The 57,671-nt window shown below is 44.7% G+C and carries 36 protein-coding genes (2 of these 36 cut by a window edge); 21 read left to right on the forward strand and 15 right to left on the reverse strand.

Annotated features, from left to right (window positions below):
* The 7 genes from DYB02_RS09085 to msrC all read right to left on the reverse strand — a co-directional run.
* Window positions 1-3,372, reverse strand: partial view of an NAD-glutamate dehydrogenase gene (locus DYB02_RS09085; protein WP_029845651.1) — the 5' portion only. It extends 1,470 nt beyond the left edge of the window; 3,372 of the gene's 4,842 nt are visible here — the first part of the coding sequence; the start codon lies at window positions 3,370-3,372; its stop codon lies beyond the left edge, outside the window.
* A gap of 201 nt (window positions 3,373-3,573) precedes the next feature.
* A complete protein-coding gene (locus DYB02_RS09090; RefSeq protein WP_005494961.1) occupies window positions 3,574-3,792 on the reverse strand; it encodes a DUF2835 domain-containing protein in 219 nt (72 codons plus the stop codon).
* A gap of 65 nt (window positions 3,793-3,857) precedes the next feature.
* The gene (gene pepN, locus DYB02_RS09095) at window positions 3,858-6,464 is read right to left on the reverse strand and encodes an aminopeptidase N (protein WP_029804566.1); all 2,607 of its coding nucleotides are present in this window, start codon (window positions 6,462-6,464) and stop codon (window positions 3,858-3,860) included.
* Between the two features lie 231 nt (window positions 6,465-6,695).
* Window positions 6,696-7,361: a hypothetical protein gene (locus DYB02_RS09100; protein WP_021448557.1), complete on the reverse strand. Its 666-nt coding sequence runs from the start codon at window positions 7,359-7,361 to the stop codon at window positions 6,696-6,698.
* Window positions 7,362-7,555: 194 nt separating this feature from the next.
* Window positions 7,556-9,562 carry a carboxy terminal-processing peptidase gene (gene prc / locus DYB02_RS09105; protein WP_005494952.1) on the reverse strand — a complete coding sequence of 669 codons (2,007 nt, stop codon included), beginning with the start codon at window positions 9,560-9,562 and terminating at the stop codon, window positions 7,556-7,558.
* Between the two features lie 17 nt (window positions 9,563-9,579).
* On the reverse strand, window positions 9,580-10,209 hold the full coding sequence (gene proQ, locus DYB02_RS09110; RefSeq protein ID WP_005458274.1) for an RNA chaperone ProQ: 630 nt from the start codon (window positions 10,207-10,209) through the stop codon (window positions 9,580-9,582).
* A 97-nt stretch (window positions 10,210-10,306) separates the two neighbouring features.
* Window positions 10,307-10,780: a free L-methionine (R)-S-oxide reductase MsrC gene (msrC, locus tag DYB02_RS09115; protein WP_005494950.1), complete on the reverse strand. Its 474-nt coding sequence runs from the start codon at window positions 10,778-10,780 to the stop codon at window positions 10,307-10,309.
* A gap of 92 nt (window positions 10,781-10,872) precedes the next feature.
* Between msrC and DYB02_RS09120 the strand changes: the two genes are divergently transcribed.
* From DYB02_RS09120 to rsmF, 4 genes are all read left to right on the forward strand, one after another.
* Window positions 10,873-12,669 carry an ABC transporter ATP-binding protein gene (locus DYB02_RS09120; protein ID WP_029804568.1) on the forward strand — a complete coding sequence of 599 codons (1,797 nt, stop codon included), beginning with the start codon at window positions 10,873-10,875 and terminating at the stop codon, window positions 12,667-12,669.
* A 24-nt stretch (window positions 12,670-12,693) separates the two neighbouring features.
* The gene (locus DYB02_RS09125; protein ID WP_029804569.1) at window positions 12,694-13,941 is read left to right on the forward strand and encodes a paraquat-inducible protein A; all 1,248 of its coding nucleotides are present in this window, start codon (window positions 12,694-12,696) and stop codon (window positions 13,939-13,941) included.
* Window positions 13,934-16,582 (forward strand): MCE family putative adhesion factor MAM7, encoded by a 2,649-nt coding sequence (mam7, locus tag DYB02_RS09130; protein ID WP_029804570.1) that lies wholly within the window; start codon window positions 13,934-13,936, stop codon window positions 16,580-16,582. Before DYB02_RS09125 ends, mam7 begins: the two co-directional genes overlap by 8 nt.
* Window positions 16,583-16,712: 130 nt before the next feature.
* Window positions 16,713-18,149 carry a 16S rRNA (cytosine(1407)-C(5))-methyltransferase RsmF gene (gene rsmF / locus DYB02_RS09140; RefSeq protein WP_025524414.1) on the forward strand — a complete coding sequence of 479 codons (1,437 nt, stop codon included), beginning with the start codon at window positions 16,713-16,715 and terminating at the stop codon, window positions 18,147-18,149.
* A gap of 282 nt (window positions 18,150-18,431) precedes the next feature.
* Here the strand turns inward: rsmF and DYB02_RS09145 are convergent, their stop codons facing one another.
* Window positions 18,432-19,265: a CvfB family protein gene (locus tag DYB02_RS09145; protein ID WP_005457108.1), complete on the reverse strand. Its 834-nt coding sequence runs from the start codon at window positions 19,263-19,265 to the stop codon at window positions 18,432-18,434.
* A gap of 191 nt (window positions 19,266-19,456) precedes the next feature.
* Between DYB02_RS09145 and DYB02_RS09150 the strand changes: the two genes are divergently transcribed.
* Complete coding sequence (locus DYB02_RS09150; RefSeq protein ID WP_005457111.1) at window positions 19,457-20,809, forward strand: hypothetical protein; 1,353 nt, start codon at window positions 19,457-19,459, stop codon at window positions 20,807-20,809.
* A gap of 17 nt (window positions 20,810-20,826) precedes the next feature.
* On the opposite strand, the gene DYB02_RS09155 is transcribed toward DYB02_RS09150, so the two are convergent.
* Window positions 20,827-21,324: a DUF4442 domain-containing protein gene (locus DYB02_RS09155; RefSeq protein ID WP_005457113.1), complete on the reverse strand. Its 498-nt coding sequence runs from the start codon at window positions 21,322-21,324 to the stop codon at window positions 20,827-20,829.
* Window positions 21,325-21,707: 383 nt separating this feature from the next.
* Between DYB02_RS09155 and DYB02_RS09160 the strand changes: the two genes are divergently transcribed.
* Window positions 21,708-22,760 (forward strand): 3-deoxy-7-phosphoheptulonate synthase, encoded by a 1,053-nt coding sequence (locus tag DYB02_RS09160; RefSeq protein WP_005457114.1) that lies wholly within the window; start codon window positions 21,708-21,710, stop codon window positions 22,758-22,760.
* Between the two features lie 34 nt (window positions 22,761-22,794).
* The gene (locus DYB02_RS09165) at window positions 22,795-23,277 is read left to right on the forward strand and encodes a YajQ family cyclic di-GMP-binding protein (RefSeq protein WP_005457116.1); all 483 of its coding nucleotides are present in this window, start codon (window positions 22,795-22,797) and stop codon (window positions 23,275-23,277) included.
* Window positions 23,278-23,404: 127 nt separating this feature from the next.
* Here the strand turns inward: DYB02_RS09165 and DYB02_RS09175 are convergent, their stop codons facing one another.
* Window positions 23,405-24,325, reverse strand: a complete 921-nt coding sequence (locus DYB02_RS09175; RefSeq protein WP_029805262.1) for a precorrin-2 dehydrogenase/sirohydrochlorin ferrochelatase family protein — start codon at window positions 24,323-24,325, stop codon at window positions 23,405-23,407.
* Window positions 24,326-24,786: 461 nt separating this feature from the next.
* On the opposite strand from DYB02_RS09175, the gene DYB02_RS09185 reads away from it, so the two are divergent.
* The 5 genes from DYB02_RS09185 (at window position 24,787) to DYB02_RS09205 (ending at window position 30,041) form a co-directional block, all read left to right on the forward strand.
* Complete coding sequence (locus DYB02_RS09185) at window positions 24,787-25,815, forward strand: amino acid ABC transporter substrate-binding protein (protein WP_005457119.1); 1,029 nt, start codon at window positions 24,787-24,789, stop codon at window positions 25,813-25,815.
* A 228-nt stretch (window positions 25,816-26,043) separates the two neighbouring features.
* Window positions 26,044-27,249, forward strand: a complete 1,206-nt coding sequence (locus DYB02_RS09190; RefSeq protein WP_005457120.1) for an amino acid ABC transporter permease — start codon at window positions 26,044-26,046, stop codon at window positions 27,247-27,249.
* A 1-nt stretch (window position 27,250) separates the two neighbouring features.
* Window positions 27,251-28,348, forward strand: a complete 1,098-nt coding sequence (locus DYB02_RS09195; RefSeq protein ID WP_029805260.1) for an amino acid ABC transporter permease — start codon at window positions 27,251-27,253, stop codon at window positions 28,346-28,348.
* 23 nt (window positions 28,349-28,371) lie between these two features.
* Window positions 28,372-29,121 (forward strand): amino acid ABC transporter ATP-binding protein, encoded by a 750-nt coding sequence (locus DYB02_RS09200; RefSeq protein ID WP_005457131.1) that lies wholly within the window; start codon window positions 28,372-28,374, stop codon window positions 29,119-29,121.
* 251 nt (window positions 29,122-29,372) lie between these two features.
* A complete protein-coding gene (locus tag DYB02_RS09205) occupies window positions 29,373-30,041 on the forward strand; it encodes a Bax inhibitor-1/YccA family protein (protein WP_005494926.1) in 669 nt (222 codons plus the stop codon).
* A 76-nt stretch (window positions 30,042-30,117) separates the two neighbouring features.
* Here the strand turns inward: DYB02_RS09205 and DYB02_RS09210 are convergent, their stop codons facing one another.
* Complete coding sequence (locus DYB02_RS09210) at window positions 30,118-30,492, reverse strand: chromosome partitioning protein ParB (RefSeq protein WP_005490570.1); 375 nt, start codon at window positions 30,490-30,492, stop codon at window positions 30,118-30,120.
* Between the two features lie 408 nt (window positions 30,493-30,900).
* Between DYB02_RS09210 and DYB02_RS09215 the strand changes: the two genes are divergently transcribed.
* A complete protein-coding gene (locus DYB02_RS09215) occupies window positions 30,901-31,230 on the forward strand; it encodes a TusE/DsrC/DsvC family sulfur relay protein (protein WP_005377396.1) in 330 nt (109 codons plus the stop codon).
* 2 nt (window positions 31,231-31,232) lie between these two features.
* Here the strand turns inward: DYB02_RS09215 and yccX are convergent, their stop codons facing one another.
* Window positions 31,233-31,505: an acylphosphatase gene (yccX, locus tag DYB02_RS09220; RefSeq protein WP_005486991.1), complete on the reverse strand. Its 273-nt coding sequence runs from the start codon at window positions 31,503-31,505 to the stop codon at window positions 31,233-31,235.
* A 91-nt stretch (window positions 31,506-31,596) separates the two neighbouring features.
* Here yccX and DYB02_RS09225 point away from each other — a divergent pair, with 91 nt between their 5' ends.
* Both DYB02_RS09225 and DYB02_RS09230 read left to right on the forward strand, forming a co-directional pair.
* Window positions 31,597-33,000, forward strand: coding sequence for a methyl-accepting chemotaxis protein (locus tag DYB02_RS09225; protein WP_025510505.1), 1,404 nt, complete (start codon window positions 31,597-31,599; stop codon window positions 32,998-33,000).
* 170 nt (window positions 33,001-33,170) lie between these two features.
* Window positions 33,171-34,364 (forward strand): class I SAM-dependent methyltransferase, encoded by a 1,194-nt coding sequence (locus tag DYB02_RS09230; protein ID WP_025818333.1) that lies wholly within the window; start codon window positions 33,171-33,173, stop codon window positions 34,362-34,364.
* Between the two features lie 57 nt (window positions 34,365-34,421).
* Here the strand turns inward: DYB02_RS09230 and DYB02_RS09235 are convergent, their stop codons facing one another.
* Entirely contained in the window at window positions 34,422-42,185 is a 7,764-nt protein-coding gene (locus DYB02_RS09235) for a Calx-beta domain-containing protein (RefSeq protein ID WP_061064930.1), read from the reverse strand.
* 402 nt (window positions 42,186-42,587) lie between these two features.
* On the opposite strand from DYB02_RS09235, the gene DYB02_RS09240 reads away from it, so the two are divergent.
* Both DYB02_RS09240 and DYB02_RS09245 read left to right on the forward strand, forming a co-directional pair.
* Window positions 42,588-43,904 (forward strand): TolC family outer membrane protein, encoded by a 1,317-nt coding sequence (locus DYB02_RS09240; protein ID WP_024103885.1) that lies wholly within the window; start codon window positions 42,588-42,590, stop codon window positions 43,902-43,904.
* A gap of 2 nt (window positions 43,905-43,906) precedes the next feature.
* Complete coding sequence (locus DYB02_RS09245) at window positions 43,907-44,524, forward strand: OmpA family protein (RefSeq protein ID WP_029847004.1); 618 nt, start codon at window positions 43,907-43,909, stop codon at window positions 44,522-44,524.
* A gap of 65 nt (window positions 44,525-44,589) precedes the next feature.
* Here DYB02_RS09245 and DYB02_RS09250 read toward each other — a convergent pair whose 3' ends face one another.
* Window positions 44,590-51,903 carry a tandem-95 repeat protein gene (locus tag DYB02_RS09250; RefSeq protein ID WP_041955118.1) on the reverse strand — a complete coding sequence of 2,438 codons (7,314 nt, stop codon included), beginning with the start codon at window positions 51,901-51,903 and terminating at the stop codon, window positions 44,590-44,592.
* Between the two features lie 510 nt (window positions 51,904-52,413).
* Between DYB02_RS09250 and DYB02_RS09255 the strand changes: the two genes are divergently transcribed.
* The 4 genes from DYB02_RS09255 to DYB02_RS09270 all read left to right on the forward strand — a co-directional run bounded on the left by DYB02_RS09255 (window position 52,414) and on the right by DYB02_RS09270 (window position 57,016).
* Window positions 52,414-53,724, forward strand: a complete 1,311-nt coding sequence (locus DYB02_RS09255; RefSeq protein ID WP_005464216.1) for a TolC family outer membrane protein — start codon at window positions 52,414-52,416, stop codon at window positions 53,722-53,724.
* Between the two features lie 2 nt (window positions 53,725-53,726).
* The gene (locus tag DYB02_RS09260) at window positions 53,727-54,347 is read left to right on the forward strand and encodes an OmpA family protein (RefSeq protein WP_021453008.1); all 621 of its coding nucleotides are present in this window, start codon (window positions 53,727-53,729) and stop codon (window positions 54,345-54,347) included.
* A gap of 150 nt (window positions 54,348-54,497) precedes the next feature.
* Window positions 54,498-54,851 (forward strand): DUF2750 domain-containing protein, encoded by a 354-nt coding sequence (locus DYB02_RS09265; RefSeq protein WP_005477755.1) that lies wholly within the window; start codon window positions 54,498-54,500, stop codon window positions 54,849-54,851.
* Between the two features lie 188 nt (window positions 54,852-55,039).
* On the forward strand, window positions 55,040-57,016 hold the full coding sequence (locus DYB02_RS09270) for a tetratricopeptide repeat-containing diguanylate cyclase (protein ID WP_029805837.1): 1,977 nt from the start codon (window positions 55,040-55,042) through the stop codon (window positions 57,014-57,016).
* An 8-nt stretch (window positions 57,017-57,024) separates the two neighbouring features.
* Here the strand turns inward: DYB02_RS09270 and queC are convergent, their stop codons facing one another.
* Window positions 57,025-57,671, reverse strand: the 3' portion of a protein-coding gene (gene queC, locus DYB02_RS09275; RefSeq protein WP_017448988.1) for a 7-cyano-7-deazaguanine synthase QueC. Its footprint extends 52 nt past the window's final position; 647 of the gene's 699 nt are visible here — the last part of the coding sequence; its start codon lies beyond the right edge, outside the window; its stop codon occupies window positions 57,025-57,027.

Here is a 57,671-nt window from a genome sequence, read left to right on the forward strand (position 1 = left end):
CTCACGACCATCAATACGAAGCAGGTCATTTGCGCGATCACCAACGTCTGTATGTGTTTCAGTCGAAGCTTTAACGTAAGTACCGATACCACCGTTCCAAAGTAGATCCACTTTCATTTTTAGGATCATTTTAATCAGATCGTTTGGTGCTACGGATGCCTTCTTGGTGCCCAACATTTTTTGGATTTCAGGCGTTAGTTGGATCGATTTCGCACGACGTGAGAACACGCCACCACCTTGCGAGATCAACTCTGCGTTGTAATCTTCCCAACTTGATCTTGGAAGATTAAACAAGCGGTTACGCTCTTCCCAGCTGGTAGCTGAATCTGGGTTCGGATCAATAAAGATGTGCATGTGGTTAAACGCAGCTTGTAAACGAATGTGCTTAGATAGCAGCATACCGTTACCAAACACATCACCAGCCATATCGCCTACACCGATTGCGGTAAAGTCAGTCGTTTGACAGTTGATGCCCATTTCACGGAAATGACGTTTAACTGATTCCCAACCACCTTTTGCAGTGATACCCATTGCTTTGTGGTCGTAACCGTTTGAACCACCAGAAGCAAACGCATCGCCAAGCCAGAAGTTGTATTCTGCTGAGACTGAGTTCGCCAAGTCAGAGAATGTCGCCGTGCCTTTGTCGGCAGCAACCACTAGGTATGGGTCGTCTTCATCGTGACGAATTACGTTTTGTGGTGGAATCACCTCGCCTTCAATGATGTTGTCAGAAACATCAAGCAATGCGCGAATGAACTGTTTATAGCAGCGTTGACCTTCTGCAAAGATTTCATCACGAGTGGTCAGAGACGGCTGACGCTTACAAACGAAACCACCTTTCGCCCCAACTGGAACAATAACGGTGTTCTTAACTTGCTGAGCTTTTACAAGACCAAGAATTTCTGTACGGAAATCTTCTTGACGATCTGACCAACGTAAGCCACCACGTGCAACTTTACCGCCACGAAGGTGAACACCCTCAATGTCTGGCGCGTAGACGAAAATCTCAAAAGCAGGAACTGGCTGAGGAATCTCTGGGATTTCGCTTGGTTTCATCTTCAAAGATAGCCAAGGCTTCGACTGCTTGTTTTCGTCCAACTGGTAGTAGTTAGTACGCAACGTTGCCATGATCATATCCATGTAACGACGAATAATACGATCATCATCTAGGCTTTCTACACGATCCAGTTGTTCAGTCAGCTTCTTAATCAGATCACTTTGGCCTTTTTCGCTGCCTTTATGTTTTGGATCGAAACGTTTAGCAAATAGGTTAACCAAGCCAGTAGCTAAATCAGGGTAATGGTTTAGTGTATCTTCAATGTATTGTTGGCTGAATGGGAAACCAACTTGACGCATGTAGCGCGCGTAAGCACGTAGAATCGAGATTTCACGACCAGATAACGAAGCACCCAGTACCAAACGGTTGAAACCATCACTTTCTAGATCCCCAGCCCAAATCGCTGCAAATGCTTGTTGGAAACGATCACGAGCTTCGCGAAGATCAACTGTTTTTTCGCTCTTATGCAGCATCGAGAAATCTAGGATCCAGAACGTCTGGCCATTGTTTTTCTCGATCTCGTAAGGAGATTCACCAATCACGCGTAGACCCAAGTTTTCCAACATTGGCATTACGTCTGATAGATGGATTGGCTCGTCACGATGGTAAAGTTTTAAGCGAACCGCTTTCGAATCCGTTGCAACTTCCTGCGGACGGTAGAAAAGCATGCCAAGTTTGTTGTCGTCACTCAGTGCTTCAAGGCGCTCAATGTCTGCCACAGCAGAACCAGGCATCATGTCTTCTTTGTATGAACGAGGGAACGCGCTCATGTACTCTTTCGATAGTGGTAGACCTTTGCTTTCACCAAAGTTAGCAATGATCGACTCTTTTAATCTGTCGTCCCAAGAGGTAGAAACTTCCATTAAATTCTGCTCGATTTTTTTCACGTCTACATCAATGTTGTTATTGTCTACACGAACAATGTAATGCGTTCTTGCCAATGGGCTTTCAGAGAAGAACGTCGTAAATTCAACTTCTTGTTCACAGCCAAAATACTGCTTGAGAATGCGTTGAGTTTGGCGGCGGAGTTCCGTGTTGTAACGGTCTTTCGTTACGTACACCATGCAGCTGAAGAAACGACCGAACGGGTCTTTACGTACGAACAAACGTAGTAAATCACGGTCTTGCATTTGTACTACGCCCATGCCGACTTCAAGCAAATCTTCTTCGTTCGCTTGTAGCAGTTCATCACGTGGGTAATTTTCAAGAATATTATGCAGAGCTTTGTAGGAGTATGAGCCGCGGCGGTAACCACTTGCTTCCAAGATACGATCTACTTTTTCTCGAATTAGAGGAATGCTGTGAACAGCTTGGTTATATACCGCGGATGTGTACAAACCAGTGAAGCGGTGCTCGCCAATTACTTTGCCATTTTCATCAAACTTTTTGATGCCGATGTAGTCAGTGTAAGCAGGACGGTGGATACGAGACGCTTGATTGCCTTTCGTAATGATCAAAGCATAAGGTTTTTTCGCTTCTAGTCTTGCAGAATCAGACAATTCAGACAATTTAACGCTGCGAATGCGCTTTTCATCAGCAAACAGGCCTAGGCCTTTTTCTTTTGCTGGTCGTAGTTCCGTATCACCGTTTATTTCCGCTAAGTCATAATCTTTGTAACCCATAAAGGTAAAGTTATGATCACCGAGCCAACGTAAAAATGCGATGGTTTCATCCAAACGATCGGTTTTCATCGAAACACGATCTTTGTTTTTTTCAAGATCATCTGTAACGATCTTGAGTTTGTCGACCATTGGCTGCCAGTCATTAACGACTAAGCGTGTATCAGACAGGATGTTCAATAACTCTTCTTTAAGAGCTTGCATCTCTTCTTTACTTGTTAGGCGGTCAACTTCGATGTGGAATAGTGATTGAAGAACACCACCCTCACCGTTCACTTCTGTTACTTGGCCTTTTTTATCACGCTCTAGCTGAGTTGGATTATTGAGCATTAAATGGCAAACAAGATCTAAGCGCGCTAGCGCCATCTTGATTGAATCCACTAAGAATGGACTATCTGGAACAACAACTTCTACGATTGTGTGTGTGGATTGCCAGCCTTGACGACTTACGGTCGGGTTAAACACGCGGACCGAGATATCTTCTGGTTTTTTTTCGTTTATGTGGTGCCAGAGGCTGACAACAGCACCATAGAGGTCGGATTCGTTTCGCTGAATCAAGTCATCATCAGCAATGTTACTAAATAAGTGTTGAGCAAGTTTGGTTACAAGCGTTTGGTGAGAAAGCTCGAGTTTGTCTTGAATCAGTTGGTAAACCTTTTCAAGCAGAACCGGCACTACATTTTCACGCGCGGTCATATTCACACTCCACATTAGAATTGTTGTTTTGTAGGGGGACTTAGTAACAGGGTTGTTACCCTAGAAACTAAGCATAGGTAATGCATGCACTCATTGTAAAAGCATAATTACAAATGTTTAACAACTATTCGCTGTGGTAGGAGGTGAAATGTCTGATTCTGTGACTAAGATTCCTATTTAACTCTCTGCAAATACAAAGCATCACAGAGTTTCTAACTTTAGAAACTTGTTATTTTGGTCAGTTGTTAGCCTAAATCGCCCTCTTACTCCTAATTGGCTAAGAAATGGTCTAAATTTAGCTGCAGGAAGTTGTAGCCTTAAGCCGTTGTTTGTTATGACTTGAACGGAACTTGCGGCTCCCGAGTAATGGGACAGAAATGTTTGATAAGGAATATTCAGCGTAAAGTAATAGTGCTTCATGAACTAGAAACGTTGCAGTAGATACAATTAGGGTGGTCATTGCGACCACCCTATTATTTTGGCGACTATTCGTCTAGTGCTTTAGTCACTTTTTCAAACAGGTCTTTGGCAAGGTTGTCCATTGCTTTTAGTTTTTCAAGTTCTGCACGAATCATCGCTTGGCGAGCTTCATCGTATTTACGGAACTTCAGCAGAGGATCAATCATGCGAGATGCAACTTGAGGGTTGGAGTCGTTCAACTGACGAAGAATTTCACCGGCAAATTGGTAACCAGAACCCGATTTGTCGTGGAAACGAACTGGGTTTGCAGCCAAGAACGAGCCAATTAAGCTGCGCGTGCGGTTCGGGTTCTTCAAGCTGAACGCTTCGTGATTCATGGTTGCTTTCACTTTTTCAAGTGCATCTTCTGCTGGGTTAGTCCCCTGCAGTGCAAACCATTTATCCATAACTAAACCGTCATGTTTCCACTTATCGCTGTAATCAGCCATCAGCTCTTCACGACATTCCAGTTGAGAACTATTCGCTGCACTCATAGCTGCAATGGTATCGGTCATGTTATTGGCAGCTTCATACTGCGCTTTAACTAACGTGTTACCTTTGTCTGTATGAGCTAAGAACTGAAGACATTGATTACGCAACGCACGTTTGCCGATTGCTGCATGGTCGATGGTGTATTCGGCTTGTTTTAGCGTGTGGTAAGTGGCACTTAGTTCGTCTTCCAATGCGGCAGAAAGTGACACTGTAATGCTATTTAAAACCGTATCAACTGCATCTACATCAATCTGTTTGTACCAGCCTGTGATTTCATTGATAGATGGCAATGAGAAGACTTGAGCGATAAATGCAGGCTCTAAGTTTTCATCCAATAATACGCCGCGGAATGCATCGATAAGATCTTCTGAAAGTTGAACCTCACTGCCCGTTTGGACATTGTTGACATTTTGTCGAATGTACTTCGCTAATAGCATTTGGCTTGCATCCCAACGAGCAAAATCGTTGGTTGCGTGCTTCATTAGGAAGATCAGTTCTGCGTCGCTGTAATCGTATTTCAATTTAACTGGCGCAGAGAACTCGCGTAACAATGAAGGCACTGGTTGTTCTGCGACATTCTCGAACACAAATGTTTGTTTATCTTGCTTGATGTCCAAAACATTGTGAACTGATTCGCCGTTAATGATCAGTGGGATAATCTGACCTTTCGAATCATACAGCTCGATATCGAATGGAATGTGCAGTGCTTGTTTTTCTGCTTGGTCTTGCGTTGCTTCAGTAAATTGCTCAACTGTTAGCGCGTAAGTTTTGGCTTCAGCGTTGTATTCGCTGTTTACACGAAGTGTTGGTGTACCAGATTGGCTATACCATAGACGGAATTGCTTAAGGTCAACGCCCGTTGCATCTTCCATTGCAGAAACGAAGTCTTCACATGTTGCCGCTGTACCGTCGTGACGCTCAAAGTAAAGCTTCATACCTTTTTGGAAGCCTTCCTCGCCAAGCAAAGTGTGGTACATACGAATCACTTCACTGCCCTTCTCATAAACGGTCAGTGTATAAAAGTTATTCATTTCAATAACTTTGTCAGGACGAATTGGGTGTGACATTGGGCTTGCATCTTCAGCAAACTGAGGGCCACGAATAATGCGCACGTTGTCGATTCGATTTACCGCACGTGAACCTAAGTCAGAAGAAAACTCTTGATCACGGAACACCGTCAAACCTTCTTTTAGGCTCAGCTGGAACCAATCACGGCAAGTCACGCGGTTGCCTGTCCAGTTATGGAAGTATTCATGGCCAATCACAGCTTCAATACCCAAGTAATCTCGGTCTGTCGCCGTTTGGTCATTCGCCAGAACAAACTTAGAGTTAAAGATATTTAGGCCTTTGTTCTCCATAGCGCCCATGTTGAAGAAATCAACCGCCACGATCATGTAAATATCGAGGTCGTATTCTAGACCAAAGCGTTCTTCGTCCCACTTCATTGAGTTGATTAGCGATGTCATCGCGTGACCCGCTCGGTCTAAGTTGCCTTTATCGACAAAGATTTCTAGGTCAACGTTGCGACCAGACATTGTGGTGTATTTATCGCGAAGAACATCAAAATCACCAGCGACAAGCGCAAATAGATAAGCTGGTTTTGGATGTGGATCTTGCCATTGCACCCAATGACGACCGTTCTCTGCTTCGCCTTGTGCAATACGGTTACCATTGCTGAGCAAGTATGGATATGTTGCTTTATCTGCAATGACTTTGGTTGTGTATTTTGCCAGTACGTCTGGGCGATCTAAGTAATACGTGATGCGGCGGAAGCCTTCTGCTTCACACTGTGTACAGAATGCACCACCAGATTTGTACAGACCTTCAAGTGCGGTGTTGGCTTCAGGATCAATTTTAGTGATGATTTCAAGTTCGAACTCAGCAGGTAAGTCAGACAGTACTAGGGACGCCTCTTTTACTTCATGATGCGCCCAATCTTCGCCGTTCACCTTAACTGAACGAAGCTCTAACCCTTCACCATCCAGTTCTAGAGTCGTTGATTCACCCTTTTGAACTACTTTTGATAGTGCAGTAACGATGGTGTCGTTGTCGTAAAGATCAAACGTAAGATCAATCTCAGTAATTGTGTGGGATGGCGCTTGATAATCTTTACGATATTTCGCCTGGGGAGCTTGAGACATGTCCATAAATCCTTGTATGTCGAACTACAAAAATACCAGTTTACAGGTCTCAAACCCTTTAACTGGTATCACGATATAAGCTATTTGTATGGGTTGTGGTATCAGAATACAAGTCTTTCTATAAAAAAACGGAGCTTTTTGATGGTTAGCTCCGCTTTCTGATTAACATTTACTCAACATTACAAGTTTGCCGTATGAATACTCATTTATAGAATCAACAATATGAATGACTCATTGTGTGACTCGGTTGAGTACGGCATACATATCACCACTACTATCTTGGATGGTGAGCTCATTTTCTTTAAGTTTGTACGTTGTGCCCTGCTCGCCGTTTTCATACAAAAGAACTAAATACTCGTCTTCAGTGTAAAACACGCCTTGTTTAACGGACTCTTCACCTGCTTCGTTTGAGACACGGAACAAGAACACGAAGTCAGGCTGCAAAATCAGATCCATGTGGTTAATGTTATTTGCCATCAATCCATCGCCAGAGACATGAGAGCTTGACCAAATACCGGCTAAAGCGTTCGATAACCCTTTAGTAAAAGTGACACCGTTTAAATCCAAGGTATTGTGATTGTTTCGGTAAGCGTAAATTTGGGGCTCATCGGTATTCAATCCAAGAACAATTGTGTCTTCATTGGCGTTATACATACCTTCCCAGTGATCGACAGAATAATCTTTTTTCTGAATATCTATGGAGAATGTGTAATCAGAGCCTAAAGAAAGTTTGATCGCTCGGAAGTTTTCCGCCGATTCGTCGGGCCTCGGATTCATTAAATACCAATCCCCAATCAGAAACGGCGTATCAAAGTGACTAAGATCGTCTTCCTTTGTGTTTTCTCCAGCGAACACGCTTAAGCAGCAAAAGCTAAGCAAAATAAAGAACCATTTCATATCGGCATCCTTATCGTTTTCTTTTAGCTTAGGCATTGGTGCTCTATTTCGCGAAATATTTGATCTATATCACGTAAATTATTGCAGTAAAATAAGCGCACAACCGACTTTGTGCCGTCAACTTTGCAGGTTAAAAGGCATAAAAAAAGAGCGAACCCTTAGGACTCGCCCTTTTTGTACTGAATTGCCAGTGCTTATGACTGTTTTGGTGCTTTAAGCATATCAACCATAATCGCAACAGATTCATCTAAATAAACATCAGGTGCTTCGTAGTCTTTAGGCACATCATCCAAAGATTTGAATGTTTTCTTACCCAAGGCCGTTTGACGTTCATTAATACGTTTCAAACGTAATGCTTCTGCTTTATCTGACTCGTCTTTGCGGACTTTCTCGTTTAGAGACAACATGTTGTCGTCTTTTTCTTTACGATACTTCTCAATGTCTTCGTTTATGAAACGGAATTCCATCTCATCAGCGATTCGCTTATTGTGAAGTTCTGTCAAGTTTGCAATCAACTTGTCGTTATCTGGAAATGTCTGATAAGTCGCCTTATCGATGCTATCCCAAGGCAGAGCATTGTCTTCAACACTTTCACCGGTTTCACTCGGATCAATTGGTGTTGGGTACGCAATGTCTGGCGCTACACCACGGTTCTGAGTACTGCCGCCATCGATGCGGTAGAACTTTTGAATCGTATATTGAACATAACCGAGCTCTTTATCGAAAAGATCGTAGATATGATTCAATGAACGATGCTGCTGAACCGTACCTTTACCAAACGAGTTTTCGCCAAGAATGACGGCGCGGTTGTAGTCTTGCATTGCAGCTGCGAAAATTTCAGATGCCGATGCACTGTAGCGGTTGATTAATACCGTCAAAGGACCATCGTAACTTACCAGTCCGTCGGTATCAGCATTAACTTTGATGCGGCCATAGCTGTCGCGCACTTGTACGACTGGGCCTTCTTTAATGAAGAGGCCAGTAAGTGCTGTTGCTTCAGTAAGAGCACCACCACCGTTGTTACGTAAATCAACGATGATACCGTCAACGTTTTTCGCTTTTAGGTCATTAAGTAGCTTGTCTGTGTCTTGTGAAAGACCGACGTAGAAACTTGGTACTTCAAGAACACCAATCTTCTTGCCGTCTTTCTCAATGATCTCAGACTTAACCGCTCGGTCTTCTAAACGAACTTTGTCGCGCACAATTGTGACAATGTAACTCTTTGCGTCATTACCTTCTGGTAAGATTTGTAGATTAACCTTTGTTCCTTTAGGGCCTTTGATTAATTGAACTACATCATCCAGACGCCAGCCAATCACATCGACAATTTCTTCACCGTCTTGACCAACACCAATGATGCGGTCCCCTTCACCAAGTTGCTTACTCTTAGACGCAGGGCCACCAACTACCAGTGAACGAATAACAGTGTAGTCATCTGTCATTTGCAAAACGGCACCAATCCCTTCAAGAGACAGGTTCATTTCTGATTGGAATTGCTCTGCGTTACGAGGAGAAAGGTAACTAGTATGAGGATCGACCTGTCTTGCGAAGGCGTTCATATAAAGCTGGAACGCGTCTTCATTGTTGGTCTGTGTGATACGCTTCATCGCGTTGTTATAACGCTTCTCTAAAACTTCTTTAATTTCAGGCCATTCTTTGCCCGTCAGTTTTAGATTCAAAGCGTCATATTTCACGCGTTTACGCCACAACTCATTAAGCTCAGCTTCATCCTTTGGCCATGCGGCTTCTGATCGATCTAGTTCAATCTCGTCTGCGTTATCAAACTTGATCTCTTTGTCGAGCAAAGTCATCGCGTAGGCGAAACGTTCAAAACGTTTTTGCATAGAAAGATTGTAAACATCAAAAGCAATCTTGTTGTTACCAGCTTTAAGCTGGTCATCAAGTTCAATTGACCAATCTTTGAAGGAATCGATATCCGCTTGAGTGAAAATATTTCTATTGTAATCAAGCATTTCTACATAGCGTTCAAAGATCGCTTTAGAGAAATCATCGTTTAGATTGAAATGCTTATAATGAGAGCGGGTAAATCGAGAGGTGACTCGTTTGCTGGCTGTTTCGTGCTGAACTTCAGGAGCGAGAACCGGCAAGTCATCTTTATGTAGTTTGGCTTCGAGAGCCTGAGCTGATGCTGCTAGCCATAAGCTAGCAGCAATCAGGGTCACTTTTGAACGGCAATTCATGCGTAGGAGTATCTCCCTTATGCGCGCAAGTGCTCCGCTTTTACAACCATTTGTAGGCCGTTAGCAAGTTGAACACGTACATCATCCTTATTGATTTCAACAATGGTCGCTGCCATGTTTCCTTTGCCCATGTTCACGTTTACTGCATTGCCTACTGTGATTTCATCAGCATTTAGAGCGCGCGTTTCTACAGGCTTAGTTGGTTTTTGTACTTTTGGTTTGTTAGTACGGCGAGGCTGTTGAGGCTTTTTATTAGCCGCTGGTTTTGCTTTCGCCTTACCCTCTTCACGAGCTTTCTGTGCTTGTTCTTTACGACGAGCTTGAACTTTCGCTTTGCTTTCAGCAAGTGTCGCTTTAGCGTGTTCTACGTGTTCTTCTTCTAGTTCACCACAAGGGTTGCCATCTAGGTCAACACGTACCGCACCTGGTTTTACACCGTGTAGGTAACGCCATGATGAAGTGTACTGTCTTAACGCTGCACGAAGCTGAGTTTTGCTTACTTTTTCGTCTTCATTTAGACGTTCCGCAAGATCTTGAAAAATACCAATTTTCAGAGGTTTTGCTTCACCTTCTAAAGTAAAGCACTTAGGGAAACATTCAGCAATATATGCGATAACTTCTTTGCTGTTTTTTAACTTTTCAGTCATGAGGGTTCCTGATTTGAGCGGATTTCCGCGAAGCATTAAGAAAAATATTCTCGTATTATAGTGACATGCCAAGGAAAAACCACACTCGTGGGCTAATTTATGCGTCGTTCGCGTGTGAATTAAGCAGCTTTTCTACTTCTGACATAAAATGAGTGAGACCTTCCTCGTCTGTTTCATTGAATCGACCGATACTTGGGCTATCGATATCCAATACGCCAGCAACTTTTCCATTGATTGAAAACGGAATCACAATTTCAGAATTACTCGCGGCATCACATGCGATATGACCTTCAAATTCGTGAACGTCGTATACTCTTTGAGTAGTATTTGTTTTTGCAGCTGTACCACAAACGCCTCGTCCCATTGGGATACGAACGCAAGCTGGTTTACCTTGGAATGGGCCTAATACAAGCTCATCCCCTTTTGTTAGGTAGAAGCCTGCCCAGTTGAGGTCTTCAAGCTCCATAAATAGTAAAGAGCTCAGGTTCGCCAAGTTAGCGATAAAGTCTGGCTCAGATTCAATTAGGGCTACTGCTTGTTTGGTGAGTCGTTGGTATTGTTCTATGTTCATATTAACTTCCTACTTATTATTAAAGCTTCCATTCTCTTCGTATGGCGCTAAAATGCTGACCTACTTTAAAATAGGACTTATTCTCAATTACAATGATTCCGAAAAATGACACTATTAGCCGTTCTTGGTTGATAACACAAGTTAAAAAGCACAAGTCCAAGCTGATTTTAGCGAACTTGATTGCTATTGTGGCGACCTTGATTAGTGTTCCAATCCCTCTTCTTATGCCATTAATGGTTGATGAAGTGCTATTGGACAAACCTGCCTCTGGTCTTTCTGCCATGAACGCTGTGCTTCCTGAAGCGTGGCATACCCCAACTGGATATATCTTTTTCACGCTTTTTTTAGTTGTGCTCATGCGCGCAGCCAGCCAAGCGTTGAACATTGTTCAAAGTCGTCAATTCACACTGGTATCGAAAACCATTACGTTTGAGATGCGCAGTAAAATGATCGACAAATTGGGTCGAATCAGTATTCGTCAGTACGAAACCAAAGGCAGTGGAGGAATTAACGCCCACCTTATTACTGATATAGAAACCATCGATCAATTTGTTGGTTCGACACTCGCAAAGTTTGTTATCAGCTTTTTGACCGTCATCGGCACCGCTATCGTTCTGCTTTGGCTAGATTGGCGTCTGGGCTTATTTATTCTGCTCGTAAACCCTATTGTCATTTATTTCTCTCGCAAACTTGGCAGTATGGTCAAGCATCTCAAGCGTAAAGAAAACCACTCGTTCGAAATTTTCCAAAACCGACTGGTAGAAACGTTGGATGGTATTTACCAGCTGCGCGCTGCCAATAAAGAGCGCGAATTTCTTCAGCAGCTAAAAGAGAGCGCCAATCAAGTCCGCGTCGATGCTGACAAATACGCCTGGCAATCAGAAGCGGCTGGTCGAGTTTCTTTCTTGCTCTTCTTAATCGGTTTTGAATTATTCCGTGCGGTTGCCATGTTAATGGTGATGTTTAGTGACCTAACAATTGGCCAAATTTTCGCTGTATTTGGTTATCTATGGTTTATGTTGTCCCCTGTTCAAGAGCTTCTTGGAATACAATTCTCTTGGTATAGCGCAAAAGCTGCATTGAAACGTATTAACGACCTTCTAGAGTTGGAAGAAGAAGATAGACCTGTCTCGAAGGTGAATCCTTTCAACGAAACACGCGAAGTCGATGTAAAAATCGAGCATGTGGATTTCTCATATCATAATGAGAACAAAGTGTTGGATGACCTGTCGTTACATATTCCAGCGGGCAAAAAAGTTGCGTTAGTGGGCGCGAGCGGCGGTGGTAAATCAACACTGATTCAACTGCTAATTGGTGTTTACCGACAGAACGCAGGTAGCATTCGTTTTAATGATGAGTTAACAGAAGATATTGGCTTTGAAGTGATCCGCGACAAAATTGCCGTGGTATTACAGCAACCTATACTATTTAACGACACCTTGAGGCATAATCTGACGCTCGGTGGTCACTTTGATGAAATGTCTTTGTGGAGAGCGCTCGAAGTTGCTCAATTACAAGATGTGATTTCTCAACTTAACCACGGTTTGGATACGCAAATTGGCCGCAACGGGATTCGTTTATCCGGCGGACAACGCCAACGCCTAGCGATTGCACGTATGGTGTTAAGCAATCCTCAATTTGTTATTTTAGATGAAGCCACGTCTGCGCTCGATACTGCAACAGAAGCTGCACTACATAAAGCGCTAACAGAATTCCTACGTGGTCGAACAACCTTAATCGTCGCGCACCGTCTATCGGCAGTAAAACAAGCAGATTTGATCTATGTGCTTGAAGATGGGAAAGTGACACAAACAGGAACCCATGGTGAGCTCGTTGAGCAAGAAGGCTTATATCAAACCTTGTACGGGGGCATTCAGTCCCAAGCTTAAACCCTTCTTATTAGAGAGGTCTTTATGACCTCTCTGTCTAAGCATGCCATGCAACCTAATAGTGTGCGTTTATGCCAAGGTTGCGAACTCCCTGTCGATATTGTCGATTTACCTAACGGTAAAAATGCACATTGCCCACGCTGTGGTACGCAATTATATCGCGGAGGCAGCCCTAGCCTTTCTGGTAATTTAGCGGTCGCGATAACCTGTATCTTGCTATTTATTCCGTCGCACTTCTTTAACTTCATTAGCATCAGGCTTTTTGGTGTGATGATTCCGGCAACCTTACCCTCTGGGATGATAACCTTGATGGAAGAAGGCTTTGTTCTTCTTTCATTGTTAATTCTATTTTGTAGCTCACTTGCCCCATTGACCGTATGTGTCTCGGTCGTGACTGCACATATCTCATTGCATCAAAGATGGTTTAAGGGGCTGCGCGTCTCACTGTGGCTGATTCAACATTTGAAACATTGGGTAATGCTGGATGTGTTTTTGGTCAGCATTGCGATCTCTTGTTTTAAGCTTCAAGACTATTCAGATATTTTTGTTGGCCCCGGATTGATTGGCTTGGTCTTGCTGCAAATATTTACTGTTCTTCTGGTATCACGCATCAGCGTTCGTCGTTATTGGGAAGCTTGGAAACCAGAAAACACGTACTCTTTCGAACACAAAGATGTGCATTGTCACGAGTGTCATCTCTCTCAACCTGATGGTGAGCGTTGCCGACGTTGTCATCATGAGCTCTATCATCGTAAGCCAAACTCGATTCAAAAAACATGGGCTTACCTAGTCGCGGCTACTATCGCGATTTTTCCTGCTAACCTTATTCCTATTTCGATTTTGATAACCAACGGTCAACGCCTTGAAGATACGATTTTCTCTGGTGTTGCGTCTTTGGTCAGAAGCGGAATGTATGGTATCGCCATTATTATTTTTGTTGCCAGTATCGTTGTGCCAGTCGTTAAGATCCTCGGCCTTGCCTATATTATGCTGTGCATCAAATTCAAGCGTTCGGTGTTTCGAAGACAACGAATGATGGTTTACTTTGCAGTAAAGTGGATCGGTAAATGGTCTGTCATGGACTTGTTTGTTATTTCTATCATGATGACCTTGGTCGATCGCGGTCAAATACTCGACTTTACACCAGGTTACGGCGCGGTCGCGTTTGGTTTAGTCGTTGTGCTGACAATGTTAGCCGCAGAGAGTATTGACCCAAGGCTAATCTGGGATGAAGCCCCAAAACAATCAGAAAAAGAGTCAATTAATGAGTGATCAGAACAATTCTCAAACATCGTATGTGCCTGATGTTAAGAGGAGCAAAGGCATATCTCCACTTTGGCTACTGCCAATTTTGACGATGGTGCTCGCCGGCTGGCTTGTGGTGAAGTCCATCCATGATGCGGGGCAACGAGTACAGATTTACTTCTCCGACGCTGCTGGTTTGGTGGCGGGACGTACAACTATCCGTTACCAAGGTTTGGAAGTCGGTATGGTCCGTGACATTAATTTGTCCGAAGATCTCGGCAGCATTTACGTGGATGCAGACATCTACCCTGAAGCAACGAAGTTACTAAACGATAAAACGCGTTTTTGGCTTGTTAAACCAACCGCGAGTTTAACTGGTGTGTCGGGCTTGGATGCGCTTGTTTCTGGTAACTACATCTCTATCCAACCGGGAGACGGTCAAGAATTTGAGACCACATTCCACGCTCTCGATTCGGCGCCAACGGACCTACGTGTTTCACAAGGTTTGAACATCAAGCTTAAAAGCCGAGACTTAGGCGGCGTGTCGATTGGCTCTCAGATTGTCTATAAGAAAATTCCTATCGGTGCGGTCTACAGCTACCAACTGGATGAAGATGCAAAATCCATTACTATTCAAGCTAATATCCAAGAGCAATATCGACACATCATCAATGACCGCAGCCGCTTTTGGAACGTCAGCGGCATTGGCGCAAGTATAGGTTTTGAAGGCGTTGACGTACGCTTAGAAAGCATGAGTGCCCTACTTGGTGGCGCTATCGCGGTTGACTCCCCGGACGATGGCGAACCAGTGGAAGAAAATACCGAGTTCCGCTTATATAAAGACTTGAAAACAGCAGGTCGAGGCATTGCGATCAAAATTGCTCTACCTGACGACAATAAAGTCAGCAGCGAAGGCGCACCAATCATGTACCGTGGCATTGAAATTGGTCAGGTCACCGACTTAAGCCTTTCTGAAGGACGAGAAGTCATTTTGGCGTCAGCAGCAATTCAGCCTGCTTTCAGTGACATGCTTACCACAGGCACTCGCTTTGTTTTGGAAGAAGCGAAAGTGTCATTGTCTGGTGTCGAAAACATTGCAAACCTAGTTAGAGGAAACTTCCTCACTATCGTTCCTGGCGACGGCGAACGCTCTCGCCGCTTCACTGCAATTCGCAAAAACGTATTTAATCAACAGCAAGAAAAGTCTATCGCGATTCGCCTAATTTCTGACAATTCATTTGGTTTAGATAGTGGCGCGAACGTGCTCTATAAAGGTATTGTGGTCGGTTCCATCATCAACGTTGGTTTAGTTGATAAGAAAAAACAAGCGAAGCACGAAGTCTTTATGGATGTGCTGATTGATCACGAATACAAGCATCTTATTAAGTCAAATAACCGTTTTTACGTGACTGGTAGCGCTTCTGCAGAGCTTACTGAGTCTGGGTTGAGCGTCACTGTTCCGCCAGCAAAACAACTACTGACCGGTTCTATCAGTTTCGTCAGTGAAGGTTCTGAGTCAATTCAGAAAGAATACCAACTGTTCCAGAACGAATCGTTAGCAGAACTCGCGCAGTACAACAAAACTGGCTCGAAAACATTAATGCTGTTTGCTTCAGAGCTACCACCAATTTCGAAAGGCAGCCCTCTACTCTATCGAAATCTGCCGGTCGGTAACGTCTCGGACTTTCATCTTGTCGATGGTGGCGTATTGATTAAAGCAACGATTGAAAATCGCTTTGCTTATCTGGTCACCCCACAAACCGTTTTTTGGAATCGTTCAGGTATCGAAATTGATGCCTCACTTTCTGGCGTTAGCGTTAAAGCACATCCACTAAAATCTCTAATTGAAGGTGGAATTGCCTTTGATTCCGTGCCTGGCGTGGAAAACAAAGTCGGAGAACGTTGGAAGCTTTACGCTGATCAGCAAAAAGCGCGCAAATTTGGTCGAGTCATTTCGCTAGAAACCGACGGCACGCAAGAAGTGCTTAAAGGTATGCCGATTGAATACCAAGGCGTGAAGGTAGGTGAAGTGACGCTTGTCGTACCTAACTTCCGTCGCAATCTGGTTGAAGTCACCGCCCGAATTTTGCCGGAATACGTGGAAAATATCGCGGTAGAAGGCACGCATTTTTGGCTAACTGAACCTGAAATTGGCCTTGGCGGCGTGAAGAACTTAGGTGCGCTGGTTTCAAAATCTATCAGCGTTGAACCGGGTAATGGTAAGGCGAAGTTCGATTTCCCATTAGAAAAAGGGTTTGACCGTGTAGAAGGCGTCATGTTTACCCTGCAAAGTGAGCAACGCGGTTCGGTTCAAGTCGGTACTCCTGTTCTCTACCGTCAAATGGAAGTTGGTCAAGTTACCGATGTTCGCTTGGGCGAGTTCGCTGATCGCGTGGTTTCCACCATCAAAATCAAACCTGAATACGCGTATTTAGTGCGTCAAAACAGCGTGTTCTGGAATGTGTCGGGTGTGGATGTGTCTATCGGTATTACTGGTGCGAACATCAAAGCAGGTACGATTGATAGCCTGGTGCGTGGTGGCATTGCATTTTCAACGCCAGAGCAATCACAAATTCCACCAGCAGCAAAACGTGGTCACTCTTTCTATCTTTACCCACGTGCCGATGAAAGTTGGGTTCAATGGAGAACGCCAATTCCTAAGCCCTAAGGCGGGATATTGATTCGATGTAAAGAGCAGCAATCGCTGCTCTTTTTTATGGTCGTTAACCTTGTCACTATTCGTTTCTGCGTCGCTTTCGTATATTATTTGCGGCAAATTCTGCAAACGAGATTCCACATTGCATCCTAATGTTTACATCCCAGACGCGTTTCTGGAAAAAATCCAAACTATCCTTCCTGCGAACCTCAACATGGAAGATTTCATCTCTGCATGTCAAAGGCCTCTTCGCAAAAGTATCCGTGTAAACACGCTCAAAATGAGTGTGGAAGACTTTGTTAAGCGCGCGGAAGACAAAGGATGGACATTGTCACCCGTCCCTTGGTGTGAGACTGGTTTTTGGATTGAAGCCGACGAGTCGGTTGTACCATTAGGCAACACAGCAGAACACATGTCTGGCTTATTCTACATTCAAGAAGCCAGCTCGATGATGCCAGTATCTGCCCTATTCATGAATGACGAATCTTACGATGCGGTACTAGACACCGCTGCTGCACCAGGTTCAAAAACCACGCAGATCGCCGCATTAATGAAAAATGAAGGTGTACTTGTCGCGAACGAGTACGCTGCAAGCCGCGTAAAAGTTCTGCATGCCAACATCGAACGCTGTGGTGTACGCAATGCCGCTTTGAGCAACTTTGATGGCCGCGTTTTTGGTGGTTGGTTACCTGAACAATTTGATGCGGTATTGCTTGATGCCCCTTGTTCTGGCGAAGGCACAGTTCGTAAAGATGAAGATGCCATGAAGAACTGGACACAAGCGTCCGTTCTAGAAATCGCAGATACGCAAAAAGATCTCATTGAAAGCGCATTCCACGCACTTAAGCCAGGTGGCGTGCTAGTTTACTCAACGTGTACGTTAAGTACCGAGGAAAACCAGCAAGTTTGCCATCACTTAAAAGAAACCTTTGGTGACGCGGTTGAGTTTGAGAGCCTGGATGGATTATTTGAAAATGCAAACGCCGCATTAACAGAAGAAGGCTTCTTACACATCTTCCCTCAGGTTTATGACTGTGAAGGCTTCTTTGTTGCGCGTATTCGCAAACACCATTCTGTAGAGGCGCCACAAGTGAAAAAGCGCATGGGCAAATTCCCGTTCGTAAAAGCGTCGAAGAAAGAATCAGAAGAGATTTCAAAGCAACTACACAACGCATTAGATATTGAGTTACCTTCCGAAAGTACGGTTTGGCTCCGAGATAAAGACGTTTGGCTATTCCCAGATGCGCTTGAGCCTATGATTGGCGAATTACGTTTTTCTCGCATGGGCATTAAAATCGCTGAAGCACATAAAAATGGCTACCGTTGGCAACACCAAGTCGCTACCGCGCTGGCGACGGGTGCTGAAAGCAACGCTATTGAGCTAACGATTGAAGAAGCACGTGAATGGTACATGGGCCGTGATGTTCGTCCTCAAATCATTCCAGAAGGATTGAAAACGGGTAAAGGCGAAGTGCTAGTTAAGTACCAAGGTGCGATTATCGGTTTAGGTAAGTGGGTCAGTAACCGCATTAAAAATGGTCTTCCTCGTGAGTTAGTACGAGATAAGAACTTATTTTAAAGAAATGACGAACCATAAATAAATGAAAAGCCATCGTATTTGCGATGGCTTTTTAGTTCGTAAGTATGAAAGCTCGTAGGGCTGCTAGCGATTCAAGCTCGCTGTACTAAACTGAAGATATCAAAGTAACGCTTTGATACGGCATTTCTCTCTACGTTAGCCACCCAATAAATGGTTGACGAAAGTTTAGCGCAGGCTCTGTAGAGCCGTTTCCCCTAGGCCCAAAAAATGGAAGAGTTTGGGCCGTTTTTTTGGCTGCTTTCTAGCGTTTAAGCAGATAAGTTAAGCGAGACGGATACCGTCTTTCTCAATCACAATCTTACCTTGCTTGTACAAACCGCCGATGGTCTTTTTGTACGTGCCTTTACTTGTACGGAAAGCATCAAAAATCGCTTCTGGCGAAGACTTATCGTTCAGAGGAAGGAAACCGCCCTTCTTCTCCAAGAGATCAATAATCTTGCTTGAAAGATCATCCATCTTCGCCACACCGACTTTTTGTAGAGATAAGTCAATTTTGCCATCTTCACGGACTTGCTTGATGTAACCTTTCAGTTTTTTACCGATAAACAGCTTACCAAATACATCAGAAGGGAAAATCATGCCCCAGTGTTTGCCGTTTACAATCGCTTTGTAACCAAGTTGACTGCGTTCCGCGATAATCAGATCAACTTCTTCGTTTACTTCGTAGTTTGCTGGCGTTTTATCAAGCCACTTGTTGAACTTCGTCGTACCAACAATACGTCCCGACGCTTTATCGGTGTAAACATAAACCAGAATGTTTTGACCCGCAGTAAAGCGAGCTCGTTGCTCACTAAATGGGATAAGAAGGTCTTTCTCTTTAATGCCCCAGTTTACGAATGCACCCGTTTGATTGATGCCTTCGATTTTCATCAAGCCCCACTCGCCTACTTGAGCGATTGGCTTGTCAATGGTCGCAGCAAGTTGGCTTTCTGAGTCAAAGTACAAAAATACTTCGATGTGATCGCCAAGTTCAGTGCCTTCAGGTACATGTTTGTTAGGCAGCAGAACAGAGCCGTAATCGTCACCATCCAGAAATACGCCAAAATCAGCCTTTTTAATGACTTCTAAGCTGTTAATTTGACCAATTTTAATCATTGATATTGTCTCTCTTAAAATTTACACGGAATTATACCTAAACTAACAAGAAAATCAGAGAGAAAAGCAAACCTCTCTGTTATGCTGTCTGCTCGGCTATTTGCCCCAGTCACTCTCTTAGCAATCTCGACCTTACACGCTCAACTACATTACGTAAGGCAAGAGTGCTTTAGCAAAGTCAGGAGCTTTCTTTGGTCACCGTCGATAAACAAGACTCAGTAACATTAAAAATTAGCCACGCGCTCGCAGAAAGCAAAAGTGTCGACCTAGATATTTACTTCTTTGTGCCTGGTGAGCTTGGTTTAAACGCCGACATCATCAGTGAATCCGAATTTTATTACACTTCTATCACTCAGCAACGTGCTTATTACAGTACAGAAATTCTATTGCCGCTTGTTCACAGCCGATTAGCGAAGCGCGGACGTCTTTCTAATCAGCAATACCGCGTAAGTTTGAGTTTATTCGCCTACCAGTACGTTATCGCATTAGATAAAGCAGTGGCGAGTTTGAATAAGCACGAGAGCAACTCCGTTACAGAAGATGAAGTGGACGAAGTCATTGAGTTGACGCTTGAGATCTTAAAACGCTTGAGACGCTCTATCCCTTATGAAGAAAACTTAAAGCGTTACTACGTTAATATTGATAACTATTTGTCGTGGTATACCGAGCAAAAGTTTTTGTCTCTCGTTGCTCATCTTCCTCGAGAAGGCGATTACAGCACCATTAAACAGCGTTTGATTACTCTGTGTGAGAAAGAACAAGCGCATCGCAAGCTAAACAAATACAACTCTCCACGCGTGGTTGAAGACGTGACGCGTCTTTCAAACAAAATGCGTTTGTTAAGACGTCTGATTGAACACCCTATTGTTTTGCGTGAGCAAACTATCTCCATGGGTAACAACATCAAGCGAGCGATTAAAGGGATTGCGACGGGCTTGGTTATGGTCGTAGTGACATCGACCGTTATTCTAGCCCGAGACTACCTTGGCGAGATCTCAGCGTCTTTCATTATAGCGATGTCTTTTATCTATGCTTTACGCGAGATTTTTAAAGATGATCTGCGTGATGCGATGTGGCGTTGGATTCGTAAAGGCAAACCTAAGTGGCGTAAAAAGTACATCGACCCGACGACGAAGAAAGTCGTCGGTAAAAAATTAGAATGGCTTGATTATAAAACGCTATCGAGCTTGCCAGACAAGATTCAACAGATTCGTAAAAAACGCGTCGTTCAAAGAGAAGAACAAATTCTTCACTACCATGAAAAAACAGAAATGGCGACGTCGCTCTTTTTAAGTGGTTACGAACAGACTCGAGAAACGTTGAACATCAGTTTGCGCCCGATCATCCGCCTAATGGATAAGAGCTCAAACCGCGTTTATCGTCTAAATGAAGGGCAAGTGACCAAAGAGTCTGTAGAGAAACGTCATTTACTCAATGTGATCGTCAAAGAAGACAACCACACTGATGCGCCCGTTTACTACCGTTGGAAAGTCGTGCTAAACCGCTCGAAAATAGTCTCTATCGAGAAAATCGAGCTCAATTAAAAAACGGATTCAAACTATTAAGCAGCCTTCTTTGTATGTTGAGCTGCTTTTTTTATGGATAGAGTAAGCGCAAACTCTGCCATCGGCTCCTGCCCATGTAGGCTCGGACACAGTGCAATGATCTTCACATCACGATTAACACGTTCACCAGTGGCAATGGTATGGTCTAGCATCTCATCAATGACATGGCCGTCATTACAAACGAAATGAACATCCGCTTCTGGACGTTTTAAAAACTCCGCTTTCACTCCTTTAAATGCTAAAGAAATCGCCTCGCCTTTTTCCTGAGCTTTGCTCATCGCAAGAAAACCACCAGCCACATCAGCACCAACGGCTAATGCACCAAAATACATACTGTTTAGGTGATTCTTTGTTCGTCGTCGAAGTGGAATGCGCACTTCAACGTGCTTACTATCAATGGCGATAATTTTTGGGTGACACAGCCAAATCAGAGGCACTTTCGAAAAGCCAAAGAGATTGAGATACAAATTTGCGCGACGTACTGCTGATAACATGTTGGTCTCCTTACCAAACTACTCTGACCAGTTAATCAACGAACGAAATGGATGTCAAAGAAATGTTAACAAAAGCTAGATCTAGACAGTTATTGAGCACACTTCCAGTGACAGTGTCACCTAGCTCGAATAGAGAAGCATGAGATTCGTCCGCACTAAACTCGCTTGACCGAAGGTGAGATAGAAGAAAAGGTTATAAATTCAAATGTATATATATTGATTTAATGATCAAGTTTTGTCATTTATACATAAGTCATTTAAATGAATACCAACACCTTTGTATACAATTCGGTATTTCCTGGGGAAGATTCCGGTGAAACGGTTTATTCCTGCCTGTAATTCCGTTATCTTTACCCCTTCGCAATAGAGAATAAAGCTATAACATGCCTATAAAAACAGATGAATTGAGAACCCAACCTTTGGGTCCAATGCCTACCCCAGCGGAGCTAGGTAGTGTACATCCGATCACGGATGACGTTGCAGATCGCATCGCTCAATCTCGTCGTCAGATTGAAAACATTTTAACAGGTGAAGACGATCGCCTTCTTGCTATCGTTGGTCCATGTTCTGTTCACGATACTGAAGCCGCAATTGATTACGCGAAACGCCTGAGTGAAATCCAAGATAAGTACAAAGACGAGCTATTTATCGTTATGCGTACTTACTTTGAAAAGCCTCGTACAGTAGTTGGTTGGAAAGGTCTTATCACCGACCCTAACCTAGACGGTTCTTACGCGCTTGAAGCTGGCCTTCACAAAGCTCGTAAACTGCTACTGGATATCAACAAGCTTGGTCTTGCGACTGCTACTGAGTTTCTTGATATGATCACTGGCCAATACATTGCGGATTTGATCACTTGGGGCGCAATTGGCGCACGTACGACAGAATCTCAAATTCACCGTGAAATGGCATCAGCGCTATCTTGCCCTGTTGGCTTTAAAAATGGCACAAACGGTAATGTGAAAATCGCGATTGACGCGATTCGTGCCTCCCAAGCTTCACACTACTTCTACTCGCCAGATAAGAATGGTCGTATGACGGTGTACCGCACAAGTGGCAACCCATTCGGTCATATTATTTTGCGTGGCGGCGAAAAAGGTCCAAACTTTGACGAAGCGTCTGTGAAGCAAGCGTGTGATTCACTTGCTGAGTTTGGTTTACCTGAGCGTCTTATTGTAGACTTCAGCCATGCAAACTGTCAGAAGCAGCACCGAAAACAGCTTGATGTTGCGAGCGACATTTGTACTCAAATTAAGTCAGGCAGCACTCGCATTGCGGGTATCATGGCGGAAAGCTTCATTATGGAAGGCAACCAGCCAATGACTGACATTAACAACCTAACTTACGGTCAATCAATTACTGACCCTTGTTTAGGTTGGGACGATACAGTAACTATGCTAGATATGCTGGCAGAAGCTGTAAAATCCACTAAGTAATTCATCCATATAACAAGATAATCAAGGAATCTTCATGCCATCGTTTGATATTGTTTCAGAAATCGATACCGTTGAACTACGTAACGCCGTTGATAACGCTAACCGTGAACTGTCTACTCGTTTCGATTTCCGCAACGTAAATGCGAGCTTTGAGCTAGTAGAAGAAAACGTAAAAGTGTCTGCGGAAGGTGACTTCCAGCTTAAGCAAATGCGCGACATCCTACGTGGCCACTTGGCAAAACGTAATGTTGATGCAAATGCAATGGACGCTCAAAACCCAGAAGTAACGGGTAAAAACTGGCATCAAAACATCCTGTTCCGCCAAGGTATCGATACACCGACAGCGAAAAAACTGGTTAAGCTAATCAAAGATGCGAAGCTAAAAGTACAAGCGTCTATCCAGGGCGACAAAGTACGTGTAACTGGTAAGAAACGTGATGACCTGCAAGCAACTATCGCTGCAATCCGTGAAGCAGAGCTAGGCCAACCGTTCCAGTTTAACAACTTCCGTGATTAATATGTTTTGCTAATTGGTATTCGATACCAGTTAGAAGAAGCAAAATAAAAGCGCCGACGTATTTTTCGTCGGCGCTTTTTTATTGTAAGTATTTGGGAGAGCGTTGTTTTTGCTAAAGCTTCACAAACTAAATCACAAGATCTTGCCCTTGCAGCAACATGAATTCGCTTGTGCCTTGAGGAATGAACACGCACACACGTAAGTTGTCTTTTTTCGCTTTGGTTAACTTATCAGACAGTTCTGCCGCATTTGAAAAGGCCTCACGTTCGGCATCTCTTCTTACCAACTCCATTGCATCTGATTCACACTTAGTCGAGTACAGCGCAAGTTCGGCTTGCTGCATGTAGCGAACAGCTTTGATTGGCAGCATTTCGACGTCTTTTCCGAGATGAATCCAAGTACAGCTGCCCTTCTCATCCAATGGGTTTGCCATCGTTGCCTGATAGATGGTTTCAAGCTCGCGGTTATTACGCGCGTTTTCAACATCAGGGTTAGAGAAAAATTGCTCCCAGAACTTACGGCGTAAATCGACACTTGGTAACGCTTCTTTGATCGAATTACGTTTCGAGTTGGCAAACTCGGCCATCAAACCCATGTTCTGAGGAAGAATCGCTTCAAGCTTTTCACGAATATTGCGAATCAGTACCGGAGACGCTCCACCACTTGAAATTGCAATCTGGATTCTGCCACGGTTGATCATTGAAGGTGTGATGAAGTCACAGTACGGTTTGTCGTCTACGACGTTGACCAAAATGCCAAGCTCTTTGGCATTTTTATACACCTGGTGATTCAACTCTGGGTTATCAGTGGTGGCCCACACTTGCACAAAACGTTTTGTGACAAGGTCACTTGAATAAAAGCGCTGTACCCAATGGATTTGGTGCTCATCGGCAAGCCTTGATAAGAACTCAACCAAAGTTGGAGAAACAATGGTGACATTCGCCCCAGCCTTGAGTAGCGCTTCCACTTTACGGCTCGCCACTTCTCCACCACCAACAACAAGTACTGGTTTATTCACTAAATCTAAGAACAGAGGAAAATATCGCATTTCAATCCATGATTACTCTTATTTGCTATTGCTACTCATGCTACCAAAAATGGGGCAAACACATCACCCTGTTTCGACATCACAAATAATTTTTGTTCAAATTTTTGCGTAACTCAGTCGAGCTAGGCTAATGATAGATTTAATAACAACTTTTTATTCTCTCATTTTATTCACTCTTCTATTGATTGTTCTGATGCACCAAATTGACCGAGTTTTGCACTATTTACAAACAATTAACATTTCGTCATTCTAATTCTCAAGGAGCTTTGGAAGTTCTCTCAAAACTCTATTTAAATTATATATTTGAGAATTAACAGATCCTTTCCTACGCTTATAACTGGTTGATTTATCGATTGCCGTTTCTTCGAAAATCAATCACGTAGGACAATAAATACTAATAAATTGGACAAGTTATTTCAGGTCACTCCTGATTAAACATGGATCATACAGGAAGGATACAAATGGCAAACAAACTAACAATTCTTGCTTCCGTCGTAGCGGCTTCTACTGCCATGATGGCGACATCAGCACAAGCAGCAGACACGACTCTGGACAAAGTCACAAAACAAGGTTTCCTTACTTGTGGCGTAAGTACCGGTCTACCTGGTTTCTCAAACCCGAACTCAAAAGGTGAATGGGAAGGTATCGACGTAGAATATTGCCAAGCACTGGCTGCAGCCGTTCTTGGGGATAAAACGAAAGTTAAATATGTACCCCTAACCGCGAAAGAACGTTTCACTGCACTTCAATCGGGTGAAATCGATGTGCTTTCTCGTAACACTACCTGGACATTACACCGAGATACTGCGCTAGGCCTAAACTTTGTTGGCGTTAACTACTATGACGGTCAAGGTTTCATGGTCAAGAAAGATCTTGGCATTTCTAGCGCTAAAGAGCTTGATGGTGCGTCAGTTTGCGTACAGTCAGGTACAACAACCGAACTCAACTTAGCGGATTACTTCCGCAACAGCGGCATGTCGTACAAACCTGTGGTGTTTGATACGGCGGCGCAAACCTCAAAAGGTTTCGATGCCGGACGCTGTGACGTGCTAACGACTGACCAATCTGGTCTGTACGCACTTCGTTTGAATCTGAAAGATCCTTCTTCTGCGGCGGTTCTTCCTGAAATCATTTCTAAAGAGCCACTTGGCCCTGTGGTTCGTCAAGGCGACGATCAGTGGTTCAACATCGCTAAGTGGACGTTAGCAGCAATGGTGAATGCGGAAGAATACGGCATTACCTCTAAGAATGCGGATGAGATGTTGAAATCTCAAGATCCAAACATCAAACGTATTTTGGGTGTTGATGGTCCGAAAGGTAAAGGCCTCGGTATTCGTGATGATTGGGGTTACCAAGTCGTCAAACAAGTGGGTAACTACGGCGAAAGCTTTGAGCGCACAGTCGGTAAAGGTTCGCCTTTAGAGATCGCTCGTGGTGTTAACGCACTTTGGAATGCCGGCGGCTTCATGTACGCGCCACCAATCCGTTAGAAACGAGTTAATCAGGGCGGTTCATGCCGCCCTTTTTCTTGAATATATCAATCTGGATGAGTAAGGATCGCTCATTGGCTGGAATAAGCCTTGGTCAGTATGATATGGGTTTGGGCGAGTAACTCGCGCTACAAATCTATTGCAAGCTAACACTAGGTTAAGCCTTTAGGGACAACCACTTATTTATACAGAGTGATATCTATAACTAAGGTTTGAGGTTATCGCTGTATGAAACCGACTAAAGATACATCGCCAAGTACGATGTCCAAACCGAGCGGAAGCAAGAGCTTGATTTATAATCCTGCCTTTCGTTCTGCTATTTTCCAGATCATTGCTATAGCTGCACTGGTATTTTTCTTTTATACCATCATCAACAATGCGTTAAATAACCTCGATGCTCGGGGCATCGCAACAGGCTTTGGTTTTCTGAACCAAGAAGCTGGTTTTGGTATCGGGTTAACTCTCATTGAGTATAACGAAACGTATTCTTACGGCAGAACGTTTATCGTGGGTCTTTTGAATACAGCATTAGTCTCTGTGCTGGGTATTATTCTCGCCACCGCGATTGGTTTTACGATGGGTGTAGCGCGTCTCTCAACAAACTGGTTAGTTAGCCGTTTAGCCGCGGTTTACATTGAGACGTTTCGAAATATCCCCCTTCTTCTGCAAATCTTTTTCTGGTATTTCGCAGTACTGCAAGCATTACCATCGGCAAGACAAAGTTTGAGCCTTGGCGAAGCTATCTTCTTAAACGTGCGTGGGCTTTATTTCCCTGCGCCAGTGTTTAATGAAGGCAGTGGCGTGGTAATTGCTGCGTTTGTTATCGGGCTTATCGCTACGATCTCTATCTCTATTTGGGCTAGAAACAAACAACGCCTAACAGGCCAACAAACCCCGATGGGACGAATTGGTTTAGGGCTTCTCGTTGGCTTGCCTCTGCTGGTTTACTTCGTTTCTGGTATGCCAATCTCTTTGGAATACCCAGAACTGAAAGGTTTCAACTTCAAAGGTGGGATCAGCATTATTCCTGAGCTAGCAGCTTTGCTATTGGCGTTAAGTGTTTACACCGCCGCCTTTATTGCGGAAATCGTACGCTCCGGTATCAACGCGGTGAGTCATGGTCAAACAGAGGCCGCGATGTCACTTGGTTTGCCTCGTGCTAAAACGCTCAAGCTGGTTGTTATCCCTCAAGCTTTGAGAATCATCATTCCTCCACTCACAAGCCAATACTTGAACTTAACGAAGAACTCTTCGTTGGCAATGGCTATTGGTTATCCGGATCTGGTTTCTGTGTTTGCTGGTACAACCTTGAACCAGACAGGACAAGCCATTGAGATCATCGCGATGACAATGGGCGTTTATCTAACGTTGAGCTTGCTCACGTCTGCGTTGATGAACTTGTACAACCGAAAAGTTGCGCTGGTGGAGAGATAATATGAGTACACATCAATTTCAGCCCGATCTCCCGCCACCATCAAATACCGTAGGCGTGGTTGGGTGGTTACGCAAGAATTTGTTTAATGGCCCAGTCAACTCCATTGTCACGCTTATTCTTGCTTATATCGTTTTTAATGCGCTTTGGCACATTGTCGATTGGGCATTCATTAATGCTGACTGGATAGGCTCAACGCGTGATGACTGTAGCCGAGAAGGTGCATGCTGGGTGTTCATCAGTGTTCGCTGGGAGCAGTTCATGTACGGCTTCTACCCAGAAGCAGAACTTTGGCGTCCTCGCCTGTTTTACATCACGCTCGCGATTTTCACTGTGCTTCTTGCCTATGAAAAAACACCAAAACGCTTATGGATTTGGCTGTTCTTTGTCAACATCTATCCGTTTATCGTTGCTGCGCTTCTCTACGGTGGTGTGTTTGGCTTGGAAGTAGTTGAAACGCACAAATGGGGCGGATTGCTGGTCACACTGATCATCGCGCTTGTTGGTATTGTGGTTTCATTACCGATCGGTGTCGCACTGGCTCTAGGTCGACGCTCTGATATGCCCATCATACGCAGCATCTGTACGATTTACATTGAAGTATGGCGTGGCGTTCCACTGATTACCGTACTATTCATGGCGTCCGTTATGTTACCGCTGTTCTTAGCTGAAGGTTCCGAAACAGATAAACTTATTCGTGCCTTAATTGGTGTGATCATGTTCAGCGCGGCTTACATGGCAGAAGTGGTACGTGGTGGTTTGCAAGCCATTCCAAAAGGACAATATGAAGCTGCCGATGCGTTAGGTTTGAGCTACTGGAAGAAAACAGGCCTGATCATTTTGCCACAGGCACTTAAGATCACCATTCCTTCCATCGTAAACACATTCATTGGCCTATTTAAAGATACCAGTCTGGTACTGATCATCGGTATGTTCGATGTGCTCGGTATTGGACAAGCAGCAAACACCGACCCCGAATGGCTCGGCTTTGCTACCGAAAGTTATGTATTTGTCGCGTTAGTGTTCTGGGTATTTTGTTTTGGTATGTCACGTTACTCAATATGGCTCGAAAACAAACTTCATACCGGTCACAAACGATAACTCATCAAGATCAAGGACGTATTATGACGCAACAACAAGACTATATGATCCAGTTGAAGGACATGAACAAATGGTATGGTGAGTTTCACGTACTAAAAAACATCAACTTAAATGTAAAGAAAGGCGAAAAAATCGTTATCTGTGGCCCTTCAGGTTCAGGGAAATCGACCATGATTCGCTGTATCAATCGCCTTGAAGAGCATCAAGCAGGCAGCATTTTTGTTTCTGGAACAGAGCTTACGGAAGACTTGAAAAACATCGAAGCCGTGCGACGTGAAGTCGGAATGTGCTTCCAACACTTTAACCTCTTTCCACACTTAACGGTTTTGGAAAACTGCACACTTGCACCTATTTGGGTGAAAAAGATGCCGAAAGAGGAAGCAGAAGCGGTTGCGATGAAATATCTCAAACGCGTTAAAATCCCAGACCAAGCCGATAAATACCCAGGTCAGTTATCTGGTGGTCAGCAACAGCGTGTAGCGATTGCCCGCTCATTGTGTATGAGTCCTAAAGTCATGCTGTTTGATGAGCCAACCTCCGCGCTCGACCCTGAAATGGTGCGTGAAGTGTTGGACGTTATGGTCGAATTGGCGGAAGAAGGCATGACCATGCTGTGTGTAACCCATGAAATGGGCTTTGCTAAAGAAGTCGCCGATCGCGTGATATTTATGGACGCAGGAGAAATCATAGAAGAGAACAACCCGGTCGACTTCTTTGAGAATCCTCAATCGGATCGCACGCAAAACTTCTTAGCGCAAATCCTGCATCATTAATCATCAACGCAGATAACGCTTTAAAAGCACTGATTTCGAACGAAGTCAGTGCTTTTTGTCATTTACATCACCAATCGTTGTGAGCACCAACGCAAAAATTCTTGGTGGTAATATTGTGTTACAAGTTGCCACATACATAACATCTTATTTCCATTATCATTTTATCTAGGATATGCATGGAAAGGGCTTGATTTTTTGAACTTTCAGCCCCATAAATGTACCAATAGTAAACTCCCTTATTGAGGATAATTATGAACAGTCCAATGTTTACTCGTTCAACAAGTGTTCCTAATACACTTGAAACTAACAAAGTACTGAAAAACACTTACTTCCTACTGTCGATGACACTGATGACCAGTGCTATCGCAGCAGTCGCGACTATGGCAATGCAAATTTCACCAATCATGGCGATTGTGATGCAGCTTGCAGCGATTGGTATTTTGTTCTTTGTTATGCCAAAGGCAATCAACTCATCATCAGGTATCGTTTGGACATTCGTTTTCACGACTCTAATGGGTGGTGCTTTAGGTCCAATGCTTAACTACTACGCATCAATTCCAAACGGTCCTACTATCATTGCTCAAGCTCTAGGTTTGACTGGTATGGTGTTCCTTGGCCTATCGGCTTACACCATTTCAAGCAAGAAAGATTTCTCTTTCATGCGCAACTTCCTGATGGCAGGTTTGATCATTGTGATCGTTGCAGCGCTGATTAACATCTTCGTTGGTTCAACAATGGCTCACCTAGTAATCAGCAGTGTTTCTGCACTCGTGTTCTCTGGTTTCATCCTATTCGATACAAGTCGTATCGTTCGTGGCGAAGAAACAAACTACATCAGTGCAACAATTTCGATGTACCTAAACATCCTTAACTTGTTCACTAGCCTACTAAGCATTCTAGGCATCATGAACGACGATTAATCGTTTCTCGTTAAGTAGAATTAAAAAGCCCGAAGGTGTTTCCTTCGGGCTTTTTCTTTGTGTGCAATTCAGTGTATTACGCCTGCTCTACAGACAACTCGATAACTTCGTCTGCTTCTGGATTTTCTCTAAAGCGTCTCACTTTGATCGTTTCCTCTCCTAACATGATTTGCTTGGCGATTCGGTGCATACCATCAAAGACTCGGTAGTCACTAGTTAAGATCACGGGATACGATACATCGGCATTGTTGATGCGTTGGCAATGTTTCGCTATTTCACGGCAGGTTGGCTGCGGCCCTTCATCACTAAACCAGGTCACCTCATTCGGACCTTTAATGTCATCAATAGAAATTTCTTCTACGGGTAAGGATTCTGCAAGCTTCCAAATACGCTCAATAGACCAAGTGGATTTTACGTTGTCATTAATCTCAATGTAACGTTGTGTCGACATGACTGACTCCTTGTCATGAGTTTTGTTTCTAACCTGAGCACAGGTCGGTTATCAAACCCAGAGAATATCGACCCAAAGGAATAAACACAACGTCGTAACCGATTCATCCTTAAACAAAATTTCATTAATTAGACAGCTGACTATCAAAAAACGATAATAAAAATGAATAAATCCGAATATAAATGCAAATGTCTTGGTATTACCCCCGGTAAATTTTTAACAAGCTGAATAATTTATTATTTTTCTGCATAGTAGTGAGTTTTGGACACATCATCAGTATTCATTAAAGCCCTGCTACTTTGTATGCTTTTGCTTCGCTCAGTACGACTTCAGGATTCTTTTGTTGAGAACTTCCTAACGTGTGCGCTAATCTATAAACATCCATGTTCACTTAACGGATAAGACGTTATGTTCGTTTACAACGGCAAAGAAATTGAAACTGATGCTCAAGGCTATCTACTGGATCATACTCAGTGGGAAGAAGGCATGATTGAGCTTTTAGCAAAAGAAGAAGACATCGAACTTACTGATGCTCATTTAGAAGTTGTGCATTTTGTGCGCGACTTTTATGAAGAGTTTAATACCTCTCCAGCAGTGCGAATGCTTGTCAAAGCAATGGAAAAGGCGCACGGCCCAGAAAAAGGCAACAGCAAATATTTGTTCAAGCTGTTCAAAAAAGGCCCAGCAAAACAAGCAACAAAGCTAGCAGGTTTACCTAAACCAGCTAAGTGCCTGTAATATTATAGAATTTTAAATCCGCGGAATGGTTTGTACGATACGCTCTCTCGCGTAACGCTTTCTACTGTCGCCGTCCGCGGACCTTCTTGTAACCATTCACAAAACTGGTCAATTTTCTCTTTAGGCCCACAAGCCATCACTTCTACATCGCCATTGTTCAAGTTCTTCGCGTAGCCCGTTAAACCAAGCTTTAAACCTTGGTGCGAAGTATGGTAACGAAAGCCAACCCCTTGAACGTGACCTTTAACTATAAATCTCTCACACTTTACGTTCATCTTTGTACCGCATCTGATTATTGAGTGATATATTCGTTTTGTCTTATTCACCCCACTAAGGATAGTGGGTTTTCGTATGGTTATAATAATTATGAAAGAAATTCCTTTCCGCTGGATTGATAAGTATCTCATTCACTTAAAGATTCAAGAAAAGTTCTACTTGCTCTTCATTCTCCCTCTTCTTGCTCTAGTCATTCTTACTCTCGTCCTCAATAGCGCGGCTAATTCTCTGATCTCAGGTATGTATCAGGAAGAGTTGATGCTCATGAAAGGGTTGATAGAGGCTGGCAATCTTTCTCAAGCTCAAGTAGCAAACCTTATTGCGGGTTCAGAGACAGTCTCTATTGGTACAGGACCGCAATCTGTATCGGTATTGAATGGCGCATTCAGTTTGGTTGCGAATCATAAGCTTTCTCTGTGGACTGCCCTATCAATGACTCAAGTGAGCATCATCTGCGTGAGCTTGTTTGTTCTCGCTCTGGGTGTTTACTACATCATGACGTTCATCGGTGGCGCAATGTTCACCATGAACAAGGCGCTAAACACGCTTGCTGATGGCGACCTAACCGCGCGGATGAATTTCTTCCCTGTTCGTGATGAGTTCAGTGAAATCGCCATCACGATTGATAAAGTCGCGGAGCGTGAACAAAAAATGGTTCAATCCATCCAAGAGTCTGTCGCTCTTATGCAGCAAATCAGCTCGGACTTGAATCAATCGATTCACCACAGTTCTGAAATTTCCGCGACGCAACAAGAACACCTCAACTCTCTTGCAAGTGCCACGGAGCAGATGGCGTCAACGATTCGTGAAGTTGCGACACTGGCTCACGACTCAAGCACACAGACGGATGATGCACGTAGTGTGGCTCAGTCAGGCCAAGTGAAAGTCGAAAACACGCTTCACTCGATTTCAAATCTGTCAAATGAGATTCAATCTGCTTCTCAAGCGGTTGAAGAGCTAGATGCAAACGCAGCGCAAATTGATGAAGTGGTAACAACAATCAACGGTATCTCAGAACAAACCAACCTACTCGCCTTGAACGCTGCAATTGAAGCGGCGCGTGCAGGTGAACAAGGTCGTGGCTTTGCGGTTGTTGCGGATGAGGTTCGAGCTCTTGCGGGGCGTACTCAGCAAGCAACCGTTGAGATTCAAGCGATGATTGAATCATTACAACGTAACAGTCAATCCCTTACCAAACTCATGGAAGTTACGGTAAACAATGCCAACGAAGGTCAAAACCTGATGGCAGAAGTAAACCAAGAGATTGGCTCGCTTGCTGATAAAAACCAAACCATCTCAGACAGCAGTATTCAAATTGCGACTGCGGCTGAGGAACAAGGTGTCGTTGCAGATAACATCGCCGCAAGTGTCGAAGAAATCCGAGTTCAAGCAGATAATGTGTGCAATATGATCAGCACGACCTCGCAAAACGTCGAACAGTTGCGTAAGCAAAGCGATACGATGGAATCTCTCCTCACTGGTTTGAGAGCATAACCAAATATCAGTTAATCAGGGTCACGCAAGTGGCCCTTTTTTATGCCTGCTAACAGCTGTGCCAACGATACCGACCGTTTAGCAAATGACTGGATTGTTGAGGGATATTGCTTTTGCCCTCAACATCCCGGACAATACGCCCCTTTCAAAATTCAACAAGAGCAAATGAAATGACAGCTGCTATCTATTTGGTTAAAGGTCGTGAGAAATCGGTTAAGCGCAAGCACCCTTGGATCTTCTCTCGAGGCATCGGTAAAGTTGAGGGCGACCCCGCTCTTGGCGAAACAGTTGATGTGTTCACTCACGACGGTAAATGGCTAGCAAAAGCGGCATATTCTCCAGAATCTCAAATCCGCGCTCGTATTTGGAGTTTTGAAAAAGAAGAAATCAACAAAGCGTTTTTCGTGAAGCGTTTTCAAAATGCTCAACTTCTTCGTGAAGACGTGATTGAACGTGATGGTTTAACGGGTTACCGACTCATCGCCGCTGAATCTGACGGCTTGCCGGGCGTGACGATTGACCGCTACCAAAACTTCTTCGTATGTCAATTGCTCAGCGCAGGCGCAGAATACAACAAGCAAGCGATTGTAGATGCATTGGTTGAATGCTTCCCTGATTGCAATATCTACGAACGTTCTGACGTAGCAGTACGTAAGAAAGAAGGTTTGAAAGAGACCACTGGCGTATTGCACGGTGAAGTGCCTCCAAAATCTGTCGTCATCGAAGAAAACGGCGTAAAAATCAGTGTCGACATTGTAGGGGGACATAAAACGGGCTTCTACCTAGACCAGCGCGACAGTCGTCAACAAGCAATGAAGTACGTTAAAGATAAAGAAGTTCTTAACTGCTTCTCTTACACAGGTGGCTTTGGTCTTTACGCACTGAAAGGCGGCGCAAAACGCGTAATCAATGCGGATGTATCTCAGCCAGCATTGGACACAGCAAAATACAATGCAGAGCTGAACGAGTTTGATATCTCGAAAAAGCGCGCTGTTTTCTTAAACGCAGATGTATTTAAACTGCTTCGTGAATACCGTGACCAAGGTACTCAGTTTGATGTGGTTATCATGGATCCACCTAAGTTTGCAGAAAGCAAAGCGCAACTAAATGGCGCATGTCGTGGTTATAAAGACATCAATATGTTGGCGATGCAAATTCTAAAACCTGGTGGCACGCTACTGACCTACTCTTGCTCTGGCTTAATGGACCAAGTTTTATTCCAAAAAATCATTGCTGACGCAGCGGTAGACGCAAACCGCCAAGTGAAATTTGTTGAGCGCTTTGAACAAGCCGCAGACCACCCAACCGATACGGCATACCCAGAAGGTTTCTACCTAAAAGGCTTTGCTTGTAAAGTGCTTTAATCGCTCTTTGGCGATTATCGGAACGACATAAAAAACGGAGCTTTCGCTCCGTTTTTCTTATTCTCTCAACTGTTCGAGATTACTGATTAAGCTGTTGGCGATATCTGCGGCCGATGCGCCATCGAAATTAACTTCTAAATGTTGACCATCTTTATTAATCGTCAATGTCGAGTTACCTCCACTTTCAGTCACTTCTACGGTTATATCATCTACGCGTCCTCGGTAGTCTCCAGAACCAAGATCATCAAGCAATGTGGAAATGTCAGTACCCGTCATATCATCAAATACATCGGTAAAATCAAGCTGATCACCATCACTGAAATCCGTCACGGTATCAGTTGCGGACTGCATTTCTGTCCACTTGAAGACGTCATCACCTTCACCGCCCGTTAAGATATCATTGCCTAAACCACCGATGATCATGTCATTACCGTCGGTACCAACCAGAATATCGTCTCCATCCGTACCCATGATGAGATTCAGCTCAGAATTTAATGCCATGGTTTGATAACCAAGCGCCGTGACAGCATCTACAGTGACGTTCTCGAATTCAACCGCTACCGTTGCACTGGAGTCACTTTCTAAACCATCAGAATCAATGGCTTTGTACTCAAACGAATCACTCACTTGAGTGAAGCTGGTAATCTCTGTGCCTACCAATGTAAAACTTGCTTTATCACTTGAGCTATCTGTATCCGGCGACAACCGAATTTCATCGAAGCTTCCGTTTGCAAGCTCTATCGTTGCAGTACCTTCGTGGTTGCCACTATAGCTGATGTCTTCTGCCCGTATTTCTTGAGTATCAACCACAATACCATCTAAGAAAATGTATGCAGTAATCCAAGCACCACCATTGTTAAAGCGGTCGTTCAAACTTGCGAGATTTATTTTCGCTTTGTCAGCTTCAAGACCTTCATCAAGTTTTATTGCAACATATTCGTGAGTGCTGATCTCATCCCCATTCCCAGTCTCACCAGGAGATACAACGACCAAACCAACTTGCTGGTTCGCAAAATCGACCTTGACCTGAGCGTTAGAGTCGAAGGTGATATCATTGCCTGAAATAGTAATTTGGCCACCATAGAAGCTCAAACCATTGACATCTACAGAATCAGCCAGAAAATCTTTGTCGAACTCTTCAAGTAAATCATTTGAGTCAAAACGTTGATCTTCAAAAAAATCTGCGGTCAGACGATACTTAACGTCAGTGTTCTCTGCAAATATTGATGACCCATCGATAACAACTTCTTGCCCGTTACCATCTACATAGTAGAGTTCCCCATAATCTGGAAGGTCAATAACTTTGATTTGGATATCGTCATCATTCGCTGTCACTGCATCATCTTCAAGGTCTTCAACTCGCTGCTCACCACCACTTGTTGTTCCATCAAAATCTACATCATGAATTGGGAACAAACCGTCTTCTACATCAAGTAGAATGTTGAAGTTACGAACAGTAGGCGGCGTATTCGGCTCATCATTATCGATGATGGTTGTATCAACATACGCATTAGTGAGGTCAAGCGCCTCGAAAATAGGATTGTCGTCACCATCGACAATACTAGCCACACTAACTCGATAGACTTCATCCGGCTCGTCATCGGAATCATCGACAGTGTCAATGGTAAACGTCGCACTAAGACCATCCGGCCCAATCACTGCTTGGGTGGTTTCAGTGATGTCATCACCCGATGCAGTGGTGTAGCTATAAGCTAAGGTTACGATGCTACCGACTGGCGCTGGATCGCTCAGTGTCACGGTGTACTCTGTGGTGGTGTCACCCTCCACGACATTCGCTGGACCAGTCATGGTCACCGTAACCGTATCTTCTGGACCCGGCTCGGTTTCATCGCTGATGGTGGTGTCGACGAACGCATTATCGAGGTTCAACGCTTCGAAGATAGGATTGCTGTCGCTATCAACAATACCCGACACGCTGACACGGAATACTTCATCGCCTTCGGCATACACATCGTCCACGGTATCGATGGTAAATGTAGCCGTCACACCATCCGCACCAATAATCGCTTGAGTGGTTTCAGTGATGTCGTCACCCGATGCAGTAGTATAGCTGTAAGCTAAGGTCACAATGCTACCCACAGGAGCCGGATCGCTCAGTGTTACGGTGTAGTCTGTGGTGGTGTCACCCTCCACGACATTCGCTGGACCAGTCATGGTCACCGTAACCGTATCTTCTGGACCAGGGTCCGTTTCATCGCTGATGGTGGTATCGACGAACGCATTGTCTAAATTCAGTGCTTCAAAGATTGGATTGCTGTCGCTATCGACGATGCCTGACACGCTAACACGGAACACTTCATCGCCTTCCGCGTAAACATCATCTACCGTATCAATGGTAAACGTGGCGGTCACACCATCGGCACCAATAATGGCTTGAGTGGTTTCGGTGATGTCATCACCTGACGCAGTGGTGTAGCTATAAGCGAGCGTGACGATGCTACCGACTGGCGCTGGATCGCTCAGTGTCACGGTGTAGTCTGTGGTGGTGTCACCCTCCACGACATTCGCTGGACCTGTCATGGTCACGGTAACCGTATCTTCTGGACCTGGGTCGGTTTCATCGCTGATGGTGGTATCGACGAACGCATTGTCTAAATTCAGTGCTTCAAATATAGGATTACTGTCGCTATCGACAATGCCTGATACGCTGACACGGAACACTTCATCGCCTTCGGCATACACATCGTCCACGGTATCGATGGTAAATGTAGCCGTCACACCATCCGCACCAATAATCGCTTGAGTGGTTTCAGTGATGTCGTCACCCGATGCAGTAGTATAGCTGTAAGCTAAGGTCACAATGCTACCCACAGGCGCCGGATCGCTCAGTGTCACGGTGTACTCTGTGGTGGTGTCACCTTCTACGACATTCGCTGGACCTGTCATGGTCACGGTAACCGTATCTTCTGGACCTGGGTCGGTTTCATCGCTGATGGTGGTATCAACAAAGGCATTTGATACATCTAATGCCTCAAAAATCGGATTGCTATCGCTATCGACGATGCCCGACACGCTGACACGGAACACTTCATCGCCTTCAGCGTAAACGTCATCCACCGTATCAATGGTAAACGTGGCGGTTACGCCATCCGCCCCAATAATCGCTTGAGTGGTTTCAGTGATGTCGTCACCGGATGCCGTAGTGTAGCTGTAAGCTAAGGTCACGATGCTACCCACAGGTGCCGGATCGCTCAGTGTCACGGTGTAATCTGTGGTGGTGTCACCTTCCACGACATTCGCTGGACCTGTCATGGTCACGGTAACTGTATCTTCTGGCCCTGGGTCGGTTTCATCACTGATGGTGGTGTCGACGAACGCATTGTCTAAATTCAGTGCTTCAAATATAGGATTACTGTCGCTATCGACAATGCCTGATACGCTGACACGGAACACTTCATCGCCTTCGGCATACACATCGTCCACGGTATCGATGGTAAATGTAGCCGTCACACCATCCGCACCAATAATCGCTTGAGTGGTTTCAGTGATGTCGTCACCCGATGCAGTAGTATAGCTGTAAGCTAAGGTCACAATGCTACCCACAGGCGCCGGATCGCTCAGTGTCACGGTGTACTCTGTGGTGGTGTCACCTTCTACGACATTCGCTGGACCTGTCATGGTCACGGTAACCGTATCTTCTGGACCTGGGTCGGTTTCATCGCTGATGGTGGTATCAACAAAGGCATTTGATACATCTAATGCCTCAAAAATCGGATTGCTATCGCTATCGACGATGCCCGACACGCTGACACGGAACACTTCATCGCCTTCAGCGTAAACGTCATCCACCGTATCAATGGTAAACGTGGCGGTTACGCCATCCGCCCCAATAATCGCTTGAGTGGTTTCAGTGATGTCGTCACCGGATGCCGTAGTGTAGCTGTAAGCTAAGGTCACGATGCTACCCACAGGTGCCGGATCGCTCAGTGTCACGGTGTAATCTGTGGTGGTGTCACCTTCCACGACATTCGCTGGACCTGTCATGGTCACGGTAACTGTATCTTCTGGCCCTGGGTCGGTTTCATCACTGATGGTGGTGTCGACGAACGCATTGTCTAAATTCAGTGCTTCAAATATTGGATTACTGTCGCTATCGACGATGCCTGACACGCTGACACGGAACACTTCATCACCTTCCGCGTAAACATCGTCCACGGTATCGATGGTAAACGTGGCGGTCACACCATCCGCCCCAATAATCGCTTGGGTGGTTTCAGTAATGTCGTCACCGGATGCCGTAGTGTAGCTGTAAGCTAAGGTCACGATGCTACCCACAGGCGCCGGATCGCTCAGTGTCACGGTGTAATCTGTGGTGGTGTCACCTTCCACGACATTCGCTGGACCTGTCATGGTCACGGTAACTGTATCTTCTGGCCCTGGGTCGGTTTCATCACTGATGGTGGTGTCGACGAACGCATTGTCTAAATTCAGTGCTTCAAATATTGGATTACTGTCGCTATCGACGATGCCTGACACGCTGACACGGAACACTTCATCGCCTTCGCCGTAAACATCGTCCACGGTATCGATGGTAAACGTGGCGGTTACGCCATCCGCACCAATCACTGCTTGGGTGGTTTCGGTGATGTCATCACCCGATGCAGTGGTGTAGCTATAAGCTAACGTGACGATGCTACCGACTGGAGCCGGATCGCTCAGTGTCACGGTGTAATCCGTGGTGGTATCACCTTCCACAACATTCGCTGGACCGGTCATGGTCACGGTGACCGTATCTTCTGGACCTGGGTCGGTTTCATCACTGATGGTGGTGTCGACAAAGGCATTATCGAGGTTCAACGCTTCAAAGATTGGATTGCTGTCGCTATCCACAATACCCGACACGCTGACGCGGAATACTTCATCGCCTTCGGCGTACACATCGTCCACCGTATCGATGGTAAACGTCGCTGTTACGCCATCGGCACCAATAATCGCTTGAGTGGTTTCGGTGATATCATCACCGGATGCAGTGGTGTAGCTGTAAGCTAAGGTCACGATGCTACCGACTGGCGCCGGATCGCTCAGTGTCACGGTGTACTCTGTGGTGGTGTCACCTTCCACGACATTTGCTGGACCGGTCATGGTGACCGTAACCGTATCTTCTGGCCCTGGGTCGGTTTCATCACTGATGGTGGTATCGACGAACGCATTGTCTAGATTCAGTGCTTCGAAGATTGGATTGCTGTCACCATCTACAATGCCCGACACGCTGACACGGAACACTTCATCGCCTTCAGCGTAAACGTCATCCACGGTATCAATGGTAAACGTGGCGGTCACACCATCCACCCCAATAATCGCTTGGGTGGTTTCAGTGATGTCGTCACCGGATGCCGTGGTGTAGCTATAAGCAAGCGTGACGATGCTACCCACTGGCGCTGGTTCGCTCAGCGTCACGGTGTACTCTGTGGTGGTGTCACCTTCTACGACATTCGCTGGACCCGTCATGGTGACCGTAACGGTATCTTCCGGACCAGGATCCGTTTCATCGCTGATGGTGGTGTCGACGAACGCATTATCGAGGTTCAGTGCTTCGAAGATAGGATTGCTGTCACTATCCACAATACCCGATACGCTGACACGGAACACTTCATCGCCTTCCGCGTAAACATCGTCCACGGTATCGATGGTAAACGTGGCGGTTACGCCATCCGCCCCAATAATCGCTTGGGTGGTTTCAGTGATGTCGTCACCGGATGCCGTGGTGTAGCTGTAAGCTAAGGTCACGATGCTACCGACTGGCGCCGGATCGCTCAGCGTCACTGTGTACTCTGTGGTGGTGTCGCCTTCCACCACATTCGCTGGACCTGTCATGGTCACCGTAACCGTATCTTCTGGACCTGGGTCGGTTTCATCACTGATGGTGGTGTCGACGAACGCATTGTCTAAATTCAGTGCTTCAAAGATTGGATTACTGTCGCTATCGACGATGCCTGACACGCTGACACGGAACACTTCATCACCTTCCGCGTAAACATCGTCCACGGTATCGATGGTAAACGTGGCGGTCACACCATCGGCACCAACCACTGCTTGGGTGGTTTCAGTGATGTCGTCACCTGACGCAGTGGTGTAGCTATAAGCTAACGTGACAATGCTACCCACTGGCGCTGGATCGCTCAGCGTCACGGTGTACTCCGTGGTGGTGTCACCTTCTACGACATTCGCTGGACCGGTCATGGTCACCGTAACCGTATCTTCTGGACCCGGATCGGTTTCATCGCTAATGGTGGTATCAACAAAGGCATTTGAAACATCTAATGCCTCAAAAATCGGATTGCTATCACCATCTACAATGCCCGACACGCTGACGCGGAATACTTCATCGCCTTCGGCGTACACATCGTCCACCGTATCGATGGTAAACGTGGCAGTTACGCCATCCGCACCAATAATCGCTTGAGTTGTTTCGGTGATGTCATCACCTGACGCGGTGGTGTAGCTATAAGCGAGCGTGACGATGCTACCGACTGGCGCTGGATCGCTCAGTGTCACGGTGTAATCCGTGGTGGTATCGCCTTCCACCACATTCGCTGGACCGGTCATGGTCACGGTAACCGTATCTTCTGGACCCGGATCCGTTTCATCACTGATGGTGGTATCGACAAACGCATTGTCTAGATTCAACGCTTCGAAGATAGGATTGCTGTCACCATCTACAATGCCCGACACACTGACGCGGAACACTTCATCGCCTTCGGTATAAACATCGTCCACCGTATCGATGGTAAACGTGGCGGACACACCATCGGCACCAACCACTGCTTGAGTGGTTTCGGTGATGTCATCACCGGATGCAGTAGTGTAGCTATAAGCTAAGGTCACGATGCTACCGACTGGCGCCGGTTCGCTCAGTGTTACGGTGTATTCGGAAGTAGTTTCACCTTCCGAAACGCTATTCGGGCCAGTCATATTAACGGTTACAGTATCTTCTGGCCCTTGTTCTGCCTCATCTGTAATCGTTGCAACACCCGTAACTGGAGTAGGCTGATCTGGCGTTGAACCGGACAAACTGAATGTTTCCGATCCTTCCGCTAAATTATCATCAATGGTATCCAAGCTAACCGTAAAAGACTCTTCCCCGATCGGAAGAGAAACAGTAAACGATCCATCATCATTCACCTGAATTTCTTGGGTGGTTCCGTCGGATAATGTAATTAAAACCGTTGTATTTACATAATCTGCACCAACATCGCTCGCTGCCCCGCCTACAGCAGAACCATCATTAAGGGTAAACTCTATGGTAGTTTCTTCTTCCGTTGGTTGATTAAGGGTAACGTCGAAAGAGACTTGCTGCCCTTCATCTACTGCAGGGCTAGAAATATCTTGCACCGTAATTGTTACTGGAATCGGAATTCCTGTCGGAGCTGGTGCCTGAGTTGGAGGGAGAATGTCCAATAAAGTTAGAATCTGAGTGGTTGAGAATCCCGCTCCTTCAGTGCCAACTGTCTCAAAGTTGGTACTAGCGAGCAATTCTGTCCCTGTTCGTGCAACATTCCCTGTTGTCTGAGGACTAGACCCATTTGCTTCGCCCGCTGCGGTTTCAAACTCTTGACCTAGTTGGGTCGGGTCTTGCCCCGCTGCAATAGCTTCTATCAACGCAGTAATATCACCAGTTACATTGATGGAACTGCCTTGCGGTGTCACTTGCTCAATGACCAGTTCTGAAGTGTCTGAAACTTCGTTAATAATTAGTTCCCCTGGTTTAGGCAACTGTCCTTGTTCGAGGGTTCTAATTTCCCCATCGAGACCGATAACTACAATATTACTCATCAATGAGCCAAAAGTTACTCGTTCCATATCTACCTCGCCCCACTTTGAACTAAGTCAAAAGTTTGTCACCCCAATATTTACGTCTATAGTTTAGTCAAAATCTTCATATTTTCGTTGTATGTGCAAGGGGCGATGTGCTGATTAACTCAAGGGGCGGGGTTACAGGTGCAGCAGGGAATTGCACAGGTCGTGGAACGCTATGATATTAAGAAATCAAGCTTTTCTCTTGCTTAAACACAAACGGTTGCCAAGCAACATTTTGCACATGTGCTAAGGTTTAATCAGGCGAACTTCTGGATATTCTAAACAAAAGCCTAGGTTTAACAGTAGGTTGATAATTTACTTACTCAAACACTGTTATTTGTGATGTTTTATCTCAAATGTGAGATGAAACAGCAAAAAGCAACACGATTTTTTAGGAGAAACACCGTGAAATGGAACCGACTAAGTATTGCTTGCTGCTGTAGCTTAATAGTGTCTATACCCGTTTTCGGTCAAACTTTAGAGCAAGCCGTGGCATTAACGTTAAAAAATAACCCAGATATCAAAAGCGCATTTAATGAATTTGAGAGCCGAAGGTACATCAATGAGGCGTCAACAGGCGCCTATTTGCCTTCTCTCGATCTTGATGCGGGCATTGGTTACGAAGGCCTCGACCCATCTGATGAAGTCGGACGAGGCAACACTGACTATACGAGAAAAGAAGCGTCTATCACCCTAACCCAATTAATTTGGGATGGCAGCGCGACATTAAACGATATTGACCGTACCGCTGCGGATGCAGAATCGGTGCGATTCCAACTGTTAGCTGATGCTTCAGACAAGGCATTAGAAGTCACTAAAGTCTACTTAGATGCGGTAAAGGCTTATGAAGTCTTAAAGCTGTCTGAGAACAATCTTGCCGTTCACAAAGACATCTATACGGACATCAAAAAACGCGTCACTTCCGGCATCGGCTCTACTGCGGACTTAACACAGGTTGAAGCACGTTTAGCGAAAGCGCATGGTAATCTGGCAGCTGCACAAAACAACCTTTACGACTCCCACACAATGTTTACCCGCTTGGTGGGGCAAACGCCACAAGGGTTAATTTTTCCAAGAGCTGATCAGAACTTTATCCCCTACACCGTCGATGAAGCGGTTGGTTTGGCATTTGAATTACACCCCGTAATTCAAATCGCATTGGCGGATGTGGACTCTGCCAAGTTCCAATACAAACAATCGAAAGGCGTTAACTACCCGACGATCTCGATTGAAGCTTCTCAAACTTGGAAAGACGATGCGGATGGCTTAAAAGGTCGAAGCGATGAAACTCTCGCCATGTTGCGTTTACGCTATAACTTGTTCAACGGCGGTAGCGATGCGGCAAATTCAGAAAACTTCGCATACCAACTCAACAAAGCGAAAGACTTACGTGAAGGCGCGTACCGTAATGTTGAGGAAGGACTTCGCTTATCTTGGAGTGCTCTGGACTTAACGCTGCAACAAAAAGAATTTTTAGCAGACCACGTTGATTCGGCAGCTGAGACGGTCATCGCGTATGAAAAGCAATATCGAATCGGTAAACGAACCTTACTAGACGTTCTGAACACTGAAAACGAGTTGTTTGAAGCGCGTAAAGATTATCTTGATTCAAAATATGCAGAGCAATATGCCAAATATCGTGTGATGAACGCAACTGGCCAATTGTTGAGTGCGTTAAGAGTCGAAATGCCGAAAGAATGGCTAGAAAAAGTGGAGTATTAATTATGAAAAACATAACTATTATTGCACTGTCATTAGTTGTTGCTGCATGTAGCTCTTCGAGTGAGCGAGGCGACGAATACGATTACATCGACACTCCTATTGCAGATCAATGGGCCGACCACCAAGATGACGACAGCGACGGTGTCATTAACCAGCGCGATTTATGTCCAGGCACACCATTAGGAGCAGAAATTGATAATGATGGCTGCGGATCTTACGCAAACTCATCACAACAAATGCAAATTCGAGTGTTATTTGCGAATGATTCAGATGAAATCAACCCGGTTTTCGCGAAGCAGATTCGAGAACTCTCAGATTTCTTGAAAGAATACCCAAGCACATCCATTGAGTTGCAAGGTTATGCGAGCCGCACAGGTGGATCTGAGCACAATTTAGATCTCTCCAAACGCCGAGCAGAGAACGTAAGAAAGGCGCTGCTTCAAAACGGTATTACTCCTGATCGAGTTACTATTGTTGGCTACGGCGAGACGGTTTTAGCAACAACCGGAACAGACGAAGTAAGCCATGCTTTGAACCGACGTGTGACCGCAACTGTAGTAGGACATAAAGGTGAAGTGAAAAAAGAATGGACCATTTTCACCACACTTCCAAAAAGCTAACTATTCAAGAACATCAAAAAAGGTCTAGCAATTGCTAGACCTTTTTATTAGAGGCTGATTTGTCACTACATGTCTTTGTATTGAGAATCGAGACTTGCAATCAAATGCTGTGTGATATCATCCACGCTTGCGCTATTGAAGTGGATATCTAATGTTGAGCTACCTTTAGTAATACTCAAATTCGTATCTGCGCTGCCATCTTGACTTACTTCAACATGATAGCCGCCAGCGTCTCCTGTATGATTACCTGATTGTAAATCACTTAACAGATCGCCTACTTCATCTTTCGATAAATCATCAAACAGATCGGAGAAGTCTAGAGAGTCTTCACTGCTAGAAAAATCTGTGACAGTGTCGCGTTCGTTGGCCACGTCGATCCATTTGAAGATGTCCTCACCATCACCGCCAGTCAGAATGTCGCTGCCTAAACCACCAATCAAAATGTCATTATCTGCGCCACCGAACAGCTTGTCGTTTCCACCTTGCCCAAACAAGATGTCATTTCCTGCACCACCATAAATGGTGTCCGCTTGGTCATAATAACGAGATTGCTCAAACTCAGCTTGGTTTTCAGTAATGTAGTGATGAACTTCCTCCTTCGTTACCAGAGCAACATCTTTCCCCAGTTGAGAAGCTACATAGTTTTGTAGCGCAGAAACACCTTGCTCTCCATTGATATCAAAACGAATCGCATCACCAAAAATGATGTCGTTTCCATCAAGGCTACTAATCTCATCCTTGCCTTGCATTAATGACACTTCTTTGCCAAGAATCACTTCTGCAAGTTGATTAACATCGATGTTAGTTCTTACAACACCATCAGAGTCAAAGTGTTTCAACGAATCTTCATTCAGATGACCGCCAATACCTATTGAGCGTACTTCGCTAAATTCTGCCAATGCGCTATATGCGTTATTTGCTTGCTCAAGAACGTTGTTCCCAAAGTCGTCATATTCGTAAGAATTCAGCATCCTACCCATCTCTTCACCAGTAGAAAGGGAATATACTGTTCCACGGAAATCTATGACTATTTTATTGTTGTATGTAACTGTATCGCCAAATCTATAATCACTTGGCAAGACATCAGCCAAGGTCACTAACTGCTGCTCTGATACGCCAAGTACAACACTCTCTTTACTGCTATACCAATTCACATTGTTGTCTGTAGCTTGGTTTGGACGACCATCAGAAATGAAATAGCTTAAATTCGTTGCGCCACTATCAGCATTCTCAAACCAGTTCAATGCTGATTGGAAGCCTGCTTCATAGTTTGTGTTACCGTCGCCGCGCTTCACAATTGCGTCCAATATTGATTCTACTTGAGACTTAGCGTTGTCAGAGCTCAAATCCAACTCGAGCACCTGTTTGCTCTCAGTGGAAAAAGTGGTTAATAAAACGTTCACTTTGCCCGAATGAGGTCCACTCGCACTTTCGATCAGAGTATTCAGCACTGTTTTTAGTTCAGTTACCGCACGGCCAACGTCGTAACCCATACTGCCAGACGTATCGAGCATAAAGGCAATGTTGTAATCCTGACCTTCGACAATTTGTAACCCTTGAACATCACCAACGATCACGTCGTTATCATCGGACCCAACTATGTTGTTATCACCATGCGTACCAGAAACAAACTCATAATCACGGACTGAAACAGAAGCCGTGTCCGCTCCCATTTGAGTATTGTTATTAACTTCAACACTTCCTGCCGTCGCTGTTACATCAAAATCTAACGAGCCATTGTAATCTGCTGGTACAGTAATCGTACCGCTTAGTTGATGACTGGTTTGATTTGGTTCACTTGAAAGGTCAACCGTGTAAGAACCATCGCTGTTTTCAGTAACCGTTTTGCCATTCACCTCTAATGTTAGCCCTGAAGGGATTCCCGTTAAGGTGACGCTATCGTTAATGAATGACTCACTGCCATCCACATCGATAAGATCAAGGTTCAGCTCAAAAGAGACTTGCTGCTCTGTAAGTACAACATACTCTCCTGTGTTGTTATCTAGCTTGATAATGGCATCTTGGAAGATAAGTTGTTCAATTTCATAAAGGTGGTCACCCGACTCTTTATGAGTGCTCGAAACAACATCTTTTGTATCAATAAATCGACTATCTTCGACAATCCAATACGGGACTTCTGAGTGGTCAGATGCTGGGTAATAGCTGAAGTCGTAATCAGACAACTTACCAGAGTAAACAACTGTGTCCGTCTCAGCTTGATCATCTAATGAACCAATACCGCCATAGATAGAATCATTACCTCCTCCAGTCACAAAGATATCACTGCCTTGAGCATCAACGTTGGCACCTGCTTGTTGATCACCTACAAAACTCAGTGGTGATTCAGTGTCTCCGCTTAGCATTAAGTCGTTACCAGCATGACCATTATTAAACGCTTGTGTCACCACATGTTCAAAGTCAAGCCCTGGTAAATTACTTGCCTCAAGCAGATCTTTAAGTTCTTCGTCTGTAGACCAGCTTCCGCCTAATGTCACAGGTACAGACGTTACTGGACCGAAAGTAAGGTCAATCTTAATTGGGTCCGCTACAGGCTCTATGTCGATACTCAACGTACCTGAAGCAGAAGAATTGCCATCACTAACAGTGAAATGAATCTGCTCGTAAGTATCCAAGCCGTTCCCAACACCGTCTTTATCGAAAACATCTGCACCAGATTCATGTTCAGCAGGAACATAGCGAACAAGACCACTTTCGATATCAGAAGCGAGTACACTGCCAGAAACCACTTCCCAACCATCAGGACCTTTCACTTGTAGTGAGCCATTTAGAGCAGAAGTGTCAAACTCAACACTTACCCCACTGTCAACGACTCCTAAATGTTCTAGTGTGATAACAATCGCTTCGTCTTCTAATCCGGAAATTTCGTTGCTTTGAACCGTTGGCGGAACATCATTATCATCAATATAGCCAACGCCAGATACATCTCCGACTTTAATCACAAGGCTTTCTGTTGATTCAACCAACTGATCATCAATGCTTGGAATGGTAATCTCAAAGCCATTCACACCGGCTGGAACAATAAGGTATCCGCCCAAATACTTCACGCCATTAGTAAAAGTTGCGTTCGACAAATCAATGTCTTGAGAGCTCGTACTAGAACCCTCTGCAGAGAAATCCACTTGATACTTAACGGTCTGATCTGTTGCATTATTTAGAGAAACAGAAAATGTGACATTGTCACCTTCAACAACAGTAACACCTGTAATGCTCTGCACAGCAGGTCCATTTTCCGCAACATTACCATCTAGCATTTCGTTAACGATATTGACTGTAGATGGATCGCTAACGCCACTTTCAGAGTCGACTGCCACATATCCAAAGCTGTCTTCGGCAGGAACACCTTCTACATAACGTAACTCCCAGTTACCTTCATTTTTCGTAGAAAAATCTAACTGAGTAATGACCGAACCTTCAGGAAGAGCTAGATCTCTCCCATAACCAACGCTTGTTTCTTGGAATAGCATGAAGTTGCCTTCAGGCTTCAAAAACTCGAACGTTTGAGTCTGTTGGACATTATTTGAATCTAAGTATGTAACCGTAATAAGCGCTGCGTTGTCATCACCGTAATCAAACAATCCACCTAATCCATCTAGACCAAGGTTTACAGAGCCAACAGGATTATTAGACAAATCGACCGTAATCGTTTCACCCTTCTCAATACCCTGCCCGTCATTGTCAGCGATACCATTGCCGATGTGTGACACCTGACGGTTGTATTGCGCAAGTTCACCGCTATCAGAGGAAATCGTGATAGAGGCTCCATTTGCTAAATGCTCAATACGGGAATGTGATGGTCCACCATCCTCACTTAATCCCCAGTTATTGAAATCTGATGTAGATTCTGAGCCATTAGGCGTATTTGGACGATCTTTGATACCTAATAAGAAGCCAACATTATCAGCTTCATAGTAAAGACTGTCTTTGTCATAAAGCGTATCGCTTACTTCTTTAATTTCGTGCAACTCACCGTCACTATCTTTAAAGAACAACGTACCTGATGTTGGCAGTTCAGTAATCCGGACATGTAGATCGTTGCCTTTTAAGTCGTCTTCAACATCCGCGATATGATCCTTAGAGTCACCGCTCCCCAGAGGTTTCGTATCGGTATCAAACACAACTTGCGTAAGCTGATCATCGGCGACATGCGTAAAGTCTTCACTTTCAGGCTTGTCGTTTACTGGTGTCACATTGACCGTGACGGTGGTGGACTCAGACACACCGCCTGATGTCACGACATAAGTGAAAGTATCTTTACCGACGTAGTTATCATCTGGTGTGTAGGTCACCGTACCATCGTTGTTTACGGTGACGGTACCATTTTTAGGACCATTCTCAGCGTCCAGAGACACCACTTTATCGTCGCCTTCGAACGTGTCGTTACCTAAGACGTTAATGATAGTTGGTGTGTCTTCGACTACATTTGTGCTGTCAGCCTTGATGTCGACTACTGGTGCAACCGTAAAGTCCACCGTTTGGCTAATGCTTTCACCACTTGGGTCGGTAGCAGTAAACGTTAAGGTTTCTGAGCCGTTCCAGTCTGCTGTTGGTGAAATGGTAGCAACACCATTCACAATAGAAATTTGGATGCTGTTATTGCCAGAGACTGAGAATTCTAGCGAGGAATCAGAATCTTTGAATACTTCATTCAAGTCGATCGTGTATGCATCGAAATCTTCCGATAACACTTGGTCTGCAATGGCATTTTCAACAGTCGGTGCATCGTTAACACGATTCACAACCAAACTATCACTGTCGTTAGCTGTTGGATTAACACCATCCGATACTGACGCACTGATAGTCAGATCTTTAAGGTTGAGTTCGTCGTTGTTAACCGCGTCAACGCCCGCTTGAGTCAGCTTGACTTCATCACCAACCAACACAAAGTAACCGTTTGAGTTGTTTTCTAGAGAAACGGTTAATTGGTCTTCTGGCGTATCAATATCAGCGACTTCCAACGTCGCCACTAACGTATCGGTGCTCACTGCGTTTTCAGTGATGCCCTCTACTGCATCAACCTTGATGGTTGGCGCATCGTTTACTGGATTTACTGTAACAGTTACTTTCGCTTCGTCGGTCAATTGGCCGTCCGTTACGGTGTAAGTGATTTCGGCGTCGCCATTGAAGTTCTCGGCCGGAGTGAAAACAAGTTTGCCATTCACCACTTCAACCGTACCCTGCTCTTTAGGTACAGAGGCTGATTCAATACTCAGCTTGTCGCCATCCACATCAGAATCGTTTGGCAGGACATCAATGGTAACTGCGGTGTCTTCTTGTGTCGTAGCGATGTCATCTTTCGCCACTGGTGCATCATTCACTGGCGTCACATCGACGCGCACTGTGGTGGATTCCGATACCCCGCCTGATGTCACGACATAAGTGAAAGTATCTTTACCGACGTAGTTATCATTTGGTGTGTAAGTCACGCTGCCGTCAGGATTGACCGAGACCGTGCCGTTGGCTGGGCCGTTATTGATATCGAGCGACACCACTTTACCGTCGTCTTCGAACGTATCGTTACCTAAAACCTTAATGATGGTTGGCGTGTCTTCCACAACCGTCGCTTTGTCTGCCACGATGTCCGCCACAGGCGCAACCGTAAAGTCCACCGTTTGGCTAACGCTTTCGCCGCTTGGGTCTTTAGCTGTAAACGTAATTGTCTCTTTGCCATTCCAATCCGCAGTCGGATTGATTGTGGCGACGCCATTCACAATAGAAATTTGGATGCTGTTATTGCCAGAGACTGAGAATTCTAGCGAGGAATCAGAATCTTTGAATACTTCATTCAAGTCGATCGTGTATACATCGAAATCTTCCGCTAGCACTTGGTCTGCAATGGCATTTTCAACAGTCGGTGCATCGTTAACACGATTCACAATCAAACTATCACTGTCGCTCGCCGTTGGATTAACACCATCCGATACTGACGCGCTGATAGTCAGGTCTTTAAGGTTGAGTTCATCGTTGTTAACCGCGTCAACACCCGCTTGAGTCAGCTTGACCTCATTGCCAACCAACACGAAGTAGCCGTTTGAGTTATTTTCTAAAGAAACGGTTAATTGGTCTTCAGGCGTGTCAGTATCGCGAACCGTTAAGGTTGCGACTACCGTATCAGTGCTCACTGCATCTTCAGTGATGCTTTCTACGGCTTCAACCTTGATGGTTGGTGCATCGTTCACTGGATTTACTGTAACAGTTACTTTCGCTTCGTCGGTCAATTCACCGTCCGTTACAGTGTAAGTAATTTCAGCATCACCATTGAAGTTTTCTGCCGGAGTGAAGACGAGTTTGCCATCAACCACTTCAACCGTACCCTGCTCTTTAGGAACAGAGGCTGATTCAATACTCAGCTTATCGCCATCCACGTCGGTGTCGTTAGTCAGTACATCAATGGTAACTGCGGTGTCTTCTTGTATAGATGTGGTGTCATCAACGGCAACAGGACTGTCATTTACAGGCGTAACCGTAACAGTCACTTTCGCTTCGTCCGTCAAATCGCCATCAGTTACGATATAAGTGATGGTTGCTTCACCGTTGAAGTTCTCAGCTGGCGTGAACACCAGTTTGCCGTCGACAATGTCAACTGAGCCTTGCTCTGAAGGAACTGATGCTGATTGAATGCTGAGTACGTCACCTTCAACATCACTATCATTGACTAAAACATCAATCGTAACAGCGGTGTCTTCTCCTGTCGTAATTACATCATTTTCTGCGTTTGGCGCATCATTGATAGGCAGAATATCGAGATTTGCAGAACCAGATACCACTAGGTCTTCGTCATCAATAATGTCGAAAGTGAAAGAGACTTCTGTGTCATCATCGATTTGCGGAGTGAAAGTCCACGTGCCATCACCATTGTCGACAAGAGTACCATTCCCTTTATCGATAATGAGGTCCTCAACAGATAATGTGTCTTTGCCTTCATCATCAACATTTGACAGTAACTCTTCCGTCGTAATGATGATTGAACCACCGTCCTCTTCAATCACATCAAGAGTAACTGGCGTTGTTGCCAAAGGTTTATCAGTGCTATCAGCACTCGTTTGAAGATTACTTCGGAATAGATCGTTCAGTGCTAGAACTTGTGTTTGCGATAGTCCTAGAGACTCAATACCAATGGTTTCAAAACTGGTGGATGCCAAGAGTTCAGTACCATCGCGAACAATTGTCGCACTGGTTTGCAGACTAGAGCCGCCGTTCTCACCAGCTGCTGGCGCAAACTCTTCATCTACAGCAGAAGGGTCTTGTCCTTGTTCGATTGCACTAATGATTTGTAAAACATCATCAGTGACACCTTTAGAACCTTGCTCTTGAGTCAATTGCACGTTTAAATCCAGAGGGCCAACATCTGTTGATGTCACAACCACTTCTCCTGGTCGTGGCTGTTGTCCCTCCGTTAGTACTCTCAGCTTCCCATCTAATCCTATTACAACGACTTGATTGCCGAGTGAAACTAACGCTGTACGATCCATATAAAACTTCACCCCAAATTACTGTCAACTTTTTGACTAACGATACTAATTTGCTATATATTGCCCGAATATATACTGCAATAACAGTAATTTGATGCCTATTTTCAACTTATAAGTCACAATTTTCCCATATTGTCGATTTTCAGTTGGTGGGTGATTTAGATCTCTGTATAAGCAACTATAAATGTAACAAAACCAAATAAAGGTGATATTAGTTCGAAGTTAAGCCCCGAGTAGGCGTATTTTCGTATCACTTTTGAAACACATTCTAAACAAAGCGATTGGTTACATCGTCGATTATTAGTGGTATTGTGCGCTAAATTATTGACGCCCTTATAGGTATTCCACTTATAAGCCCTCTCGCCTCGAGAAATTACATAACCATCTAGGAGAATCACAGTGAAGTGGACTCGTGCCAACGCCTTTTGTATTGGTGTATTCGCCGCTAGTCATGCTTTTGGGCAAACACTAGAGCAAGCCGTAGAAAATACGCTAAAAACAAATCCCGATATTAAAAGCGCGTTCAATGAATTCGTTAGCAAGCAGTATGTGAATGAAGCATCTGGCGGTGCTTACCTCCCTTCCGTCGATCTTGACGCAGGTATCGGTTACGAAGGTATAAATCCTGCAGAATCAGGACGAGACTCAACCGATCTGACTCGTAAAGAAGCCACTATCACTTTAACGCAATTGATTTGGGATGGCTCTGCCACTCTTAATGATATGGACCGTACTGCTGCAGATGCAGAATCTGTGCGATACCAACTACTTGCGGATGCGCAAGACACTGCGTTGGAAGTGACTAAGGTGTACTTAGATTCCGTTAAAGCGTATGAAATTCTTTCTCTTTCAGAGAACAACCTGAAAGTTCATAAGAAAATTTATGAAGACATTAAAAAACGTGTCAACTCAGGTATCGGCTCGACCGCAGACCTGACTCAAGTTGAGGCGCGTTTAGCAAAAGCGCACGGTAACTTAGTTGCGGCTCAAAATAACCTGTTTGATAGCCAAACGATGTTTACGCGTCTTGTCGGACAATCGCCACAAGGATTGATCTTCCCACGCGCGGATCAAAACTTCATCCCATACACAATCGATGAAGCGATTGACTTGGCATTTGAATCTCACCCTGTCATCAAAATCTCGGTTGCAGATGTGGATTCAGCGAAGTTCCAGTACAAACAATCGAAAGGAACTTACTACCCGACCATTTCTGTAGAAGCAGCACAAACATGGCGCAACGATGCCGGCGGTATTGAAGGCAGCAGCGATGAAACGACAGCAATGCTTCGAATGCGTTACAACTTGTTCAACGGTGGTAGTGATGTTGCGAACGCAGAAAGCTTTGCATATCAGTTAAACAAAGCGAAAGATCTACGAGAGCGCGCATACCGAAATGTCGAAGAAGGACTTCGCTTGTCTTGGAGTGCGTTAGATTTAACTCTGCAACAAAAAGAGTTTTTAGCTGACCACGTAGACTCAGCTTCTGAAACGGTCATTGCTTACGAAAAGCAATATCGCATTGGTAAGCGTACTCTACTTGACCTTTTGAATACTGAAAACGAACTGTTCGAAGCAAGAAAGAACTATTTAGACGCTAAATACGCGGAACAATACGCGAAGTACCGAGTGATGAATGCTACGGGTCAACTGTTGAATGCCTTGCGTGTTGATGTACCAACAGAATGGAACCAGAAGGTGGAGTACTAATCATGAAACCGATGAAACTGCTATTGGCATTAAGCGTTATCGCCGTTACGCAACAAGCAATCGCTGAAGATGAGTACGATTACCGTGCATTCCCTACCGCAGAACAAATTGCTGACTTACAAGACGAAGATAACGACGGTGTGATTAACGCTCGCGACCTATGTCCGGGGACGCCAGCTGGCTCTGAAGTTGACAATGATGGCTGTGGCGAATACATCAAAGCATCTGAGAAAATGCAGGTTCGTGTGCTATTTGCCAACGATTCTGATGAGATCAATCCGGTATTTCGTCGTCAAATTCGTGAGTTGTCCGAGTTCTTGAAGGATTACCCAACGACCTCGATTGAACTACAAGGTTACGCGAGTAAAACAGGTGGTTCAAAACACAATCAAGATCTCTCTGAACGACGAGCGAAAAACGTGCGTGACGCGCTATTAAGTTACGGTATTGAACCAAATCGTGTTCGCATCATTGGTTTTGGTGACACACATCTAGCAGAGCAAGGCACCGATCAGGTAAGTCACGCACTTAACCGCCGAGTGACCGCATCTGTTGTTGGTTACAAGGGTAAAGTTAAAAAAGAGTGGACGATCTTTACGACGCTTCCTGAAGCAGAAAGCTAATCTAAACTTTTACACTCTCACATCGCACTCAGATTTGACAAAAGGAGCTTCGGCTCCTTTTCTTTTCATAGTGGCTTGAAGCCGTATTATGCTTTAGGAATCGGCGCTTTAGTGGTAATCTAGCGGCGTCATAACAATGAGAGTTTTGAAATGAGCAAACTTACATCAGATATCCAAGCAAACCTTGATCTTTTCGTAGCAGAAACGAAAGAAAACCAACTCGTTTGGGGTCTACGCAATGAAGAAGGTTGGTTGTCTTGCGATTCAACTGAGTTCGAAAATAGCGAAGTAATGCCTTTCTGGTCTTCAAAAGAAGATGCTGAAGCGCACAACGTTGAAGAGTGGGCAGATTTTACTGTTCTTGAAATTCCACTAGATATCTTTGTAGAAGATTGGCTTCTGACTCTTGCTGAAGACGGCGTTCTTGTTGGTACAAACTGGAATGATCAGCTAGAAGGCAAAGAAATGGAGCCTCAAGATCTAGCGAAGCTATACGTAGACTAATCGCGTTGACCTCGGCACGTGTGCCGGGGTTTCTATTCCCTCCCCTAATTCTCAACACAAATATCGACCCACTTCATAGTTTTTCCATTCAGTATTGTTTATTCACTTCACGTGGTCACATCGCCTATAAGATAATGGGTATAACATACTGAAAAGATTATATAAGAAAAACACAAGGCTACTTCCTTATGCGCGCGCTGTCTCCTTTGCTTGCGTCACTGCTTTTTTGCAGTCAAATATACGCAAGTGACTCTACCGAGATTGAACACACCCAAAACTTTACGCAATGGCACGCTGTCTATCAAACAACGTTACACAACGATGCGGCTTCTGCTCTTAGCATGCTTCAAGACCGTTATCATACTTCCGTATCTGACAGCGAGAGACTTTACGTCAGTGGGTTGATTTATGAGTACATGGCCAACATTAAGCAGCCTTATTACGGAAGTAGCCAAATCTTAAACAATGATTTCGCGAAGTTAGAATCTGAGTACATTCTCGCTTTAAACGAACGTAAACATGGCAGTTATGACGCTTCTGTTGCCAGTTTCAGCTCGTTAAGGCAAAAGATGAAACAAAATGGTGACGAGGAAGGTAAAGCGTTGATGAATTACCAACTTTGCTACACGCTAAACCAGCAAGGCCGTTACCACAAGGCAAACTTCTTTTGCTCATCTCTCGAAAGCCATTTAGACGATAAGCACGCAGAAGTCTTCCCTGCAGACTTGGCGTTGCGAGTCGTAGCGAACAACTACAATTATCGCGGCGACTACGAAAAAGCTCTGAGCTTGTACCGCCGTCTGCTTGCCAATATGTCTTATCAAAGCGACCCATCTGGTATTTATAACGATGTCGGCAATTTACTGGCCGAATTAGGACAGTTTGAGCAATCGGAGCAATACCTCATCCAATCCTTGCTTGCGCGTCAACTTGAGGAGGCCCCACTCAAAGTGGCGCAAGTCGAACACAGCCTAGCTCGGATGTATAACAAATCGAAAGATTTCGATAAGGCCATTAACCACTACCAGAACTCATTGAAAATCTTGGAAGAGCTCCACTATCCGTATGGACAAGGCTTGGCGTATTTGGGTCTTGCTTCCGCTATTGCTGAAATTGGCAACCTTGAACAAGCCGTCAAATACATTAACAAAGCACTCGGTTTGGGCGAGCGATACGAAAACAACCATTTGCAAACCGAGGGGCATTTAGCCGCTGGTTTTGCTTATCTGAAAAATGACGCGCCAGAAAAGGCGATCGAGCACGGTAAAGAAGCGTTCACACTAGCAATGGAAAACTCAAGGCCATTGCTACAAGCGAGAGCACAACTGTTGCTGTCCAATGCTTACCAAGAACTTGGGGATTACAAAGCGGCGCTAAGTCACTATGAAGCGTATTCAACATTGGAACTAGATAACCGAGACACCAGTAACATCAAGGCAATGGAAGCTCTTGACCTCACCAAAAATGAGTACGAATACGAACTGCAACTGATCAAACTTGCGAACGAGCGGAATTTAAAGCAGAGCGAGTTTGAAAAGCTTACAGATCAAAAACGCGCGTACAATTTTGTGGTGGCCTGCTTAGTGCTTCTTTTGGTGCTGGCAATAATGGCTCAGCGACAAACTCGAAACAAAGCACGGATAGACAGTTTAACGTGCGCCTTAAATAGAACCGCGATCATTGAGACCATCAAAAGCCAAACCTCGAAAACTCATCAAGAGATGCGATATGTTCTGGCTTTAATTGACTTAGATAACTTTAAAGCCATCAATGATACCTACGGCCACCCTACTGGCGATTTGGTTTTGAAACACGTTTGTCAAAGCATCCGCGTAAAACTCAATAAAGGTGAATACATCGGGCGTTTAGGTGGAGAGGAATTTGTTCTTTTACTCAAAAACGTTGATGAAATTGATGTACCGTTCCGAGTTCAAAGTTTGCATAAAACTATTTCGGAAAAACAAATCAAAACGGAAAGAAATGAAGACCTTCGTGTAACGGCAAGCTTGGCCTATCTATCGACATCAATGCCACTCACCAACTTCGATGAGCTGTACTCGATATTAGACCAAGCTTTGTATCAGGCGAAGAGAAATGGCAAAAACGCGGTTGTTGATGCGTACAATGAGCCAATTAACCTGAGTTCAGAATTTGCAAATTCGTGAAGGTCTGTTTATAGACCTTCTGATTCCTGCTTTTGAACCAAAGATTTCATAACTGCATCTTTGTTATTCAAGTAATCATCGAGCCCGGCTTTGCGTAAATCACACGATGGGCAATCGCCACAACCATCACCGATGATGCCGTTGTAGCAAGTTAGCGTGTTTTCACGAACCAGTTGCAACGCATTGTATTGATCCGCTAACGCCCATGTTTCTGCCTTATTGAGCCACATCAGCGGTGTTTTGATCGTCAAAGCTCGATCCATACCTTTAACCAGCGCCGTGTTCATTGATTTCACAAAATCATCTCGGCAATCTGGGTAGCCACTAAAGTCCGTTTCACACACGCCCGTAATCACCGTATCGGCACCGATTTGGTAAGCATAAATGCCAGCAAGAGTTAAGAACAAAATATTACGGCCAGGCACAAACGAGTTCGGCAAGCCATTCTCTTGTAATTCGTGAGAAACAGGGATGTCATCACGCGTCAGAGAGCTGATAGCAAGTTCATTCAGTAAACCAACATCCATCACTTTATGCGCTTTTACACCAAGGTCTTTGGCGATCTTTTGCGCAACTTCGATCTCCAGTTTATGACGTTGGCCATAATCAAAAGTGATTGCATGCACTTCATCAAACTCTTTAAGGGCTTGTACGA

Source organism: Vibrio parahaemolyticus (genome assembly GCF_900460535.1).
GTDB lineage: Bacteria > Pseudomonadota > Gammaproteobacteria > Enterobacterales > Vibrionaceae > Vibrio > Vibrio parahaemolyticus.

What these genes read in the sequence shown, in the direction of transcription:
- DYB02_RS09090 (WP_005494961.1), bottom strand. Translation starts at nt 3,792, where the DNA reads ATGAAGCACTATTACTTTACGCTGAATATTCCTTATCAAACATTTCTG.
- pepN (WP_029804566.1), bottom strand. Translation starts at nt 6,464, where the DNA reads ATGTCTCAAGCTCCCCAGGCGAAATATCGTAAAGATTATCAAGCGCCA.
- DYB02_RS09100 (WP_021448557.1), bottom strand. Translation starts at nt 7,361, where the DNA reads ATGAAATGGTTCTTTATTTTGCTTAGCTTTTGCTGCTTAAGCGTGTTC.
- prc (WP_005494952.1), bottom strand. Translation starts at nt 9,562, where the DNA reads ATGAATTGCCGTTCAAAAGTGACCCTGATTGCTGCTAGCTTATGGCTA.
- proQ (WP_005458274.1), bottom strand. Translation starts at nt 10,209, where the DNA reads ATGACTGAAAAGTTAAAAAACAGCAAAGAAGTTATCGCATATATTGCT.
- msrC (WP_005494950.1), bottom strand. Translation starts at nt 10,780, where the DNA reads ATGAACATAGAACAATACCAACGACTCACCAAACAAGCAGTAGCCCTA.
- DYB02_RS09120 (WP_029804568.1), top strand. Translation starts at nt 10,873, where the DNA reads ATGATTCCGAAAAATGACACTATTAGCCGTTCTTGGTTGATAACACAA.
- DYB02_RS09125 (WP_029804569.1), top strand. Translation starts at nt 12,694, where the DNA reads ATGACCTCTCTGTCTAAGCATGCCATGCAACCTAATAGTGTGCGTTTA.
- mam7 (WP_029804570.1), top strand. Translation starts at nt 13,934, where the DNA reads ATGAGTGATCAGAACAATTCTCAAACATCGTATGTGCCTGATGTTAAG.
- DYB02_RS09145 (WP_005457108.1), bottom strand. Translation starts at nt 19,265, where the DNA reads ATGATTAAAATTGGTCAAATTAACAGCTTAGAAGTCATTAAAAAGGCT.
- DYB02_RS09155 (WP_005457113.1), bottom strand. Translation starts at nt 21,324, where the DNA reads ATGTTATCAGCAGTACGTCGCGCAAATTTGTATCTCAATCTCTTTGGC.
- DYB02_RS09160 (WP_005457114.1), top strand. Translation starts at nt 21,708, where the DNA reads ATGCCTATAAAAACAGATGAATTGAGAACCCAACCTTTGGGTCCAATG.
- DYB02_RS09165 (WP_005457116.1), top strand. Translation starts at nt 22,795, where the DNA reads ATGCCATCGTTTGATATTGTTTCAGAAATCGATACCGTTGAACTACGT.
- DYB02_RS09175 (WP_029805262.1), bottom strand. Translation starts at nt 24,325, where the DNA reads ATGCGATATTTTCCTCTGTTCTTAGATTTAGTGAATAAACCAGTACTT.
- DYB02_RS09185 (WP_005457119.1), top strand. Translation starts at nt 24,787, where the DNA reads ATGGCAAACAAACTAACAATTCTTGCTTCCGTCGTAGCGGCTTCTACT.
- DYB02_RS09190 (WP_005457120.1), top strand. Translation starts at nt 26,044, where the DNA reads ATGAAACCGACTAAAGATACATCGCCAAGTACGATGTCCAAACCGAGC.
- DYB02_RS09195 (WP_029805260.1), top strand. Translation starts at nt 27,251, where the DNA reads ATGAGTACACATCAATTTCAGCCCGATCTCCCGCCACCATCAAATACC.
- DYB02_RS09200 (WP_005457131.1), top strand. Translation starts at nt 28,372, where the DNA reads ATGACGCAACAACAAGACTATATGATCCAGTTGAAGGACATGAACAAA.
- DYB02_RS09205 (WP_005494926.1), top strand. Translation starts at nt 29,373, where the DNA reads ATGAACAGTCCAATGTTTACTCGTTCAACAAGTGTTCCTAATACACTT.
- DYB02_RS09210 (WP_005490570.1), bottom strand. Translation starts at nt 30,492, where the DNA reads ATGTCGACACAACGTTACATTGAGATTAATGACAACGTAAAATCCACT.
- DYB02_RS09215 (WP_005377396.1), top strand. Translation starts at nt 30,901, where the DNA reads ATGTTCGTTTACAACGGCAAAGAAATTGAAACTGATGCTCAAGGCTAT.
- yccX (WP_005486991.1), bottom strand. Translation starts at nt 31,505, where the DNA reads ATGAACGTAAAGTGTGAGAGATTTATAGTTAAAGGTCACGTTCAAGGG.
- DYB02_RS09225 (WP_025510505.1), top strand. Translation starts at nt 31,597, where the DNA reads ATGAAAGAAATTCCTTTCCGCTGGATTGATAAGTATCTCATTCACTTA.
- DYB02_RS09230 (WP_025818333.1), top strand. Translation starts at nt 33,171, where the DNA reads ATGACAGCTGCTATCTATTTGGTTAAAGGTCGTGAGAAATCGGTTAAG.
- DYB02_RS09235 (WP_061064930.1), bottom strand. Translation starts at nt 42,185, where the DNA reads ATGGAACGAGTAACTTTTGGCTCATTGATGAGTAATATTGTAGTTATC.
- DYB02_RS09245 (WP_029847004.1), top strand. Translation starts at nt 43,907, where the DNA reads ATGAAAAACATAACTATTATTGCACTGTCATTAGTTGTTGCTGCATGT.
- DYB02_RS09260 (WP_021453008.1), top strand. Translation starts at nt 53,727, where the DNA reads ATGAAACCGATGAAACTGCTATTGGCATTAAGCGTTATCGCCGTTACG.
- DYB02_RS09265 (WP_005477755.1), top strand. Translation starts at nt 54,498, where the DNA reads ATGAGCAAACTTACATCAGATATCCAAGCAAACCTTGATCTTTTCGTA.
- DYB02_RS09270 (WP_029805837.1), top strand. Translation starts at nt 55,040, where the DNA reads ATGCGCGCGCTGTCTCCTTTGCTTGCGTCACTGCTTTTTTGCAGTCAA.